The sequence below is a fragment of the Herbaspirillum hiltneri N3 genome, assembly GCF_001267925.1.
GTDB classification, from domain to species: Bacteria; Pseudomonadota; Gammaproteobacteria; order Burkholderiales; family Burkholderiaceae_D; genus Herbaspirillum; species Herbaspirillum hiltneri.
The window spans coordinates 573,971-631,641 of record NZ_CP011409.1 but is presented as its reverse complement, the minus strand read 5'-3'; the positions used below and the strand labels follow the sequence as shown (position 1 = coordinate 631,641).

Below are 57,671 nucleotides of genomic sequence, written 5' to 3'. Positions count from 1 at the left end.
ATCAGCGCCAGCCCGGAGGCGAGATAGAAGCCATTGACGAAGGCCTGGCGAAAATCCGGGTCGTCAAAGATGAAACGATACGAATCCAGCGTCAGCGTCTTGACCGGCGCGAAGAACGGCGCCGACAAGAAGCTTTGGTAAAAAATCAGCAGCAGCGGCACGAAGATGGCCAGCGACGCCAGCGCGACCACGACGCCGCGTGGCCAGTTCAGGCGGAACCGGGCGCGCCGTATCGGCAAGGCGCCGGGAGTGGAAGAAAGTGTTTGCATGGGAACCTGCCGTTTCTGGTGATGAAGCCGCCCGTGTCCCCCGGCATCTCGAAAATTCAGACAAGCCGGGGGCCTGGGAGGCGCAACAGTTGCGCCGCCCATGACGGGTATTACGTGAGAAATGTTGCTGAAAGGCCGCCCGGCTGCACGCCGGGTTGATCAGGACCTGTCGCTGCCGGCGTTTACTTCTTGCCGGCCGCGTCCTTCCATTGCTTGAGGAAGGCCAGGCGCTTGGTCTGGTCCAGGTATTCCAGCAAGTCGGTGTTGACCGGCATCGGCTTCAGGGCGGCGCCGAGTTGTTTCGTCAGTTCAGCCGAGGTGGTCGAGCCGACGACGTCGCCGCGGATCGCGAACAGTTGTGCGTCATTGGCGATGATGGTCTGGCCGCGCTTGGACAGAATGTAGTCCAGCCACAGCTTGCCGGCGTTGATGTTCTTGGCCGACTTGTTGATGAAGATCACGCGCGACAGCACCAGGTTGTAGTCCTTGGTGAAGGAGATGCCGATCGACGGGTCCTTCTTGGCCCGGGTCAATGCATAGGGACCCAGGATGTTGTAGCCGATCAGGTTTTCGCCCGACGAGATGCGTTCGAGCATGGTACCGGTGGAGGACTGCACGCGCACCGCCACGCCGCCGAGCGCTTTGGCGAAGTCCCAGAATTGCGGATTGAGCTTCAGGTCATGCGTAATCAGGCTGAAACCGACGCCGGATTTTTCGATGTCGTAGGTGGTGACCTTGTTCTTGTATTTGTCGAGTTTGGTGGTCAGCAGCCTGGTGAAGTCGGCGTGCGTGGCCGGCACTTCGGCCTCCGGCACCAGACGCTTGTTGTAGACGATGGCAGTGGGCTCGAAGGTGGTGCCGTAGGCGGTGTCCTTCCAGTTGGCCCAGGCCGGGACGGCAGCGGCTTCCGGCGACTTGTAGGCCAGGCCGTAACCTTCCGACGCCAGCTTCATCTGCAGGTCCATCGACGACGACCACATCACGTCGGCGGTCGCGCCGCCGGCGGCGGCTTCGGAGATGAAGCGGTTATAGACCTCAGTGGAATTCATGTCGTTGTACTCCACCTTCACGGCCGGATACAGCGCGCTGAAATCCCGGATCAGCGCTTCGGCCGCCTTGGAATCAGTGGTGCTGTAGACCACGACCTTGCCCTCCTTCTTCGCCGCCTCGACTACCTTGGCGTAATCAGCCGAATAGCCAGACGGACTCTGCGCCAATGCGCTTAAGGACAAACCGGCCAGCGCCAGTGCGATCGTGATGCGGCGTTTTACGAACATGCGAAATCTCCTCTTCAGTTATTCAGAAGCAAGACGGAGCGGTCATCTGACCAACCCCAGTTCCTGCGATTGCTTGCGATATTGCTCAACCACCTTGCGGACGTAGTCGGTCAGCGGCGCGCCGGTCATGGCGAATGGATAGAGTCCGGCGGTCGCGCGCTGGCGCTTGAATTCGTCGGTCGCCATGGTGCGGTCGAACACCGCCACCCAGCGCTGATAGTCGGCGTCGCTGACATGGGCGCTCATGTAGAAGCCGCGAATGATCGGCCACACCACATCGAAACCTTGCTCGCGCGCGGTCGGTACCTCTGCCAGCACACCCGGCAGGCGTTGCTCGGACAACACCGCCAGCACGCGAAATTTCCCATCCTTGGCAGACGAAGCCGCTTCCGAAGCGTCGCCTGAAATCACCTGCACGTGATTCGCCTGCAGGGCGGTGAATGAATCGCCGCCGCCTTCCAGCGCGACGAAGCGGAAGTTGCGCGGATCGACGCCGGCGCGGCGCGCGATCATCGCCACCTTGAGCCAGTCCTGGCTGCCGACCGTACCGCTGACGCCAACAGTGATCTTGCCCGGCTCGCTGCGCATGGCGTCGATCAGCTCGCGCAGGTTCTTGTATGGTGCGTCGCTGCGCACGGCGATCATGCCGTAGTCGACGCCGACGCCGGCCAGCCAGCGCACGTCGGATACGGCGGCCTTGCCATACTTTCCTTGCGCCAGGTTGAGCAGCGAACCGCCCGAAAACGTCACCAACGTGTCGGCGCCGCCGCGGCGCTGCGACACCACCGAACTCCATGCCACCGCACCGATGCCGCCGGGCAGGTAACTGATCTTGACCGGCGCGTCCTCTGTGGCCAGCGGCAAGGCTTTGCGGATCATCCTGCAAGCGCCGTCCATTCCGCCGCCGGGCTTGGCCGGCACGATGCATTCCACCGCACGCGCCGCCTGCGCCGCCGGCGCATGCAGTCCGGCAGCGCCGATGAACAAGGCGCACGCCGTCAACAGATGACGCCGGATGAACGAGTTCATGACAGCCGTCAGACGTCGTGCGAAATGGCAGCCACGCGGTGCAGCGAATACGGGAAAGTACTTTTGCCGGCAGCACGAAAACAAGTACAAAAATAAGTGCGCAAACAAGTGCGATGGCTCATGCCGTGTCTCCGATGTCTGGTTATTATTATTTTTGATTTGACTATGTGGGCGGATGCTACGCGGCCAAACTTTCATTCGGCTTTCAGTGTTGTTAAAGCTTTGCACCACCGGCTGCAAAGCCGCTATTGCAAAGGCCGCGCTTCTGTTAGCATCCGCAACTATCCGTTGCATCGCAGCGCCGGCCGGGCTGATTTTTTTCATGCGGGTCTCCTTGTTGCACTGCACTGCGATTTCATGTGTTTCCGTCATTTCGCTTCTCATTCGGTATCTGCATCATGCGCATTCTATTGGTTGAAGATCATGTCGAACTTTCCCGCTGGATTTCCAAGGCGCTGCAGGATGCGCACCTGACCGTCGAATGCGCCAACAACGGCGATGACGCCGACAGCCTGCTGCTGACGCAGGAGTACGCGCTGGTCATCCTCGACCTGACGCTGCCGAAGATGGATGGCCTCGATGTGCTGAAGCGCCTGCGCGCACGCGGCAGCCGCACGCCGGTGCTGATCCTGACCGCGCGCGGCGGGCTCAACGACCGCGTCAACGGCCTCAATCTCGGCGCCGACGACTACCTCGCCAAACCCTTCGAGCTGGTGGAACTGGAAGCGCGTGTGAAGGCGCTGCTGCGACGCGCTCAAGGAAATGAAGCGGTCACTATCCAGTGCGGCGCATTGAGCTTCGACACGGTGTCGCGCATGTTCACCTATGGCGGCGCGATGCTGGCGCTGACACCGCGTGAACACGCCGTGCTGGAGACGCTGATCACGCGCGCCGGCCGCACCGTCGCCAAGGAGAAACTGTTCCAGGAAGTGTTCTCGCTGGACGACAACGCCAACGTCGACGCCATCGAAATCTATATCCATCGCGTGCGCAAGAAACTCGACGCCGTCGATGAAGGCCGAGTATCCATCACCACCTTGCGCGGCCTCGGTTACCTGCTGCAAGCGGCCGGATGATACGCAACGCCGCCGCGGGACCGGGTAGCCTCGGCAGCCTGCGCAGCCAGCTGATGCGCTGGCTACTGGTGCCGCTGCTGATCCTGGTCGCTCTCGACGCGGTCTCGGTGTATTACAACGCACTGGAAGTGGCCGACATCGCCTACGATCGTTCGCTGCTCGCATCGACGCGCGCGCTGGCCGAGCGCGTATCCGTCGTCAACGGCCAGGTCGTGGCCGACGTGCCCTACGTGGCGCTCGACAGTTTCGAGACCGACACGCTGGGCCGCATCTATTACAAGGTGACCGGCGTCAAGGGCGAGTTCGTGTCCGGCTATGACGACTTGCCGCCGTTGCCGGCCAACGTCAAGCGTTCCGAAGCCTATCCGGCGCTGGTGCGTTTTTACCAGGCCGAATATCACGGCCAGCCGGTGCGCATCGCCGCGCTCTACCAGCCGGTCTACGACGATACGATGCGCGGCATCGCGCTGATCCAGGTCGGTGAAACCATGGACGCGCGCCGCGGCATGACGCGCAAGATCCTGTTCGACACCATGTGGCGGCAAGGCGTATTGGTGACGGTGGCCGCCTTGCTGGTATGGTTTGCGGTGCGCTTCGTGCTGCGGCCGCTGATGCAGTTGCGCAGCGAGGTCGAATCCCGCGCGCCGACCGACTTGTCTGATTTTGACCCGGCACGCGTGCACAAGGAAGTGCGCCCACTGGTGCTGGCCATGAACGGCTACATGGAACGCCTGCAGACGCTGATCACCGGACAGCGCCGTTTCATCGCCGACGCCTCGCATCAGTTGCGCACGCCGCTGACGGTGTTGAAGACGCAGGCCGAACTGGCGTTGCGCGAATTCGACCGCACGCCCGGCGATCCGCGGGCTTTGCGTGAGCTGGTCGAAAGCATTGCCGGCACCACCGACTCCACCGTGCACCTGGCCAATCGCCTGCTGACGTTGGCGCGTGCTGAACATGGCGCGGTCGAAGGCGGTATCGGTCCGGTTTCGCTCACCGACGCCGCACGCCAGGTGGCGCTCGAACTCGCACAGAACGCCGTGGCCAAGCGCATCGATCTTTCCTTCGATGCCGCCGGCGATGTCCTGATCGATGGCAGTCCGTTGCTGCTGCGTGAACTGGTGGTCAACCTGCTCGATAACGCGATCCGCTACACGCCGGCCGACGGCCGTATCGCGGTGCGTGTGGGATACCAGAAAATCGCCGCAGATTCGCACGCAGTGCTGGAAGTGGAAGACACCGGCGCGGGAATCCCGGCCTCCGATCGCGAGCGCGTGTTCGCGCCGTTCTACCGCGCACCGTCAGCACAGCTCGTCAACCCGCATGGCGCAGGCCTGGGCATGTCGATTGTGCGCGACATCGCGTCGGCGCATGGCGCCGAGATCATCCTGGCCGATGGCGCCAACGATGCCGGCTTGCTGGTGAAAGTGCGCTTTCCCGCAGCGACGCGCGCCTGAGTTTTCAGCCCGGGTGCTGCTCGTGACGCACCGCCCAGTCGCGGCAAAAATCCAGCAGCGCCGCCAGCCGCACCGACAACACGCGATACCTGTTGCGCACCATGTAGAAATGACGGCGCAAGGGCGGCAACGGCGTCGTCAATTCGATCAGCCGTCCCGACTCCAGCAAGTCCGCAACCACCGCGCGCGACAGGCAGCTGATGCCCATGCCTTCGGCGGTGGCGCGCTTGATCGCTTCCGAATTGCCGAACTCGCAGGCCGACGGCAAGTGATGCAGGTAAGGCAGCAGAGCATGTTCGACCGCTTCGCGCGTGCCGGACCCGGCTTCACGCAACAGCCAGTCTGCCTCGCTCAACATCTTCAGTGTCAGTCGCCTGCCCTGCGCCGCCAGCGCATGCCGGGGCGAAGCAACCACGATCAGTTCATCCGTCATCCACGGCTCGACGTCGACGTCGCTGGCATGGCACGGTCCCTCGATCAGCGCGGCATCGACCTCGAAATTGCTGACGGCGTCGACGATGTCGGCGGTGTTGGCCACCAGCGCGCGCACGCGCAGCTGCGGATGGTCGCGCCGGTACGCGGCCACCATTTGCGGCAGCATGTAACTGCCGATGGTGGTGCTGGCGCCGACGCGCAATTCGGCGCCAGCCTGGTCGGGCGTCAGGAATTGCTGTTCGATGGTGTTGGCGGCGTCGAGCAGATGCTGCGCCTGCGGCAATAGGAGGCGGCCGTTGTCGTTGAGCATGAGGCGCTTGCCGACGCGATCGAAGAGTTGCACGGCGAGCGTGTTCTCGAGTTCATTGAGCGCGGCGCTGGCGGCCGACTGCGACAGCGCCACGAGATCGGCGGCCGCAGTCGTGCTGCCGGCTTGCGCTGCGGCGTGATGTCCAGTGTGCGCAGCGCCGGCTTGACCGTCACGCCGGTATTGTCCAGCTTGAACACGCTCACCACCTGGGTCAGCGTGCTGGCCTGATCCTGCAGCGATTGCGCCGCTGCGGCGGCTTGCTCCACCAGCGCGGCATTCTGCTGCGTGGTCTCGTCCATCTGCGTGATGGCGCGGTTGACCTGCTCGATGCCGTCGCTCTGTTCCTGGCTGGCCGTGCTGATTTCGCCGACGATGTCCGTGACGCGTTTGACGCTCGCCACCACTTCGGTCATGGTCTTGCCGGCTTGCTCCACCAGACGCGTACCCGAGCCGACCTTGTTGACCGAATCGTCGATGAGCGACTTGATTTCCTTGGCGGCCGAAGCCGAGCGTTGCGCCAGGCTGCGTACTTCCGACGCCACCACGGCGAAGCCGCGGCCTTGTTCGCCGGCGCGCGCGGCCTCCACGGCGGCGTTCAGCGCCAGGATGTTGGTCTGGAAAGCAATCCCGTCAATCACGCTGATGATGTCGACGATCTTGCGCGATGACTCGTTGATCTCGCCCATGGTGTCGACCACCTGGCCGACCACACTGCCGCCCTGGACCGCGACTTCGGATGCCGAAACGGCGAGCTGGTTGGCCTGGCGCGCGTTTTCGGCGTTCTGCTTCACGGTCGAGGTCAGCTGCTCCATCGCGGAAGCGGTTTCTTCCAGCGCGCCGGCCTGGCTTTCGGTGCGTGCCGACAGGTCGAGGTTGCCGGTGGCGATTTCGCTGGAGGCGGTGGCGATGGTATCGGTGCCGCTGCGCACTTCGCCGACGATATTGAGCAGGTTGTCGTTCATGGTCTTAAGCGCCTGCAACAGCTTGCTGGTTTCATCCTTGCCGCTGCCGTCGATGTGCGAGGTCAGGTTGCCGGAAGCCACCGTCTCGGCGATGCTCACCGCTTCGTTGAGTGGACGCGTAATGCTCAGCGTCAGCAGCCAGCCCAGCAGGCCGCCCAGCACCAGTTCGATCAGGCCCAGGCTCAGCAGCAGCGTACGTCCGGACTGGTAGCTCTGGTAAATGTCGCCGGCGGCATCGTCGATGACCTGGGTCTGATAGTTGGCATACTTGAGCACGCTGTTCGCGTACTCGTCCATCATCTTGACCAGCGTGGTGTTGGTCAGCTGTTTGGCTTCCTCCACCTTGCCGGCCGCCTTCATCTTGAAAATATCTTCGCGCGCGGTGCGATACGCCGTACGCAGTTTGCCGACGTTGTCGAACAGCTGCTTTTCTTCGGGAGAAGTGACTGCCGCTTCGACGCGCTTTTGCACTACGCTGATGCGCTTCGATTCGTTGTCGATCTGAGCCTGGAAGAACTTCTGGAATTCCGCATCTTCGCTGCGCATCACGGCGAAGGTGCGTACGCCATTCTCTTTGATGGCGGCGTGCCATTGATTGGCCGTACGTTCTTTCTGCAGGGCATTTTTCACCATGTCGTCGGTGGCGTCGCCGATACCTTGCAGGCGCCAAACGCCGATGCCCACCATGACCGCCATCAACATCAGCATCGCCACGAAACCGATACCGAGCCGTACACCTATCCTGTAGTTCTTCATGGCCGTCTCCTTTTCCCGTACTGCTTTTCATTTCCGCGCCGGTGTGCGCGGGCGTTGAATTATTGTTATCGGTCCAGCGTATCACAGCGAAATGGCTTCAAACCGAAGGTGAGCGATGCTTTGTCAGGCCTTTTGTCAACTCTGCGTCAGGAAGGAGCACAAATTAAGACAATATGACCGAAAGGCAACCATGCAATAGTGATAACGTGCCGCTATAATCCAAGGCTTCGGAAGTGCACCACGGCAATGCGCATGGTCGCCGTGTCACTCACTTCACGATCACCCTCACGATCACATGACAACAAAACCGGACGCGGCTGCGCATGCTGCGGAATTAGAAAAGCTGACGCAGTCGCTGGTGCGTGAACCGGCCCGGCTGGCGGCCGACGAAACTGTGGCTCACTGGACCCACAGCGAACGCAGTTTTGAAGTCATCGCCGAAGCCGATGCAGTGGTGTTGCTGACCGGCACATCAGGCTCCTGTTCCGACGACTGGCACTCCTATCGGCAAGGCATGGTGGACACCGCCGAGCGCATCGCGGCGGCGGTGGGCAAGCGCGATACGCGCGTGGTGTATTTTTCGCACGTCGATGCCGACGCCGGGGCCGGCAACTGGCATCTGAAGGCCAAGGGCCTGGCCGAAAATGTGCTGGCGCGGCTGCACAACAGCGTGATCTTCCGCATCGGTCCGGTGGTGCGCGGCAGTCCGCATCCCTTGCCGTTCGAGTTGTCGTTGCAGCAACGCGTGCCGGGCGAGACGGTCTTGCTGGCCGGCGACGGCGGGCAGCGTTGCAGCCCGATCAATCTCGGCGACGTCGCCACCATCGCCGAAGCCGCCGCACTGGGCGCAGGCGATGCCGGGATCTACGAACTCGGCGGTCCGGAAGAATACAGCCTGGCCGAACTGGCGCAGCTGGTCAACGGCCGCGAGGTGCCGCTGCGGTGCGTGAGTGCGGAACAGTTTTCAGCGCTGCGCGGCGTGCCGGCCACTATGGCCGACCTGATGACGCGAGACTGTGCGCCGCAGGGAGTGGAAACCACCGCCGCGCGTTTCGGCGTGCAGTTGACGCCCTTGTCGCTGGCATGGCCGCTGGATGACCCCGACAGTTTTGATGAACATCAGGCTGACATTCCGGCAATTGCGCCGTCTCCCATTTTCAGCTTCGCTCAGAACCCGTAAAGCGTCGCCGGGTTGTCGACCAGGATGCGCGTGCGCACTTCGGCCGACGGCGCCCATGCCGGCAACAGGTCGAGCAGCGCGCGATTGGACGGTTGCGGATTGCGGCCGGGGTGCGGCCAGTTGCTGGCCCACAGGCAGCGCTCGGGAAACTCGCGCGCGAAAGTGCGCGCCAGTGCGCCGACGTCTTCGTAATCCGGCGCGCCGGTTTGCGAGGTCTCATACGGCGCCGACAGCTTGATCCAGCAACGTCCCGTATCAAGCAAGCGCAACAGGCTTTGCATGGCGGGATGATCGGGCGTTACCGGCTTGAGGAATTTTCCGTTGTGGTCGATCACGACCCGACACGGCAAGGACTTCAGCAGGTCTTCGTATTGTTCGAAATCGCGACCATCGATCTGCAGATTGATGTTCCAACCCAACGGTGCAATTTTGGCGGCGATCGGCTCCAGCATGTCCCGGCGCATCACGCCGCCGCCGTTGGCCACCATCATGAAACGCACGCCGCGCACGCCGGCCCGGTCCAGTGCCGCAAGTTCGCTTTCTGAAATTTCCGCCGGTACCGTGACGATGGCGCGCGCACTGCCCTGCGCCTGCTCCAGCGCATCGAGGGTACAGCGATTGTCGAAACCGTATCCGGTCGGTTGCACGATCACCGCGCGCCCCAAGCCGAGCGCCTGCCGTTCGCGCAGATAATCTGACCACAGCGACTGCGGCGGCCTGGAGGGCGCCGTCGGCATCAGTTCAAAGCGCGTGTAATCGTAAATGTGGATGTGGCAGTCGCAGGCGTCGGCCGGTATCGCGCTGGAAGTCATGAGCTGTCTCCGCTGATCTTATTGTGCCGGCGCGAAACGCGCCAGCCGGTGCGCCTTGCCGGCATTGACCGCGCCCTCGGGCAAGCGGCCGGCCAGAATCGCCGCCACCTGGTTGACCGTATCCATCGCCTGATGTTCGGCCGCCTGCGGCGTCAGGCCGCCGATATGCGGTGTGGCGATGACGCCCGGATGGCGCGCCAGCAGCGATGACGGCATCTGGTCGGGCGCCATGCCAACGTCAAGGGCGGCGGCGGCGATGACGCCATGGTCGAGCGCCAGCAGCAGCGCCGCTTCGTCGACCAGCTCGCCGCGCGAGGCATTGATGAAGAAGGCCGATGCCTGCATCTTGGCAAATGCGGCGGCGTTGAACAGTTGCGCCGTTTCGGGCGTGGCCGGGGCCAGGCAAACCACGTAATCGGATTGCGCCAGCATGGCGTCGAAACTGGTCGCGACATGCAACGGTTCGGTGATGTTTGCGTAGGGATCGGCGACGACGATCTGCATGCCGAGCGCCTGCGCAATCCGGCACAGGTATTGGCCGATGGTGCCGTAGCCGGCCACGCCCAGCGTGGCGCCGCGCAGTTCGCGTCCCATCCTGACGGCGGGCGCGACGCCATTGCGATAGGCCAGCGCGGCGTCGCTGATGCCGCGGCTGAGATCGAACATCGCGGCCAGCACCCACTCCGCCACCGAGGCGGCAAAACCCGGCGTCGCGCGTGTGACCAGCACGCCGTTGCGGCTGGCGGCATCGACGTCGATGTTGCGGATATCGACTGCGCCACGGCAATAGGCGGCCAGTTGCGGCAGACGATCAAAGACCTCGGCGGGCGCAGCCGGGATGCGCGGCGCGACGATGATGTCGCAACCGGCGGCGGCATGCACCAGGTCGGTTGGGGTCAGCGGCGTTTCGCTGTCATTCAGGCGTACCGTTCCCAGCGCCTGCAACAGCGCCAGCGGTTTGTCGCCATAGTAATTCGCGCGCGTCCCGGGGGAATACGCGAGGTAGATGTCGGCCATGTCTCGGAACCCATTTCATCATTGTTTTCAGTGCGACTTCTAACGCAGCTTGATCTCGACGTAGCGGTTGCGCGGCTCCGGCACGCCTTTTTTGGCAGGGAAGCGCGGTTCGCGCGAGCCCTTGCCGATCACTTCAATGCTGATGAGATTGACTTTGGCACGTACCAGTTCGCTCTCGACCAGCTTGGCGCGGCGCACCGACAGCGTGTCGTTGAAGGCGTCGTTGCCGATGTTGTCGGCATGACCGGTCAAGATGAATTCCCCGGCCGGAAATTGCTTGATTTCGTCAATCGCCTGGTCGAGGAATTTGCGCGATGCCGGCGTCAGGCGATCGCGTCCGAGTTCGAATTGCAGCACGTAGGTGCGCGGACGCAGCGGCAGGTTTTCCATCACCGGCGCGTAGCGCTTGCTGACGTCGGCTTCGCTCAGCGTGACCGTCTTGCCGGCTTTGCCGGCTTGCGTCTCAACCGAAGCGTACGGCGTCGTGAGTGCGGTCTCGCTGCCGCCGGACTTGACTACGATGCTGCTGGAGGAGCCGTCCGCCTGCGGCAACAGCACGAAACGTTCTTTCGGTCCGGCGCAGGCGGCCAGCAATAGCGCCAGCGCGACCGGCGCCAGCAGCCTGGCGGATTGCTGTATCAGCTTATTCATCGGCCACATCCACAATGAAGTCGGTGCCGCGAATGCCGATGGTGGCAGTCGGCGTCAGCACGCGCTGGCTCTCCGGCGCATGCTTGCCGATCAGGCCGGTAACGTAACGCAGCGTACCCTTGACGACGCGCACGGCGACGTTGCCTTCGCCCGAGCTGGCGTCGAAGGTGTATTGCTCAAGCAGGAAATTGCTCTTGGGGCCCAGCGACAGCAAGGTGTCGTCGCGCAGCGTGATGCCGACGGCGGCGCCCTCGGCGGTGACCACGCGGTCGCCGGAAAACACGCGGTCGCCGACATGCACGGCCGATGGCTGTTCACGGCGCAGCACCTGGACATTGCCGCTGACGACCTTGACGATGCCGGCCTGGACGTAATCCTGCACCTGCGCATGCGCGAGGTTGCCGGTGCAGCAGAAGTACATGAACAAGGCGGCCGGCACGCATGCGCGATATATGTGGTTTCCCGATCCCATGATTCCCCGTTTTTGGTGCGTTTTTGGTGTATTTCTTGTGGGCGACCTCCGCGAGCGCGGAGTAGGCGCATTATAACGCCGTTATTGCCGCATGGAAGCATTGCCGGACATCAATCGCGAGGCTGCAAAGCGCTGTGGGCGGGGGTTTCCGGTTTCCAAGGAGCTCCCTTGCGGCAAAAATTGCTGCGTCGCGCTGTCAATCTGGGCGCGAGAAGAGGATAATGGCAGGTCACGCTGTTTTTTCAAGGCCGGCCGCCCCGATCGCCGTTTTCCCGAGATCCCTCTTGCGCGCGGCCGCCATCATTACGGAAGTACATATTTTGACTACGACAAGAAGCAAACGCTGGAATGGCAACATCGACACCCTGAAAGCGCCCTACCTGACAGGCGTCCTTACCCAGATGGGCATTTACGGCGAACGCGTCCAGTTCGCGCTGGTCACGTCGGGCAACGGTCCGCATTATCAACTGACCAACACTGCCGGCAAGAAGATGGCCTTCGACGGCAATCATCACCTGCATCATCCGGAAGAAGGCGAATTCGCGCCGGGCAACGCCACCGGCGTGTTCACGCTGGATCAGGTCAGGCTGGCCAAGGCCGGCGGCAGCAAGACCACCCGCACGCTGAGCACCGGCGGCGTCAAGCGCGCCAGCACCACGCGCGCGCCGAGCGCAGCAACCCGTGCCAAGGATCAGGTCGACAGCGACAAGTACGAATACTTCAAGGCCAACCGCGCCACCTTGCCGGACACCATCGGCGAGCACTCGGAAGAAATCACCACGCTGATGCGCGGCGGCATGCCGGCAGAGCAGGCTTTCGGCGAGATCGTCAAAAAGTATTTCTGAACCGGTACTGCGTGATCGATTCGGAATTGATCGAGAACTGATTTCAGGCCGGCTAAGCAGTCGGCATCAATGAAAAACGGGAGCCCAAGAGCTCCCGTTTTTCATGCGCGACTGATTGCGCGAGTTGCTGCGGCCGTCAGTAAACTTCCGGCACCAGAATCTCGCTCGACACTTCGCGGCGGAAGTAGTCGTCGTGCCGCTCACGCTCCGGCAACGAAATCGGCGCATGTTCGACTTCTCCGTACGGCATCTGGCTCAACAGATGATGGATGCAGTTCAGGCGCGCCTTCTTCTTGTCGACCGCCTGCACCACCCACCACGGCGCTTCGGCGATGTGGGTGCGCTCCAGCATGACCTCCTTGGCGCGGGTGTAATCCTCCCAGCGGCGGCGCGACTCCAGATCCATCGGGCTCAGCTTCCACTGCTTGAGCGGATCGTGGATGCGGCTGAGGAAGCGCATGTGCTGCTCTTCATCCGTGATCGAAAACCAGTACTTGATCAGCTGAATGCCGGAACGCACCAGCATGCGTTCGAACTCCGGCGCGGAGCGGAAGAATTCTTCGTACTGGTCGTCGCTGCAGAAACCCATCACGCGCTCTACTCCCGCACGGTTATACCAGCTGCGGTCGAACAGCACGATTTCGCCCGCAGCCGGCAGATGCGAGACGTAGCGCTGAAAATACCACTGCGTGCGTTCGCGATCGTTCGGCGCCGGCAAGGCGGCGACGCGGCAGACGCGCGGATTGAGGCGCTGGGTAATGCGCTTGATGACGCCGCCCTTGCCCGCCGCATCGCGGCCTTCAAACAGGATCACCACCTTGTGGCCGGTGGCGACCACCCAGTCCTGCAACTTGACCAGCTCGGCCTGCAGGCGGAACAGTTCGCGGAAATACAGCCGGCGATCGGCCTTGTCCTGCTCGCTGATGGCGTCGACGCCGCCGGCCAGCTGCTCGATCGTACGATCTTCGATTTCCAGTTCCAGCTCTTCGTCGTAGCTGTCGGCAAGCTCGCGATGAATGCGGCGCACCAGTTCTTCGTCGTTCATTTTTTCTCCATCGGATGATGCCTGAATAGGCTGCGACCGGCTGCTGTCGGCACCGTTGGAACATACCTGAGGATTGTGACCCTCAGGTGACAACGGCAATTTATTGCCTGCGAGAATGTTTTTTAACGGGCGGTGGCGGCTGGCGCGCCTGCCATTCCTGCAAGGCCACGCGGTAGCGTTCCAGCGCGTCCTGGTAAATGTCTAAGATGCAGGGATCGCAACCGCTCTGACAACAATCCTCCAGCGCCGGTTCTATCGGCGGGGTCGGTTGCTTGTCTTCGGCGCGGGAGGTCGGCATGAGGAGTGTGACGAAATAAAAGGAACTGTCCGATTATAAAACTGCATGGCATTCTTTCCCTGCGACAATGCGAATTCACGCGATGTCGCTCGGGCCTCGGTTATTTGCCGGAGAAGAACAAACTACCGCGCATTTCTAGTAGCATTGAAGATGCAGCCGCTTAAGGCCTGTTAACAATAATCAATGTGTGAGATGCGTTCTCCACACAACATCCGTCATGAACCTCTTGCAGCAATTGAAGAAAATCGTATCCCGATATTCAGGTGAAACCGCGCCGCTGGTATTCCGGGCGAAGGTATTTTTCTTCATCGTCTGCGTCTCGCTGCTGGCCGTCAGCAGCTGGCAGGCATGGAAGGCGCGCGAAGAACATATCAACGATTCCGAAACCAACATCGTCAACATGGCGCGCGCGCTGGCGCAGCATGGCGACGATACGTTCAAGGCAGCCGACATCATCCTCTCCGGCGTGGTTGAACGGCTGGAGGCCGACGGCGTCGACGACGTCCAGAAACCGCGCCTGCACAAGCTGCTGCAAAAGCGCGTGTCGGAAGTCAGCCAGCTGGCCGGCGTGTTCATCCTCGACGCCGACGGCAATCCGGTGGTCGACTCCAGCGACACGCCGTTCAGCGGCAACATCAGCGACCGCAACTATTTCCAATATCATCGCGACCACAAGGACCGCGGCCCCTACATCGGACCGCTGATCAAGAATCCGGCCGGCGCCTGGCGCCTGACCGTATCGCGCCGCTTCGATTATCCCGACGGGAGGTTCCGCGGCGTGGTGCTGGCGGCGATCGACATCGACTACTTCCGCAACTTCTACAGCACCTTCAAGATCGGCGACAACGGTCTCATCATCCTCGGCCTCAATGACGGCACACTGCTGGTGCGCCGTCCGTTCTTCGACAAGTACGTCGGCTACAACCTGAGCAAGGTGCCGATTTTCCGCGACTACGTCACCAAGAATCATCACGGCACGCACACCGCGCCATCCACCGTCGACGGCAAGGACCGGATCAACGCCTACCGGCACTTCAATCAGTTTCCGCTGTTCGTGGCGATTGCGCTGTCCAAGGAAGAAGTGCTTGACAGCTGGGTCGAGGACACGCTGCATCACACCGCCGCCATCCTGCTGCTGATCGTGATCCTGGCGCTGCTGGGCAACTGGCTGCTGCGCCAGATCAAGCTGCGCCTGGAAACCGAAGCCGAGTTGCGCGTCGCACGCGACAACCTCGACCAGCTCAACCGGCATTTGCAGAACCTGGCGCTGGAGGACGGCCTGACCGGTCTCGCCAACCGCCGCCATTTCGACATCGCGCTCAGCCAGGAATTTGCCCGGGCGCTGCGCAACAAGGACAGCGTGGCGCTGATCATGCTCGACGTCGACTGGTTCAAGCAGTACAACGACATCTACGGCCACCGCGCCGGCGACGACTGCCTGCGCCGCATCGCCGCGCTGCTCAGGCAAGTACCGCAACGCACCGGCGACCTGGTGGCGCGCTACGGCGGCGAAGAACTGGTGGTGCTGCTGCCGCAGACCACGCTGGAGTCGGCCGCACTGATTGCCGAACGCATTCGCGCCGACATCGTCGCGCTCGACATCCTGCATGCCGCCAGCCCGCTGACCATCGTGACGGTCAGCGCCGGCGTAGCCATGATCGAGCCGTCGCAAGAATCGGGAAAATCGGGAGAACCGGAAGAGCTGGTGGAAGAAGCCGACCGCGCCTTGTATGTCGCAAAAGCCAGGGGACGCAATTGCGTCGCACGGCATGACGATGTCAAGATCGACAGCGCATTCCCGTGAAGAGGCAATAACGATGGATCAGGAATCCCTACTGAAGCTGGTCAGCATGGAAATGCCGTATGGGAAGTACCAGGGCCGGCTGCTGGCCGACCTGCCCGGCCATTACCTGGGCTGGTTCGCGCGCGAGGGATTTCCGCGCGGCGAACTGGGCAGCCTGATTGCACTCATGTACGAACTCGATCACAACGCGCTGCGCCAGCTGCTCGATCCGCTGCGCAAGGACGCCGCCCACTTGCGGCGCTGATCACTTCCTCATGGCACGATCGTCGTAAACAGATACACCGCGAAAATCACCAGGTGCACCATACCCTGCATGACCGTCGTGCGGCCCGTGCTCAGCGAGAAGCCGGCGACGATGAACGACAGCATCAGCAGCACCGTCGACTTGATATCCAGTCCCAGCGACAAGGTCCAGCCGGTCGCCAGCGACACCACCGCCACCGCAGGAATCGTCAGGCCAATGCTGGCCAGCGCCGAGCCGATCGCCAGGTTGAGGCTGGTCTGCAAACGATTGGCGCGGGCGGCGCGCACCGCCGCCAGTCCTTCCGGCAGCAAGACGATGGCGGCGATGATGATGCCCACGACTGATTTGGGTGCGCCCAGGTTGTCGAGACCGACTTCCAGCGTCGGCGCCAGCGCCTTGGCCAGCAGCACCACGGCGCCCAGGCAGGCCAGCAGCAACACGGCGGCGGCGATGGCGACCTTGTTGGAAGGAGGCTCGGCGTGCGCTTCCGCATCGCCGGCGGCGTTGGGCGGCAGGAAGTAGTCGCGGTGGCGCACGGTCTGCACCAGGACGAAGGTGCCGTACAGCACCAGGGAAATCACCGCGATGAAAGCCAGCTGGCTGCTGCTGTAGAACGGCCCTGCTGTTGTCAGCGTGTAGTTCGGCAGCACCAGCGTGAGCACGGCAATCGCCGCCAGCGTCGCCAGCGACGCGCTGACGCCGTGCTGGCCGAACGACTGCTCCCGATGCTGGCTGGCGCCCATCAGCAGGCAGATGCCGACAATGCCGTTAAGGATGATCATGATGGCCGCGAACACCGTATCGCGCGCCAGCCCGGTGGTCGCCTCCCCGCCGGCCAGCATCAGCGACACGATCAGCGCCACCTCGATCAGCGTTACCGCCAGCGCCAGCACCAGTGTGCCGAACGGCTCGCCGACCTTGTGCGCCACCACCTCGGCGTGATACACCGCAGCCAGCACGCTGGCCATCAGCCCGGCCACCAGCAAGGCGATGAACCAGCTGCCGGGTTGCAGTGCATTGACCGCATATACCAGCCAGCCAAGGATGGGCGAAGCGATGGACCACAGCGGCAGCGACGGGGAAATTTTCATGGGCGGATAAGTATCGTTGTCAGGACGGTGGATGAAAGTTGCGGGCGAGGGATGACGTGCGGCAAGAAATGATAACCGATGCGCGCGCCGGCTCTCTTCGAAGTTGCCCGGACAGCTTCGGGAAGACTGCGCAAGCGGACAGGAGATTATTTGGCGGATGGCCAGGGGGTCAGGATTTCGGCGCCGTCGGCGGTCACCGCGATCATGTGTTCCCACTGCGCCGAGAGCGAGCCGTCGCGGGTGACCACGGTCCAGCCGTCGTCGAGTTGCTGCACGGCGCGCCCACCGAGATTGATCATCGGTTCAATGGTGAAGGTCATGCCCTGGCGCAGCAGCAAGCCGGAATTGCGCGTGCCGTAATGCAGCACCTGCGGTTCTTCGTGATACACCTTGCCGATGCCGTGACCGCAGTATTCGCGCACCACCGAATAGCCGGCGCCTTCAGCCAGCGTCTGGATGGCGTGGCCGACGTCGCCCAGGCGTGCGCCCGGCCGTACCACGGCGATGCCGGCCAGCATGGCGTCGAGCGTGGTCTGCACCAGCCGCGCCGCTTCCGGCCTGGGCGTACCGACGAAATACATGCGGCTGGTGTCGCCGTGCCAGCCATCCTTGATCACGGTGACGTCGATGTTGATGATGTCGCCGTCCTTGAGCACGTCCCGGGTGCTGGGGATGCCGTGGCAGACCACGGCGTTGATCGAGGTGCACAAGGTCTTCGGAAAACCGTGATAACCGACGTTCGCCGGCGTGGCTTTCTGCACCTTGCGAATGTAGTCATGGCAGCGCCGGTCAAGCTCTTCGGTCGATACGCCGGGCACGACGTACTCGCCGATCATCTCCAGCACTTCCGCCGCCAGGCCTCCTGCCACGCGCATCATGGCGATCTGTTTTTCGGTTTTGATGGAGACTGCCACGACGGTCCTTGTTGATGGTAAAGACCTCCATTATCCCCGATCACGCCGGCAACTGCAGCGTTTCCCCTATGCAAGACATCTCTCGGCGAGGTGCGGAAACCTGCTGTCGCGTTTTTTCATCGCTCTGTTTTTTGAGAGTTTTCTCATATAAATCCGATCCTTAAATCGTCAGAATGGCTTCACTGCTTAAGCAAACACAAGGCGCTGAAGCAAAACGATTTCAACCGAATTCAACCCATTCTGACTCTTTGAGGAAACGATCATGACCAAGCAAATCACTCTCTTCTCCGCCCTGGCTGCTTCCCTGCTGGTGTCTTTCGCCGCCCAGGCTGCCGATACCGCCGAACTGAAGGTCAAAGGTGTCATTCGTCCTTCGGCCTGTACTCCGAGCTTCACCGGCACCAACGTAGTCGACTACGGCACCATCTCCGCCAAGGGCCTGAGCACCACGGCAGCGAACGTACTGGCGGAAAAGACCATCGCCTTCACCGTCACTTGCGATGCAGCAACCAAAGTCGCTGTCCGCGCCATCGACAACAAGGCCTCGACTGTGGTCACCGGCCTGATGACGGCAATCGAATCGCGTCTGACCGACAAGTATGCCTACGGCCTGGGCGCAGCAGGCGGCAAGAACATCGGTGCCTACAGCGTTCGCGTCATCCCCAATTCGTTCAGCGCGGACGGCGCCACGCCTGACGTCATCTACGACGAAGCCAACAACGGCACCTGGATCAAATCGGGGGATGGCCGCTTCCACGCCGACGGCGCCGGCCGCAAGTCCTTCGCCGCCACCGGCACGACCACACCCGGCTCCTACAAGACCATGTCCGGCAACCTTGGCGTGACCGCCGTGCTGGACAAGGGCGCCAACCTGCCGCTGACACAGAACATCGACCTCGACGGCTCGGCCACGATCGAAGTGCAGTACCTGTAATTTCCTTCCCCCACCATCCAGCCCGCTTACGCCTGTAAGCGGGCTTTTTCGTTCGTCTTCCCCACCTCGTTTTTCTCCCTCCGCCTCTGGGCTTCCATGTTGCCTCCCGGCTATCAGGAAATTACTGATACCGGAGAGTATGTGGATTGGATAGTCTGGTAACACATCGGGCATAGCGGAATTTCCACCAGCCCGGCTTCGGCAGGCATGATCGTCCGAGGCTGCGCCGGCTCCCTGCCTGATGGCCAGATTCAGTCGCATTGCCTTGGGCAATATCGACACGCACTACCTGCCCCCCAGGAGAAAAAAATGAAGTGGTTCTACGATCTGAAAATTTCCCGGAAACTGATTTCGGTCTTTTTCATTGTGATTGCCCTTGAGGCCGCTCTCGGCGCATTCGCCATTCGCGAACTGAGCCGTGTCAACCAGGCCTCGACCGATATCGCCACCAACTGGCTGCCGAGCATCCGAACGCTGTTGCAGCTGAAGCTGTCGCTGTCGCGTATCCGCAGTTTCGAGTTGCAACATATCCTGGCGTCGACACCGCAAGAATTCGACGAAGTCGAACGCAACGTCAACAAGCAGATCGCCACGCTGGCAAAGCAACAAAGCGACTACCAGAGGCAAATCAGCGAACCAGAAGAAAGAGCGCTCTATCCCGAAGTGGAGAAAGCCATCGGCGCTTTCCTGAGCGAACACAAGAAAATCCTCGATGTCTCGCGCGCCGACAAGAACGAAGAGGCCCGCGCCATGCTCAAGGGCGAGTCGACCAAGGTCTACCGCGGCCTGCTCGATCAGGTCGATAAACTGGTCGAAGTCAACGAAAAAGGTGCAGTGACGTCGAGTGCCGATGCGGACACCACTTATGCGAATGCCCGCTTCTGGATCATTTCCATGCTGCTGATCTGCATGGCTGCCGCGATGACGCTGGCGGTGTGGATTTCACGCGTGATCTCGCGTCCGCTGACCGAAGCGGTCGATGTCGCCCAGCGCGTCGCCGGCGGCGACCTGACCACCACCATCCGCGCCGAGAGCAAAGATGAAACCGGTCAGTTGCTCGAAGCGTTGCGCGGCATGAACGACAACCTGCTCAAGATCGTCGGCGAAGTGCGCACCGGTACCGACACCATCGCCACCGCGTCCAACGAAATCGCCAGCGGCAACATGGACTTGTCCTCACGCACCGAACAGCAGGCCGGATCGCTGGAAGAAACCGCCTCGGCGATGGAAGAACTGACCTCGACCGTGAAACAGAACGCCGACAACGCACGCCAGGCCAATCAACTTGCCGCGACGGCCTCCGAAGTCGCGGTCGCCGGCGGCAACGTCGTGGGCCAGGTTGTCGATACCATGGGATCGATCAACGATTCGTCGAAAAAGATCGTCGACATCATCGGCGTGATTGACGGCATCGCCTTCCAGACCAATATCCTGGCCTTGAATGCCGCGGTCGAAGCGGCGCGTGCCGGCGAACAAGGCCGAGGTTTCGCCGTGGTCGCGTCCGAAGTGCGTAGCCTGGCACAACGTTCAGCTGCTGCGGCCAAGGAAATCAAGATCCTCATCGACGACTCGGTGTCCAAGGTCGATGTCGGCAGCAAGCTGGTCGTGCAAGCCGGCAGCACCATGGAAGAAGTCGTCAACAGCGTGCGCCGGGTGACCGACATCGTCAGCGAAATTACCGCCGCCAGCCACGAACAAAGCCAGGGCATCGAGCAAATCAACCTGGCCATCACGCAGATGGACGAAGTCACGCAACAGAACGCAGCACTGGTCGAGCAAGCCGCGGCAGCCGCACAATCGATGCAGGAACAGGCGGGCCGCCTGTCGGAAGTGGTCAGCGTCTTCAAGCTCGACGAACGCGCCGCACTGAGCAGGCCTGCCGCGCCGAAGCGCACCATCGACATCACGCCGGCCCGCGCGCCAGGCCTGAAATCGGCCGGACCGGTCGCCGTGCGCAAGGAAACCCGCGCGGCGCTGAAATCGCCGGGAGCGGCCAACGACGAGACCGGCTCGTGGGAACAGTTCTGATCCGGGAAACAATTCTTATACAACCCAACCACCCTCTGAGGTCACCATGGATGCATTTCAAAAAGAAATCGATGAGCGCACGAATCTGACGGCCAGCAACAAATTCGAACTGCTGCTGTTCCGCCTCGGCAGCACCAGCGGCGACGGTCCGGGCGAGCTGTTCGGCATCAACGTCTTCAAGATCCGCGAGATCGTGCCGATGGTGCCGATCACCACAGCCGCCGGCACCAAGGCGCCGATGCTGGGCATGGTCAACATCCGCGGCCAGGTGATCTCGGTCATTGACCTGCCGGCGGTGACGGGCTGCAAACCCAAGACCGGCCTGAATATCCTGCTGATCACGGAATATGCGCGCCATACCCAGGCCTTTGCGGTGGAATCGGTGGAAGAAATCGTACGCCTTGACTGGAGCCAGGTGCTGTCGGCCGAAGCCAGCGCCGGCGGCGACCTCGTCACCAGCATCGCGCGCCTCGACTCGGATGTCGACGGTAGCCGCCTGGTGCAGGTGCTGGACGTGGAGCAGATTCTCAACATGACCTCTCCGGTCAAACAGGCGCTGGACAATGGCCATGACGGCGCCCTGAAAAGCCTGGTAAAACCTGGCGCAATCGTACTGGCGGCAGACGATTCCAAGGTGGCGCGGGCGCTGATCGAGGACGGGCTGACCACGTTGGGCGTGCCATACATCATGACCAAGAGCGGCAAGGAAGCGTGGGAGAAACTGCAGGCGCTGGGTGCGGAAGCGCAGCGCGAAGGCACGCAGATCGCCGACAAGGTGGCGCTGATGCTGACCGATCTGGAAATGCCGGAGATGGATGGTTTCACGCTGACCCGCAACATCAAGGGTGACCAGCGCTACAAGGGTATTCCGGTGGTGATCCACTCGTCGCTGTCGGGTTCTGCCAATGAGGACCACGTACGCAGTGTCGGTGCCAACGGCTACGTCGCCAAGTTCGCCATCGACGAGCTTGCCGCCACGCTCAGGAAGACGCTGGCGCACTGATCCGCAGCACCTCCTTGCCATGCGCCGGCAAGGGATAGGGAATTCCCCGATATCGCACAAAGGAGCCGTTCAATATCATTGCCGCATCGCCCAACCCCATCCTTAGAGAGCACATATAGTCATGGATTTCATCGCCAACCTGTTCCAGCAAGACATGTTCCTCGCCGTCGTCTCCTACCTGAGCGTCGGCCTGGTTTTCTTGCTCTACTTTTTTTATCGTGAAAGGAAATGGGAAAACGATCTTGCGATGTACCAGGTTCAGAATGTCGTCCCCGATGAAGCGCCGAAAATGCGCAGTGCCGAAATCTACGTGCTCAATCGCAATACCGTCAAACAACCCGTCGCCGATCCTGAATTCGACGACGAAATGCAAGTGGTCGCCGGCGAAACCATGGAGCAGGAATCGATGCAGCCGGAAAAGGCCGTGACCGTTCGCTGATCTTCCGCGGCGAATTGGCCGATTCTCCCTTTCGCCGCCGCCCTCTTCCTGCATCTCCTCACATGCCGACGCGATCCCTGCCCTCGTCCTTGGCCCGATACAGCGCTTGGTCCGCCATGCTGATCAGGTCGCGCACCGACGTTTCCCGTTTCACCTTAGTTAAACAACCGATCCCCAGACTGACCGTCACGATGCCGTCCGGATTGGCCGTGTGTTCAATCTGCTGCGCGCGTACAGCCAGCCGTATCTGCTCCGCAATTGCCAGCGCGCCCGCCGCATCGCAATCGGGCAGGATGATGGTGAATTCCTCGCCGCCATAGCGTGCGGCCAGATCGTCGGCACGCCGCTCGCCGGAGAGGATGGATTTCCCGACCTTGCGCAGGCACTCGTCACCGGCCAAGTGGCCATATAAATCGTTGTACAACTTGAAGCGGTCGACGTCGATCATGATCAGCGCCAGGCTCCTTCCGCTACGCACCGCGCGGCCCATTTCGCGCGCCAGCGCGACATCGAACTGGCGCCGGTTCGCCAGACGGGTGAGGCCGTCCTGCAGGGCCAGCCGCTCCAGGATCTGATTCAATTTTTCCACCTGCGCGCGCGCTTCGTTGGCCTCGTTCTCGGCGATCGAACGGTGGTCGATCTGCGCCACCATGCGCCGCCCCATGACCGCAAACCCGGTCACCAGAAGCAGTACGCCAACCATATGCATGTAGGCGTCGGCGCGCCATTCTGCGAACACTTCGTCATGCGACAGCGCGACCGAAACGAACAGCGGAAAAGTTTCCAGATGACGGTAGCCGTTGATGCGCACCACACCGTCCTGCGACGACTTGATGATGGCCAGACCGCTGGCGTTCTTCGAGGCGTGGTCGCGGAAGATGGCGGCGTCGGCCATGCTCTTCCCGATCGAATCTTCGCGCAGCGGACGGCGGAACACGATGGTGCCGCTGTTGAGTCCCAACAGGATGGCGCCCGACTTGCCGATGTTGAAGCTGTCGTAGAAGCGCTGGAAGTAAGCCATGTCCACCGTCGCCAGCACCACGCCGCCAAAACTGCCGTCGGCGTTGTTGACACGGCGCGTGACGGTGGCGATCCATTTTCCGGTGGAACGGCTGCGCACCGGTGGACCGATGTGGGGACCGTCGCCCGGATGGTCGCGGTGATAGATGAAATACTCGCGGTCGGCGTTGTTTTGCGTGTTGTCCAGTTTCGGCTGCGAATTGACGATCCAGCGCCCCTGGCTGTCATAGACAAAGATACCGTTGAGCTGCGGCAGCTCCTTGACCTGTACCGCCAACAGGCGATGCAGGCGCTCCAGAGCGGCCGGTCCGGTGCCGTCGATGCGCAAGCGCTCCAGTAACCCCACCAGCACGGTGTCGGCTTCCTTCAGCGTGTCGTCGGCATGCTGCGCCAGTGCGCGCGCCATGTTGGTGACCGAGATACCGGCGTCGCGTTCGTCGATCTGGTGCGCTTGCCAGGTGCGCCAGATGTCGAGACCGATGATTGCCGCGCACGCCAGCAGTACGAAGGTCGCCGCCAGGAGTGCCGTGGATGAACGTTTGTAATGAACCATGTAGCTCCGTGTCAATGGCGATCAGCCGCGCTGCGCCAGTTTGAAAGCACCGACCTGCCCAACCAGCTTTTCGGCTTCGTGGCGCAGGCTCTCGGTGGCGGTCGCGGCCTGTTCGATCAGTGCAGCGTTTTGCTGGGTCATCTGGTCGATGTCGCCCACGGCGCGCGTGACTTCGCCGATATCTTCGGTCTGGCCGGCGCCGGCCGTTGCGATATCGCGCATGATCGCCGCCACGCTGCCGATGGCCGTCTCGATGCCGGACATCGCTCCGCCGGCCTGCCCCGCAAGCCGGTCGCCGTGGTCGACATTGGTCACCGATTCGGCGATCAGGTCCTTGATCTCGCGCGCGGCGGCGGCTGAACGTTGCGCGAGCTGGCGCACTTCGGTCGCAACCACCGCGAAGCCGCGCCCCTGCTCGCCGGCGCGCGCCGCTTCCACCGCCGCGTTGAGCGCCAGGATATTGGTCTGGAACGCAATGCCGTCGATCACGCCGATGATGTCCGCGACCTTGTGCGAACTGGCGCGTATCGCGCCCATCGTCGCCACTACCGAGCCGACCACCTTGCCACCCTCTCCTGCATGTGCCGACGCATTGTCGACCAGGCTGCCGGCTTGCTGCGTGTGACCCGCGTTATTGCGGATGCCGGCGCTGAAATTGTCCATCGTGGCGCGCACCTGTTCGAGCGCACCGGCCTGTGCTTCCGCGCGCGAAGATAAGTCGCTGTTGCCGGCTGCGATCTCATGTGCGGCGACATTGATACGTTCGGCGCTCGCGCGCACCGCGCCGACGATGGTCGCCAGTCCTTGCGCAACGCCGTTGATGGCTTGCGTCAGCTGGCCAATTTCATCGCGCCGGCCGACATGGATCATGGTGGTGAGGTCGCCCTTGGCCAGTCGCTGTGCGGCGGCCGTGGCGTCGAGCAGCGGCCGCGTGACCATGCGCTGCGCCAGCAGGTACAGACCGCCCATGCCGAGCGCCAGCAAGGCCAGCGCCATCGCGCCGTAGCGCAGCAGCAGCGCTGCCACGGCCGCAGGCGCGGTGGCCGGCGGCAACGCCGAGACGGCAGCCACGCTGGCCCAGACATACGCACCCAGCGCCAGGCCTGCGATGCCGAACGCCAGCATCCCTAGGCGCGCGCCGATGCCGATCTGGAAACGCTTGCTGACGTCGATGCCGACATACAGCACCGCCACCACGCGTCCCTGGGCATCGCGCACCGGATCGTAGCGCGTCATGTACTGGCGGCCGAACAGTTGCGCAAAACCGGTGTAGCTGCGTCCGGCCAGCAAGTCGCGGTAGCCGGCATGGGCGTGGTCGAGCAAGGTGCCGATGGCGCGCTCGCCGTTTTCCTTTTTTACCGAAGTCGATACACGCACAAAGTCCTTGCCGCGCTGGACGAAAATCGTGGCGCTGCCGCCGGTTGCAGCCGAGAAGCTGTCGATCGCGCCGAAATTGAGGTTGAGCACCTCGGCGCCGTTGCGCAGAACGGGCGTGGCTTCCGTACCGACGGCCAGCAACTCGCGCTCGTCGATTGAAAACATGCCGGGAAAACTACCCGCCAGCTTGCGGGCGAGTTTGTCGATTTGATAAGCAAGCGGCAGAAAGCTGTGCATGACTGACAACCCTTCCTGAGTGCGAATTTTTGTTGTGGGCTCGCGTCGTGGCTCGTTTCGACGTTGGTTCTGACGTTTGTTCTGATTCTTTGTCGATGGCCGATTGTAGACCAGCGTCGCGCCGGAGGAAATCCCGTTCCCGGCAATGTCTTTCCGCGGATGAAAACAGCGTGCCGAAGACGGCGGCGCCATACGATAGTACGATGGCGTCTTTCGTCCAACATAATTTCCCCCTGCATGAGCGACCATATCGATTGCATCGTCATCGGCGCCGGCGTGATCGGCCTGGCGATCGCGCGCGAACTCGCGCTGGCCGGCCGCGACGTGATCATCGTCGACGCCGCCGCCAGCATCGGCAGCGGCACCAGCTCGCGGAATAGCGAAGTGATCCACGCCGGCATTTATTACCGTCCGGGTTCGCTCAAGGCAAAGCTATGCGTGGAGGGACGCGCGCTGCTCTATCGCTATTGCGAGGAACGCCAGGTCGCCCACCGGCGCTGCGGCAAACTTCTTGTGGCGACCGGTCCCGGCCAGGCCGAACGGCTGCAGGGCATCGCCGCCCATGCGGCATTGAACGGCGTGCGCGATTTGCAGCCGATTGACACCGCACAGGCCCGTGAACTCGAACCGGCCTTGCAATGCACGGCGGCGTTGCTGTCGCCCTCCACCGGCATCGTCGACAGCCATGCGCTGATGCAGCAACTGCTGGCCGACGCCGAAGCGGCCGGCGCGGTGCTGGCGCTGCAGACTGAAATCCTGGCCGCTCGCAAAACCTCCGGGGGCATCACGCTTGACGCAGTGACCGCCGATGGCGAAGAAATGCAGCTGTCCGCTTCGCTGGTCATCAATGCCGCCGGGCTGTCGGCGCCGCAGCTGGCGCGCCGATTCGAAGGATTGCCGGCGGCATGCGTGCCGACGCCTTTCTTCGCCAAGGGAAATTATTTTTCGCTGAGCGGCAAGACGCCGTTTTCGCGGCTGATCTACCCGCTTCCGGAAGAAGGCGGCCTCGGGGTGCACCTGACGCTGGACCTGGCCGGACAAGCGCGCTTCGGTCCAGACGTCGAATGGCTGGACATTGAGAATGAACGCGCCATCGATTACGCCGTCGACGCTCGGCGGGCGGACGGTTTCTACGCCGCGATACGGCGCTACTGGCCGGACTTGCCCGACGCCGCACTGCAGCCGAGCTATGCCGGTGTGCGGCCGAAGCTGGCGCGCGGCGGTCCGGAGCAGGATTTCATCGTCAGCACGCCGGCGCAGCATGGCTTCGCCGGCCTGATCAATCTGTTCGGTATCGAATCGCCCGGACTGACCTCATCGCTGGCGATTGCGCGGGAAGTCGCGACTTATTCGGCCGGATAAATTTCCAAAAGGTAATTTTTCAACACCATCCGGCGCCTTGCAAAGCGGTATGCCATGGCGTTTTCGCCACAGTCATACAACGCGCATTGACTTTTAAGACGACCGGTCATATTATTCTCACATGTCCAAGCCAAACACCCGTGACCAAATCTTCAACGCCGCGCTCAAACTCCTGTTGGAACGCGGTTTCAACGCCTCGAGCGTGCAAGACATCACGGTCGAGGCCGGCGTGCCAAAGGGTTCGTTTTACAACCATTTCGAGAGCAAGGAAGCACTGGCGGCGGAAATCGTCAGCGACTACGCATCCCGCCGCAGCACGCTGCGTGAAATTTTGGCCGATGACAGCTTGCCGGCGCTGGAGCGCCTGCGCGGTTACTTTACGGCGCTCAACCAGCGCTTGGTCGACCGTGGTTTCCAGCACGGCTGCATGATCGGCAACATGACCGCGGAATTGTCCGAACAAAGCCCGATGATCCGCGAGCAATTATTGAGAATTTACGGCAACTGGAGCACCGCGCTCGAATATGCGATTGCCGCCGGTCAGCAAGACGGCAGCATCCCGAACCAGTTGAGTGCCAAGACGCTGGCGAGCTTCGTGCTCAATGCCTGGGAAGGCGCAACCTTGCGGGTGCGCGTGGAGCGCAGTCAGGATGCCTTTCATCAGTTCATGGAAGTGGTGTTCAACAAAGTCCTGAGCTAGAACACAGAATATTTGTAGCAAGCCGCTTCATCGGAAGCGGCATTTTTTTCACCAAGTTTAAGACGACCGGTCATTTCAATCCATTTTTATAGCGAGAATTTCATGAACACATCTTCTCTTCCCGCCTCTGCTCCCGCGCCCGCGGCGAGCAATGCGCCCTTGTACTGGATGGCGCTGGGCACCTTCGCCGTCGGCGCCGAGGGTTTCATGATCGCCGGCATTTTGCCGACGGTCGCCAAGGACCTCGGCGTCAGCGTCGCGGTTGCCGGCCAGCTGGTGGTGGCATTCACCGCCGCTTACGCCATCAGCTCGCCGATCCTGACTGCACTGACCGGCGCACTGAGCCGTCGCGGTTTGCTGATCGGCGCGATGACCGCCTTCACGCTGGCCAATCTGCTGGCCTGGCAAGCAAGCGGTTACTGGTCGCTGATGACGGCGCGCATCCTGTTGGCCTTCGCCGCCGGTTTGTACGTGCCCAATGCGCTGGCCCTGGCCGGTGCGCTGGTGGCTCCGGAAAAGCGCGGCGGCGCGCTGGCGCTGGTGAGCGGCGGGATTACCGTGGCCGTGGCGCTGGCCGCACCGCTGGGAACGGTGATCGCCGACAGGCTCAGCTGGCGCATGACCTTTGCCGGGGTGGCGCTGCTGGCGGCGATTGCAACGCTGGGACTGATGCTGGGACTGCCGCGCGGCATCGGCAACAACCTGCCGGTCGCGCGCCTGCGTGAACGTGTGCTGGCCGCCCGCGACCCGGCAGTGCTGCGCGCTCTGCTGACTACGCTGCTGTGGGCCACCGGCGCGTACACCATGTACACCTATTTCGCGCTGTACCTGAACCAGGTCACCGGCATCCACGGCACCCACGTCGGCTACGTGCTGTTCGCCTGGGGCATCTCGGCTGCGATCGGCGTCATGGCCGGCGGCAAGATCGCCGACCGCGTGGGCTTTCGCCGCGTGACCGGTCCGGCGCTGATGTTCCTGATCGCCGCCTTCCTGACGCTGACCGCGATCGCGTATCTGCTGCCGGCCAATCTGGCGGTGCTGCCGGTGTTCCTGAGCGTGATCGTGTGGGGCATTTCGGGCTGGGCCTTTTATCCGGCGCAGCAGACCAACCTGATCAGCATCGCCGGCATCAAGCTGGCCCCGATCGCGATGTCGCTCAACGCCTCGTTCATGTACCTGGGCTTCTCGATCGGCGCCAGCGCCGGTGCATTGACGGTGGCTGACGGGTCGGCCCGAAACCTCGGCCTGGTGGCGGCGGCCTTCGTGTTCGCGGCATGGCTGCTCAAGCGCAGCGCGACGCGCCGGGCAGCGGCATCGGTCGCCTGAGGCGTCTCTCGAACGAAAGCCCGCGCCACTTCAATCGGCGCGGGCTTTATTTTTTCCTGCTGCGTCACTTGACGCCGATCTTCTCCGGAAAGCATTCCACCAGCCAGTCGATGAACACCCGCAAGCGGTGCGTCACGTGCCGGTTCTGCGGATACACGACGTGGAAGGGATATGCCGCCGGACGCCACTTTTTCAGTATCTCCACCAGCGCCCCCTCCCTGAGCGCCGCACCGGCGGCGTAGCTGAAGGTCTGGACTATCCCCAATCCCGCCAGTCCCGCCGCCAGATGCGCATTGCTCTCGTTGACGCCGACCCGGTGCTCGCTCTTGATCTCGGTCTTTTCGCCCTTGTACTCGAAACGAAACGGCAACGCTCGCCCGTTCTGCGACGATACGTAACTGACCAGGCGATGGCCGTTCTTCAGTTCGTCCGGATAGGCAGGCACCCCGAATAGTTTGAGATAGCCGGGCGTCGCGCAGGTGATCAGCGCGGCGCTGCCGATATGGCGCGCCACCAGCGAGGAATTGTCCAGCGGACCGCCGCGGATGACGCAATCGACGTTGTCGCTGATCAGATCCACCGAGCGGTCCGATACGCCGAGGTCGATGCGGATGTCCGGATAGCGCGCGATGAAATCGGGCAGCGCCGGAATCAGCACGTCGCTCGCCGTCGAGCTGCCGATGTCGATGCGCAAATGGCCGCGCGGCTTGCTGCGGGCGGCGCTGAAGGAAGTATCGATGTCTTCCAGGTCGCGCAGGATGCGGATGCTCTTTTCATAGTAATCGCGTCCCTCCGGCGTCACCGTCACCCGCCGCGTAGTCCGCTGCAGCAGGCGCACGCCAAGATGCGCCTCCAGTTCCTGCACCTGCTTGCTGAGTGTGGCGTTGGGCATCTCCAGGGAATCCGCCGCGCGCGTGAAATTGCCCGCCTCCACCACCCGGGCGAAACACCGCATCGCCGACAACTGATCCATACGCCCTCTCCATCGATTCTTTATTATCCACAACCATGGACAGTCATTTCGATTTTACCTACTTTTTCGCATAAACACTTGTGATTAAAGTACACCATGCCTTCCGCAACACAGCAAACGGAAGCGCACCAGGAACATATTTCAATCACATTTAAAGGAAACAATCATGGACAAGCAACTCAACGGAAAAATCGCTCTGGTTACCGGCGGCACCACCGGCATCGGTCTGGCGACCGCACAGGAACTGGCCGCCCAGGGCGCCCGCGTCTTCATCACCGGTCGCCGCCAGGCCGAGCTCGACGCCGCCGTGGCGACCATCGGCACAGTTGCCACTGGTATTCGTGCCGATGCATCGGTACTGGCTGACCTGGATGCGGTCTACGCTCAGATCGCCAAAAGCGCCGGCAAGCTGGATATCCTGTTCGCCAATGCAGGCGGCGGTGACATGATGCCGCTGGGCGCGATCACCGAAGAACATTTCGACCGCATCTTCGGCACCAATGTGCGCGGGGTGCTGTTCACCGTGCAGAAGGCGCTGCCTTTACTGAGCAACGGCGCATCGGTGATCCTGACTGCATCGACAGTGTCGATCCAGGGTACCGCCAACTTCAGCGTGTACAGCGCCAGCAAGGCGGCGGTGCGCAACTTCGCCCGCTCATGGGCTCTGGATCTGAAGGACCGCGCCATCCGCGTCAACGTGGTCAGCCCCGGCCCGATCCGCACCCCCGGCCTGGGCGGCCTGGTTCCTGATGAAGCGCGTCAGGGTCTGTTCGATTACCTGTCGTCGCAAATCCCGCTGGGACGTTTGGGCGAACCGCAGGAAGTCGGCAAGGCCGTGGCCTTCCTGGCGTCGGATGCGGCCAGCTTCGTCAACGGCATCGAACTGTTCGTCGATGGCGGCATGGCGCAGGTGTGATGTGAAAGAGGAAGCAGGAATGTAGAACTGTGGATGCCTGCAAGGCATCCAGCGGACTACAGATACTCCAGATTGCCGTCGACGCTGATGGCCTGGCCCGAGATGTTGCGCGCGGCTGGCGACGCCAGGAACAAGGCCATCGCGGCCACATCTTGGGTGGTGACCAGGCGCCGCAGCGAAATCTTCTTGACGTAGTCTTCGCGCATTTCATCGAAGCTCAGACCGAGCGTCTTTGCGCGGGCGGCGATCACGCCGTCCATGCGCTCGCCTTCCACCACGCCGGGCAAAATCGCATTGACCCGGATGTTGCTGGGTCCAAGCTCGACCGCCAGCGATTTCATCAGACCGACGATGGCCCATTTGGTCGAGGCATACGGCGTGCGGAACTGATAACCCAGGCGTCCGGCCACCGAGGACAAGGTGATGATGCTGGGATTGTCCGAGGTATTCTTCAGCAGCGGAACGGCGCGCTTGAGGAAATAGAACTGGCTGTTCAGATTGGTATTGATGGTCTGGTCCCAGGCGTCCGCATCGAGATCTTCCACCGCGCCGGTGGGCCCGGCGATGCCGGCGTTGTTGATCAGGAGATCGAGGCCGCCGAGCTTTTCCGCGGCGTCGGCCATGACCGCATCGACGTCTTCCCGCTTGCCGACATCGGCGACACCGGCATGGATGCGGGGATGCGTCTTCTTAATTGCGTCGACGGCAGCCGGATTGATGTCGCAGACGTAGACCGCCGCGCCGGTGTCCAGGAAGGCTTCCGCGATGGCGGCGCCGATGCCGGTGGCGGCGCCGGAGATGAATACGCGCAGGCCTGCGTCAGGCTTCAATAGATCAACTGTTTTCATATGGATTCCGACATGATATCCACGCCATCCGAGGCGGGACGTGGGGGGATAAAAGTATCCGGTGAAGAGCGGGGTTGCAAGCCTGCAGCCTTATAGCGTCAGACCGCCCGACACCTCGATCACCGCACCGTTAATATAGCTTGCTTCGTTGCTGGCCAGGAAGGCATAGATGTCGGCGATTTCCTCCGGCTTGCCCAGACGCCGCAACGGCACCTGGTCGCGCATCTTCTGCAAGACCTCGTCGGGCACCGTGGAAAGGATCGCGGTCTCGACAAATCCCGGCGCCACGGCGTTAACGCGAATGCCCTTTGGCCCCAGTTCGCGGCTCCAGGTTTTTGTGAAGCCGATCACGCCGAACTTGGTGGCCGCATAGTTGGTCTGGCCATAATTGCCGTAGATGCCAACCACCGAACTGGCGTTCAGGATGGCGCCGCCGCCACCTTCGATCATGGTGTCGACCACCGCCTGCGAGGCGTTGAACACGGCGCGCAGATTGACGTCGATGACTTCTTCGAACTGGCGCGCGGTCATCTTCTGCAGGCGCGCATCGCGGGTGATGCCGGCGTTGTTGACCAGGGTGTCGATGCGGCCGTATTTCTGCTTCACGGCTTCCACCATCTCGTCGAGGCTGTCGCGCGAGGTCACGTCCAGTTGAAAGCCTTCGGCCTCGCCGCCCGCCGCACGGCATGCCTGCACCGCTGCGGCGACCGCCTCCGCATCGAGGTCGCACACGATGACCGTGGCGCCTTCGCGCGCAAACTTCAATGCCGTCGCCTTGCCGATGCCTTGCGCGGCGCCGGTCACGATCGCCACATTTCCACGTAATCTCATTGCTCTTCTTTCCTGATTTGAATTCAAATTAGCGCACCGATTCATTCCTGATGGATCGCGCCAGCAGCGGCACCAGCAAGAGACCGAGAATCGCCGCCCCGAGGATGACGTTGAAGCCGGCGTTGCTGCGCCCGGTGGCCGTCTCCGCCATGCCGAACAGGTAAGGACCGACGAAGCCGCCCAGCAAACCGATGGTGTTGATGAAGGCCAGTCCGGCTGCGGCCTGCACGCCTTGCATGCGTTTCATGGCAATCGACCAGTAGGACGGCAGCACGCCGCCGGCGAAGAACGCCGTCACGACGAACAGCGCGATCTTGCCGCCGAAGCTGGCAGTGGCGATGAAGGCAATCGCGCACAGCACCAGCCCCATGGTCAGCACACCCAGATAGACGGCGTCGCTGCTGACGCGGCGATGAATGCGCGGCAACACCAGCACCCCGATCAGGAAGCCCATGCCGACGCTGGCCGAGAGCAGGCCCACGATCAGCGGCGAGCTGATGTGCATCTGGCTGACCATGGCCGGGGTGAAGAAGTACAGTCCGACAAAGGCAACCTGGTTGAGGAAATAGATCAGGCCGATCAGAATCGTGGTGGGACGTTTCAAGGCCGCCATCCAGTCGCCGGAAGATGTGTTCGCGTGCTGCGGCGCATCGATGACGGCGTGCTGCTCCAGCGATTTCGCTTCGGCCGGCGTCAGCCACCTGGCGTCGCCGGGCCGGTCGGGAAGCTTGAAGTACAGCAGGATCCCGAGCAAAACGCTGGGCAGTCCTTCAATCATGAACATCCATTGCCAACCGTGCAGTCCGCCCATGCCGTCGAGCTGCATGAGCGCGCCGCCGATGGGATTGCCCAGCATCAGCGCCAGCGCCGGTGCGGTGTAAATCCAGCCGATGGCGACGGCCCTGTCCTTGCCGGCGAACCACAGCGTCACCATGTACATCAGCGCCGGGAACAGGCCTGCTTCGGCGATGCCCAGCAGGACGCGCAGGATATAAAACGACCACTCGCCCGAGACGAACATCATTGCGGTGGACAGGATGCCCCACGTCACCGCGATGCGGGAAATCCATCGGCGCGGGCCGAAGCGATGCGCGGCCAGGTTGCTGGGTACTTCCAGCAGCGCGTAGCCGATGAAGAAGATGCCCGAACCGAGTCCATACGCCGCAGCGCTGATGCCGACGTCGGCGGCGAGATGGATCTTCGCCAGCGCGACGTTGGTGCGGTCGAGAAAGGACATGAAGTAGATCGCGCACATCAAGGGAATCAGCTTCAGAAAAGCCTTGTGCGTGGCAAGCCGGTGCAAACCGGCGTCGCCTGGTACGGTGTTGTTGGTCATGATGTCTCCTGAAAATATTCAGTATTTGTTTTGGATGAAGCAAACTCAGGGGGAAATCTTGTCGCCGCCCTTGAGGCCCAGCATTTCGCGCGCTTCCGCCGGCGTCGCAATGTCGAACGAGAGTTCTTCGAGGATGTGGCGAATCTTGCGCACCTGCTGCGCGTTGCTCTCCGCCTTCACGCCCTTGGCGATGTAGACGCTGTCTTCCAGGCCGACGCGCACATTGCCGCCCAGGATCGCTGCCATGGTCACCAGAGACAGCTGATGCCGTCCTGCCCCGAGTACCGAGAAGTGATAGTTCTCGCGTCCGAACAGCCGGTCTGCGGTGGCGCGCATGACGCTCATGTTTTCCGGATCGGCACCGATGCCGCCGAGGATGCCGAACGCCGCCTGGATGAAGAACGGCGCCTTCACCAGTCCCTGCTCGACAAAGTGCGCCAGGTTGTACAAGTGGCTGACGTCGTAGCACTCGAACTCGAAGCGCGTGCCCTGCGCACCCAGCTCGAGCATGATCTGCTTGATGTCGCTGAAGGTGTTCTTGAAGATCGTGTCTTCCATGCCTTCGACGTAATCCTTCTCCCAGCCATACCGCCAGTCCGTGATCTTCGCCGCGACCGGGTGGATGGAAAAATTCATCGATCCCATGTTGAGCGAGCACATCTCCGGCTGCAGCAGGCGCGGATAGGCGAGGCGTTCGGCCAGCGTCATGCGGGTGCTGCCGCCGGTGGTGATGTTGATGACCGCGTCGGTGGCCTTGGCGATATCGGGAACGAACTGGCGAAACACGGCCGGGTCCGGCGTCGGACGGCCGTCCACGGGATCGCGCGCATGCAAATGGATGATCGCTGCGCCGGCCTCGGCCGCCTCGATCGCCTGGTCGCGGATCTGCGCCGGCGTGATCGGCAGGTATGCCGACATGGAGGGAACATGGGTAGCGCCGGTGACGGCGCACGAGATGATGACCTTCTTGCTGGTTTTACTCATTTGGCATTCTTTGACGAAATTGAAAACGACAGCAAGCCGCGGTTGAGCAGATGAAAACGCACCCCATCCCCATCAACCAGTCTCCTTGCTTGTATTTTTAAGAAGATGCCGCGCACGGATCAGCTTCATTGTGGGACCGATCATAATCAGTTAAAGTCACCGAAGTAAGGTCTTTAACGGACACTGAGAAGTCATATTCGGACAATCTTCAAGGAGTTAATTTGTCGCCGATCACCATGCTCAATGAGCCTCTTTATGCGCCTTACAAGATCGCGGCGCTGGTCGAAGTGCTGGCGGAACAGGGCATCTCTGCGGAGGACTGCCTGGAGGGAAGCGGCGTCAGGCCGGACCAGATTTACGATGCGTCGATACTGACCTCGGTGCGCCAGTACGCCACGGTCTGCAAGAACGCCATCGCGCTGTCGACCGATCCTGCCACGCCGTTCAAGGTCGGCGGGCGCCTGCATCTGTCGGCTTACGGCATGTACGGTTACGCGCTGATGTCCTGCCTGTCGCTACGCGACTATTTCAAGCTGGGCGTGAAATACCATAGCCTCGCGACACCGACGCTGAAAATCGACTGGACCGAGTATCCCGATCGCGCGGTCTGGTCATTTCCGGACGCGTTCATTTCCAGCCCGTCGCGCGAGTTGCGCGAATTCATCGTCGAGCAGCAGTTCACCCAGCACGTGACGCACCTGCAAGACGTCGCCGGTCACAGCTGCCCGCCGCTCAAGGCCTGCTTCTCCTATCCGGCGCCGGCGCATGCGGCGATCTACAGCGACTACATCGGCTGCCCCTGCTATTTCGACCAGGAAGCGTGCGAGCTGGTCTACGACAGCGCCATCCTGGGACAGCAGCCGCAACTGGCGCACAAGCTGACGGCGAAGCTGCTGCAGAACATGTGCGACCGCCTGATCGGACAATCCAAAGTGTCGGTCGGCGTAGCCGGCGAGGTGTATCAGGTGCTGATGAGCAAGCCCGGCGTGTTCCCCGACATGGAAGGCGTGGCTGACGCGCTGAAGATGACCAGCCGCACACTGCGCCGGCGCCTGGAGGCGGAAGGAACCTCATTCGTCGCCATCACCGACGACGTGCGCTGCTCACTGGCGCTGGAATACCTGCGCACCACGCAGATGAGCACGGACGACATTGCGATGCTGTTGGGATTCAGCGATGGTGCCAATTTCAGGAGGGCGTTGAAGCGATGGACTGGGAAGGCGCCGAGCGAGTTGCGGAAGTAGTGAAACGGATGCTGAGAAATGACGTATCGGACCGGTTGCTGCGCGCATGTTGACGGCAGCCGGGTCCAGACGTGAATGCCCTCAATCGGCGATCAATTCGAATACCGGAGTCGCAAAGACATCGCCGACCGGACCGCGCTCCGATCTGTCATAGGCCTTTTCGGGAACAAAGAATACGTCGTCTCGGAAATGCTGTTTGAAGGCCGTCCGGAAAGACTGAATCGCATTGCCGTCTTCCACCACGTCCGTGAGATTTTCGGTCAGTTGCACATAAATAGTTTCAGCCCCCAACTCTTCCACAAGGTATGCCGGTGCGCTCAGAAGACGATCTTTTCCCAAAAGACGCACATAAGGCGGGCCGAAGACTGTTCCCCAGAACACATCGGGGAGCCAGTGCCGCAGAAGATGGGTAAAAAACATGAAGCGCTCTCCGTACGGCGCAGAACCGCTTGCGATCGCGAAATCCCTGTACTGCTCTGCAAGCACGTCAACGAATGCAAAATCCGCTTTTGAATACTCGCTGGCAGTTTTCAGATAGCCGAGGAGAGTCGTTTGATCTATCTTCCCCAACTCCGAAGTAAAACCGATCTTCGCATGTGTGCTGGAAACCTGAGTTGATTTGCTTTGCCAGCGGACATCGAAAGTCCCCTCCATTTTCGGTGATCTTTTACGTTGCCAGTAGACCGTTTCGCACGCTCCCTTCTCAGGGATCAGATCGGTCAGATTTCCTGCATCGAAGCTCCGGTCAAGCGGTTCCCACCAGCCCCATTGTTCCGGCAACATCAGAGGGAAATGAGTGCAGTAAGTCTGCACAGCGTCAAGAAAGTCCTCCGCCTTCATCAAACTTTGCGGGCTGTATACCCCGGCAGTTACCGGAAATTTAAACTTCACTCAATATCTCCCGTGTGGCTTCTAACTCAATTGCAATACGCACGTATTGCTGACGCTGCGCCAAGATTTATCGCGCGAAATGCCTTGCTACCCACTGCTCACACGCCGTCCACAGTTGCGGCGCGCCTTTCTGAATCACCGGACCGTAGCGCGACAGCACCTGCTCCAGCGAAACCCCGTTCTCCGTCCAGGTTCCGCCGCCGGTAAATATGTTGATCAGCAGCGGCTGGAAGCGGTCCAGCGCCTTGGCGAATTTTGCGTCCTCGGTTTCCGCCCGTTCGAATTCCTGCCACAGTGCCAGAAACTGATCGCCCTGGTTTTCGGGCAACATGCCAAACAAGCGCTCCGCCGCCTTGACCTCCTGCTCCGCCTGCACCGCCGCTGAAGACCCGCCGTGAATAGGGAAATCGCCGACGTCGATCTCGACGATATCGTGCAGCAAAAGCATGCGGATGACGCGATTTGAGTCCACGGTGCCGTTGGCGTACTCGCTCAGCAGCAAGGCGTACATGGCCAGATGCCAGGAATGCTCGGCGGAATTTTCCCTGCGGCTTCGGTCGAGCAATGGCGATTGCCGCACCACCGTTTTCAGCCGGTCGATTTCTCTCAGAAAGCCCAGCTGCTTTTCCAGTCTTGCCAATTCCATGGTCTTCCTGCATCGAAATACAATTTCAAGATTATACAAAGCGATAAAAAAGCCCGGATACCCGGGCTTTTTTTGCATCAGGACGCAAGCGCCGAATACTCCCCCACCCCGTCAGGCCACGGCGTCAGCACCTCAAACCCGGTGTCCGTCACCGCGACCATGTGCTCCCATTGCGCGGACAGCGAGTGGTCCTTGGTGACGACGGTCCAGCCGTCGGGCATTTCCTTCGAATGCCGCTTGCCGGCGTTGATCATCGGCTCGATGGTGAACACCATTCCGGTTTGCAGCGGCAGGCCGGCGCCCGGTTGGCCGTAGTGCAGAATCTGCAGATCTTCGTGATAAATCCGGCCGATGCCGTGACCGCAGTATTCGCGCACCACGCTGAAACCCTCCTTGTGCGCGACCGATTGAATGGCATGGCCGATATCGCCCAAGGTCGCTCCCGGCCTCACCGCGAGAATGCCGGCGCGCATTGCTTCATAGGTCGCGGTCACCAGCCGCTTCGCCAGAATGCCCGGCTCGCCGACAAAATACATGCGACTGGTGTCGCCATGCCAGCCGTCCTTGGTCAGGGCGACGTCGATATTGACGATGTCGCCGTCCTTCAGGGCCCGGTCGGAAGGAATGCCGTGGCAGATGACGTGATTGACCGAAGTGCAGATCGTCTTCGGATAGCCGTTGTAGCCGATGTTGACCGGCACCGCGTCCAGCACGTCCACGATGTAGTCGTGGCAGATCCGGTCCAACTGGTTGGTGGTGACACCGGGACGGACATGCTCCGCAATCATCTCCAGAACCTTTGCCGCCAGCGCTCCGGATGTGCGCAGCATGGCGATGTCGGCGGGCGTCTTGATCTCGACTTCGGTGAACATCATGGTTTTGCAAGCGCGAGGGTGATTTCCTGACGCTCGTCTTCGGCGCGCGCCTGCTGCTCCGCCTCGCGCAGTTTCTGGCAGATCTCGTTGTAGCAAAGGCCGGGGTTCAACTCGGCCATCATGCCCACGCGCAGCCAATGCTCCGCTTGCGAGTTGATCGAACGGCTCATTGCGCCGCTGCTGAGGCGCAGGTTGGTGTGCATCTGCTCGGTGATTTTGACGATTCCCATGAAGAGCCTTATATAAATCGCGTATTAATCATATATAAAACGTATATTAACATGATGCCTCGGGAAGTGTTCAGCGGGGCAGGGCTTCGTTTACTTCACACGACTTAAATCATCTGTCCGCGATCATAAATCTTGGCAAACTCAAAAAACATAAGCAATTGATTTCATTGAAAATATTACTTTTCGCGATCAAAAATAATGTCATCGGGCGCGCATAAATAATGTCACTGGTTTAGCGAACGATCAAAAATAATGACACTGGTATGGAGTGCACCCTCGGGCTAAACAAAGACTGATCAAGAAACTAAGCCCCTTGCCGAACGCGTTGTGCTTCGACATGGTTACCATCCTCCTGCCGCATAAATGCACCAGCTCTCATCTCACGCCGCAAACTTTGGCAGACCGATGACGAATGACACGCCATTTTCCTGGTTTTCAGCAAAGATGCTTCCCTTCATACCGAAGACGATATACATCTGAGCAACGAACAGGCCTTGGCCGAAATTGCCCTCTCCACCTGTTGATTCACCAAGTTCGAATATCGCATCAAGGCGATTGTCCTCGATATGCGGCCCCTGATTGAAGATTTCTAAGGTAACGGCGTCTTCATTCTCAGATAACCTAATCTCGATAAGCGTACCAACCTGGCGATATGTTTTTGCGTTTTCGAGGATGTGACAGATTACCTGCTCCAAGTTAATCTCATCGTATCGCGCAAAAACATTAGAAGTCTTTCCATGATATGAAAGACCATAGGTTGACGCCATATTTATACAGAATTTCTGCAAATACTCAGCTAAGTCACCTCGCGCCACCACCACACGGTTATTCCTCAGGCCTTGCTCAATAGACGTCGCTTCGGCCAGCGCTTCGACAGCGCGGTTCATCCTCTCCAAGACACGAAGATCATCACCCTTGGTGGTGTTCATCAGTGTCTGCAGCGGGGAGCGGAGTTCATGCCCCATTGCATCCAAAATGCGCTGCCGGGACTTCATATGCTGCTCACGTGAATGCGCCTTATCCCGCTCTCGCTTCTGACTCCTGCGCAAACCGTCACCTCTCGATCGCAGCTTGCGAATGAGAAGGTTCATGATACGCCCGAGAAGCGTAATTTCATTCTTCCCTCTATAGGTAGGGAGATTCTCGCGCGATAGAGGAGAAAGCGTAAAACGGAACGCTACCTTGATGACTCGGCGTACATAAAACATCACGTACAACCAAAGCATTTCAAGGCAGACGATGATGAACAACGCCGCAGTCAGGAACAACAGCGACCTAGTAGCGATGTCAGGCAAAGATGCCTTCTCTTCTTTCAGTGTGATAAATAGTCCTGGCCCAAGAACTTCTTGCTTAGCTTCTTCTGCCTCTCTCTTGAAATTGAAGGTCTTTACCAAGAATCCTGCTAACCAATCCGATGCCTGTTGAAACCAGGAGGGCGGTGGCCCAATTGCAGGAGTGAGCGACTTGGATTGCCAGATTGGCCTAATTTTTGATGACGAGTAGTAGGAAGACCCCTTCTAAGAATTGGAGAGAATCTGTTTCAATCCGACGTACTGATATGCAATTTGGAAATCGTGTAATCCCCCGGGCTAACCTACGCACTTTATCGGCCAACAATCGGATGGTATTTGTTCCTCATTGCTGTTTCCAGCTTGGGTGCAATCACGTCGTAATTCACAATACCGCTCAAATCTATGGTACTAACGCGCCATGCTCTTGTCATCATTGTTGGGCGACATCCCAGTTTCATGGAAAAAGTACGTTGCTTAAGCGGAAAATGCACATGTTGGTGCAAACGTTGGCCGACGTTCTTCGATTTGCCAATATAGACGGGCATCCAAGGAAGAAGCACGCCAGACTCTTTATGTATTTTTACGCGCTTTTTTTGTGGATTTGCCACAAATTGATTTCGGTATTGTTCGTCCATCCATTCCTGCTGGAAAGCATCTAGCCAGTCCTCCAAGGTAGTGGCAGTCTTGCCCGCGGTATTGAGCTCAATGTAATAGATTCCAGGATACGTCTGTTTTTCGATGAGTCCGTCGTCGAACAAATCGCCGACAATGTCAAAGGCGACAGATGACGCTATAAGCGTAAACTCTTTGAACAAAACATCGAGACCATTATCGATTGTTTGAATTTTCTGCAGGCCCATGTTTTTTCAGGAAAGGATTCAGGAATCAAGCTGTTTTACGACCCGATTCGCCTGCCTGGTTCCGCTAGCGAATCGAGCCGTAGATTTTGAGAAGCGCTACGAGCCAAATGACTCGTGCGTGTCTGACCTGCGTCGGTAATTTGTAGCCAGTCAGGCAGTGAGTCGGTTGTCGATCATATTCGATTCCAGCCAAGCTCGACGGACCGCTGCTGGAGGTTGGTACTGATGTGCGCTATGCGGCCTGCGCTCGTTGTAGAACTGACGTCATCTTTCGATCAGCACTTTCGCCTCTACCCGGCTGCGGAACCACTCCCGGTTAAGCAATCCGTCACGCGGCTTGCCATTGAAGCTTTCCACGAATCCGTTCTGCCATGGACTGCCTAGCGCAATGAAGGCCGGACCGGATATAGCGACGAACTGTGTTTCGAGAGATGTCCAGCCGGCGCGCAATCTCTCTGATCGAAATGCGATCCCGGATGTACCAGCGCCGAATAGCTCCAAGTAGGGCCACGTCTATCACTTCGTTCTCCCGCTCGCTGACATGAGCAGGATTGTGGTCTAAACATGGGTCAGCTTAGGATGCAAATTTCCGGGAAAAGTGGCAATGCTTTCATTCAAGCCTACGGCGCTGTACTCGGCACTTCTGCGATAGAGCATAAGAACCGTATTTACTATCGATAGTTGCGATCCCGAGGAGATCTTCTTGTTTTGATACTTTTATCAATTTCATCCATGTGATCGCCGTTTGCGTCCACATCTGCAATAAGGGCTGCGCTGACGAACCCCGACCCCGGTTCATCCGAAACAGCAGGAAGTCGCCAAACTTCATATCGTGTGACGCCAGACTTTGTTCCTGACGGTGGTGTGGGATTAGCCCCCCAATATTTTGCGACCTCCGGATTGGTCCGCTGCAACTCATCGAAGTCAATTGTCCAACGATGATCAGATACTGTGCCGAATTTAGGAACAATACTTGGGAGAAGGTAGCCCCGGACAATATTGTCCAAATCATGAAGTATCGCCGGCGGTGTCTCCGGGCTTGGTCGAATAATGACTTCAAGAGCTACTGGAACGACAAGGGGATTAATGAGCCAATCCCAGCGATTCTTGAAAGCAGTAATTTCTTTCGAGATGTTCTGCTTGAATATATCCGAACTGCCTTTAATAATTGGTAGCTCACCAACTTGGAGTCGGAGCTTGGATGCGCTTACGTGACTCCCCCACATTGCCTTCTCAAAGCTCATTGTGATGCCTTTTGGGCGGCCGTACATCCAGCTCAGAACGGGGATAGTCACGCCACTTCACTTGAGCAAGGCTCGTTGCGCGTACCATCGCACCATATTCCGGTAAGCCTCATATTGCTTGTCATCAAGATACCGATTGTTATTTTCATCGCTGTCTATGAGATCACGGAATCTCTCGACCCAGTCTGCCTCACGGTCTTGCTCATAGAGGTAATCACTGCTCATCTCGATGGAGCGCCTTGCCTCAGCCGCGAACTCAAGATCATCGAGTGCTGCTGCGAATGGTCGCGCTTCAATGCTGATAGTAGGAGAACTTTCTCCATGGCGACAAGAAACGGAGAGCGCTTGAATTTGCCGATCATCCCTATACAAGAGATGTCGGCGTGGCCATTTCACAAGCGGGCGCCGCACACCGAGAAGATCTAACAGATTTTTGGCGATTGTATGTGCTTGCGGCGCATCCTTGCTTGTCGTCGCAAGATTAATTTTCAGAGCAACGTCGCCCGAGAAGGTTGATCGTTTCATCGAAGTTAATTGTTCAGCGACTGCGTTCTGGAATTTATCCCGATCATCTCCGGGCATATTCTTCGACTGCGGCTCAATATCGTCAATGTAGATATGAACGCGCCGCTGCTGGCGCTTCTGATAGCGAGCGTAAGCACCAGCATCGCTATTCATGAAATCCTTGAATCTGCTCATACCTCCCGAATCACCTTTCTCACTATTGATACGTTCTATGGTAGAAAACGGTCAAGTTATCAGAATAGAATGGAAGTGAGTTGGCACCTCCTCTTTGTGAATCGGAAACTCGCATTCGGTTTATACCCACTGATCAGCACTCATCGTAGCGCGTATGACCCAGCCGACGATCTGACGCGAATAGAGATCCATTACCGCCCCAGATACAACCATCCTTCGCAGGTTCGGATGTAGGTGATATTGGTTACGCCGCTGCGCCAGATCGAGCAGTTTTCATTGCGCAAGAGCAGAGGACCGCAGATCGACAAAGCCAGGTCGTCTTCTGGGCAAGCCTGCTGGCGCTGGGAGACCCAAAGAGCAATAAATTTTATTGTGGAAAACTGGCGTGAGTATGTTTTTTGGTTGGCAGCGGCCACATAATTTATATGAAAAAAATGGAGCTGTCTTGCTAACCCAAGGCGGGCGGTGAGGTGATCTTCTTGTCGAGCCGACTCCAAAGATGAATGGACGACGGCCCACCCCAGGGTTCACCACGCCAATCATCGCTTGATTGCAAAGTCCGGTAATATGGCTCTATTTCGCCGCCCGGGAGCGAACGCAGTAAAGACGAGGCTTGAGTTTGACAATCGGGAAACAGAAGAAGAATCCGTCGAGCGCTGTAAACTAAATGCTCTCAAGCACTGTGCCAAAGTAAGACGGATAGTCTTCCAGCACAGCTGCGACTAAATCACGGTACTCGGGCAACGCAGCGCGGAAACTAAATCCGTCATATCCATCCAAAAAAAGCTCTAGTGCAATATTCTGCGCAATACATCTGTCGGCCATACCGGCCTCATAAGCTGACACGGCAAGTTTGTTCGGTAAGCCGTAGGCCAGAGACTTCTGAAACTCATTCAAGGGGCCAGCCTCTTGGCTATCGAGTCCTGCAATTCCAAAAAGAAACTGACCAATAGCGGCGGCAACCAGCGGACAGTCAAAACCAAGACAGCCCTCCAAGTACTGGAGCACGTCAGCTTCGTTGAGTTTTCGCCGCTTAGATTCTCCCCACGGTTTGGAGGCTTTGACATCTTGCGCCAAGGTGATTAGCTCGCGATAGGAGGCTCCCCGCATCCATTCCCGAGCAAGCTGTATTGATATGCCGGCTGGCTCCATTCCGGTCAATAGCGTATCGTCGACCAACGAGTTTAAAAGCGGCCATACTGCTTCCAGCCAGGCGTCAGATGTCTGAAGGGCTCTCAGCGTGGCCTCATGCTCCTGAACCCATGCCTCTACCTTTCTCCCATCAAAGGCGCTTAACAGAGTCTTTGCGTAGGTCGCCTGTTCAGCTGTATCAGGAACTAACTCTTCTATATATGTAGCAGACAGCTCAAAAAGTCGCATAAGAGACTCTCGCGCAGCCGCATCCGCTAGAGAGTAGGCAAGCGTCGAGGCCGCTAGGTCGCGTACTTTGGACAACATGATTTCGAAGCTATCGACACCACGATTAGCCATCAAGTAGCTTTCTAGAGCAGATAGCTGCCGCTGCCTACTCGAAATCTCCTTTATCAACGAACGGTAGTTAAATCCAAGTTGCTTATTTGCTTCAGCAATCTCAGCGGCCCAGGCCTGCAATTCGTTGCCTCGTTTAAAATAGGCCTGCAGCATATTTTCTGTGGAGATTGGTAGGACGTTATTGCCATCGGGGGCCTCGATGGGTGCCAGCAAGTTGAGGAGCGAGCTAGACGTCTCTTCGGAATTCTCTGCCTTCAATAATCCGACAGCCGCCTCCAGACGCCACCGCTCCCCTTTATTGTCGATGACCTTTGGGTCAGCAAAAAGGACAAGTCCTTCTGTATGCATGCCTGCTCGACCGGCACGACCAATCAGGTTCTGGAAGTCCCGTGTCTTGATTCGTTCAGCACCTTGATTTACGCCTGATACGATGAGATACCGAATCGGCAAATTGACACCTTGCGCCAGGGTCGAAGTACAAATCACGAGCTTGATTAGCTCGCTCTGCATCGCGTGCTCAATCGACAACCGCAATCCTTGTGGCGTAGTTCCATGGTGGACAAAAACGCCAAGCGCTGCAGCCTTAGCTACCATAGAGTCCGGGCCAAAGTTTTGCGTTGCTAAATGAGTTAAACGTTGAGTTTCACTAGCATCTGACGCCAAAGCAGGCGCTGGGAGCTTGAAACCTCGTTCGTAAATTTCAACCGCACGTTCGGCCAAGCCACTCGCAGTATCCTTTCTACCGCAGAACACGGCTACGGCACCACTAGGTGCCAAGCGAATACCCAGGTAAAGCGAAACGTCTTTCCACGCATCAGTTCCCTTTTGTGGAAATACTCGTTTCGTACGTTCTCTCGGACGCGATTCCAGCTCTTCGGCCTCAATACTCCTGGGAACGAAATAGTCCGGATGCATATAGTTATCTGATTCAAAGAACAATAATTGACCGAGGCGCTCGCTCCAAGTCGCAAATGCGACTGAGCGAGCAGTAGATAGCAGCCCGCTTCCGTCCACCACATTTGGTTCATTACCAATTAACCAAGTCCCGACTGCCTGCGCGTTCCTGATGACAGCGGATATAAGAACGGTCTGTGCCGATTCTTGAAGCAACCCCTTAATTTCGGTCAATAGAAGCTCATAGGTAATGCCACGTGGACCAGTATCGAACTGGTGGCCCTCGTCATAAACTACCAATCCAATATGAGCAACCAAAGACGGCTCTTGCCTGAGCACATACAAAAACTTCTCCGGTGTCAATACCATTAGGTGTCGGGTTGTTGGGGCTGCCTGGCCAAACAATTCGGCCAACTGCTCGGAAAAATCTAGTTGTAGGGCGTCAGAAAGCTCATTCACCTTGACGTCCTCACCCTTGAACGCATGACGAAGCGAAGTAGCAATCTCGTGGCACAACGCACGAAACGGTGCTACGAGTACGGCAACTCGCGTCCGGTCGCTCAAGAAAGCACTTCGAAGTATGATTTCGACGGAGCGTGTTTTGCCTGCGCTAGTAGGCATTTGGACTAACCCTGACTTACCAGCGAACAGCTCAGCTCTTCCGAGCAGCTTCTGGGAAGGCCACAGTTCCTTTGGGAAGCCAGGGCGACGGATTGCCTCCGCCCAAGCAGAACTGTCCAAGCCACTGAAGTCCGGCAACAACGTCCAAGCAGAACCAGCCATGCGCAGCTTAATCACCGCAGCAGTAACTTCGGCTAAAAGAACTTCCCGGGAAGTGCCGCTGGCATAGGTCAATCGACGAATTTTATTCAATAATTCAAGTACAAGCTCGGGCGAAGCGCCGTCGTTGAAGTGACCCATTAGCCGAAAGGATAACTCGTACAGAAGCTCCGTGAGCCAATGCTCAGCCAAATTAGGAGGACGACGCCAGTCAGCTTGCAATACCCACATCGTCAGGTGCTCAACTGCATTGACACCTTCGGCCAAAAGCCGCCGGGAAAGCACCAGGCTGCTTCCCGGACGCTGACCCAAAAAATAGCTAGCAGATGCGAGCAGCGTGACTTCTCGAGATACGTTAGTATCAAATCGAGAATCTAGGTAGGCGTCGAAGAAGCTGGCTGCAAAGCCAATTTCGTCCCGTAGGTCCTGCCCTAGGCCGCTCTCGACGTCTACAGCATCATTCAGCGCTGCAGCAGCGTCCATCAGCGTCCCTATGGCCAAAGGAAATAAGGCAGCAGGTTCAACCCCATCTGGCACAGCAATATGGGACTCTTCCGGCAATCCCAACTCATACATCTTTCCTTTCGACCGCGTAATGCCAAAGTACCGACGGCTATTAATTTCAGGCTTCATCGGCGGCTCGCTGGTACAAGGTGTGAGCAAGGGTCATTAGGGCGTTCCCCTTAATGGAAATTAGCTTTAAGTTGGCAGCGTTGTTGTGTTTGGCGACATTAGTTCCGCTGATAGCCCCTGGGTCGAACGCCTCGTCGGAAAGAATGGCGGCAGCGCCTGACAGCAGTCGGTAGGGACGGTCAACAGCGTTTTGAAATCGCTGAACCACCCGCATGGAAATATTTTCGCCAGCCATATGCATACGCCGTTTCATCGCAGCCAACGTCTCGCCAGCTCGGAGATAGTCTTTGCCTGAGTCATCGACAGCAACTTGCAGACGGTCCTTATACTTGCCACCGCCAAGTTGAGCTTTCGCCTCGAAGGTCAACATCTCGTCGGTCGGCTTCGGTTGCTCTGGGTCATCGCACTGAAAACCGATAATATCTACACCTTTGACGGACTCGTCTCGACTCCCCTTCTCCGCATATTTGCCACGTGGAACCCAGTAGCCAAGGACAAACTCGACGTAGTCCGCTACAAGTAATTCCGCAAAATCTCCAGAGCGGACGGCGGGGCCAGGTTTCTCGCTCTTGTCGGGGAAGACCAATTCCAATAGATACTCAGCTCGCGACTTTCCTGTCCCCTCTCGCAGGATGTCAAGGTCCTCATCGGAGCAGTACGTCTGACGAAATCTTTTAGCCCATTCACTTAGACAAGCCGCATCAGCAGCGATAGCGAGCTCCCAAACGTCGCATTTTTCACCACTACCTAAACTCAAAGTACCTATTTGCTTGAAGTTTTGGAGGTATTCGGGCTTAGGAGACAAAGAACGCACCATGTATGCTTCGCTATTCAAAACTAGTTGATAGGATATGTTTATCTCTAACGAACAGCACGAATCAAGTCACCGCCGCTATCTTTCTTGAGAAGGTCATAGACCACATCCAGGAACAGTCCACGAGTTGCCTCATCGCTCAACAGCTTGGTCGCCATTGCCTGGTGACTCTGCATGGCTTGCACGATGATTTGAACAGCCGCCTGCGGAAGATTGGCCTTCATTGCCTCCTCCTTGGTGTTGTTCTCAACCTGCGCCATCACCTGCTTATCGTCCCTGAGGCATTCGGAAACGTGGACTGCCAGCGCGACTTTGTCTTTCTCACTCACGTCCTTACCGAAGGCGTTGTTAAGCTTCTCGACCAAGTCTTCAAGGTAGGCCTTCTGCGTGTCACGCCCCTCTCGCATCCCGTTATCGGTAATCGGGTCCAGCGTAGGCGTTTCGCCCTCAGGCCCAACGCCTTCCAGGTCCCCACCCTTCCTGATACGGAAATGCGTCAGTTTCAACCCTTCGAGGTCAATCTGGTCCGCGCCAACTCCGCGCAATCGCTTACGCAGCAAACGGGCAAATCCAGCAAATGCCTCCAACTCAGGGTCACCAAAATCAATGAGCTGCGCGATGTACTCGTAGTTGCGGACGAACTTAGCCAGGCTCGAGCTGAATACGATGAGCTCATCTCGCTCCGTCGAAGCCTCCGCCCGGTAGGCGTCAGCTTCTTTTTTCCCAACCTCGTTGCCGTCCTTATCGGCTTTCTCCCAAACCTTTTCCCAATGGTCAATCGCCTTCGTCAACTCATCGAGCTTCTTGTTGAAGCGGTCAGTAGCAGGCTGGGTTAGGGTGAATAGCTTCTCGTGGGTGACATTTTTATCCACGATAGCTTCGGCGAAGCGCGCAACCTCGTTGGGCTCATAGATGTGTGCAGAGTCCAGCTTTTGCTTCAAGTCATAAACAACGTTGAAGTCTTGGACGTCAGAAACCTGGGCGTCACGGTAGTACTTCTTAAATGCCGCCAGTATTTCATCCGGCTCATTCACAAAATCGATGACGTATGTTTTGTCTTTGCCCGGATAGGTCCGATTCAAACGCGATAAAGTTTGGACAGCCTCAACACCCGAGATTTTCTTGTCCACGTACATCGCTACCAGCTTGGGCTGGTCGAAGCCCGTCTGGAACTTGTTCGCGACAATCATCACTTGGAATTCTGAGGTATCGAAAGCCTTACGCATATCCCGACCACGAAGGTCAGGATTCATATTCACTTCGTTGAACTGGTAGCCTGCATCCAACTGGTCGTCAATCAATACATCGGTCTGTTTGTCTTTGTTAGCGACGTCGCCGCTGAAAGCAACCATTGCGTGTAAGTTCGCATAACCCTGGGTCTCACAAAAAGACTTGAACGCACGGGCATAAGCCACTGCGGAGGCGCGGGAACCGGTTACCACCATGGCTTTGGCCTGCCCATTCAGTAGACGGGCCACGTTGGCACGGAAGTGTTCAACAATAAGCTGAACCTTCTGCCCCACATTAGTTGGGTGCAGAGACATCCACTTCGCCAAAGAACGCCTTCCGGATTTTTCATCCACACGCTCGTGAGCGGCCTTTGCCATCTCCGAACCCAAGCGATACGCAACCTTGTAGGAGGTGTAATTCTTGAGAACATCAAGAATGAACCCCTCGTCGATGGCCTGTTGCATCGTGTACAGATGGAACGGCACCGGCGGATTCTCTTTGGATACTGGCTGACCTTGGACCTTGGGTCGACCAAAAAGCATCAAGGTCGAGTGTTTCGGCGTCGCCGTGAAGGCGAAGTAACTGGCGTTACTGGGACGCTGACGAGATGACTGCCAGAAAGCAAGCTTCTCTTCTTTACTGAGCTTGTCCCATTCCTCCTCACTTTGGCCAGTCAACACGAAGCGCAAGTCATCGGCTGTGCTACCGCCGGTGCTGCTGTGTGCCTCGTCGATAACCACGGCGAAACGGCGGTTACGCAAGCTTTGTTCCTTGAGGATGGCCTCTTGCGCATAGGGGAAAGTCTGCACCGTGCATACGATGATAGGTACGCCATCCAGCATGGCCTTGGCCAACTGCTGACTCTTGGATAAGCTGGAGGTCTCACGGTCGACTGCTTTGACTACACCCGATTGGTGCTCAATCTGGGTAATGGCATCCTGTAGCTGCTTGTCCAGCACTGTACGGTCGGTGACCACAATCACGCTGTGGAAGTACGGCTCACCGTCTGGATGACGCAGGCGAATGAGGGCGTGCGATGTCCACGCGATGGTGTTGGTCTTGCCAGAGCCAGCACTATGCTGAATGCAGTATGGCTGACCAACGCCCTCAGCGCGCACAGCAGACATCATCTTCGTCACAGCTTCCCACTGGTGGAAACGCGGGAAGATGATGTTTTCCTTGATAGACGTGTTACCCTTCGCGTCCTTGCCCTCCTTCTTCTCAAGGAGAACAAAGCGGTGGAAGATGCGCAGCCAGTTATCTTTCTGGAGTACATGCGTCCAGAAATAGCTGACCGGATAAGTAGGCTGACCGTCTGGCCCAGTCTCACCAGGAGGATTGCCCGCACGGCCGTCGTCGCCACGGTTGAAGGGCAGGAAGAAAGTGGAGTCGCCAGCCAGTTTGGTAGTCATGTAGATGAGGCTGTCGCTCATCGCGAAATGCACTACCGCACCACGCTTGAACGTCAACAAGGGCTCTGCGCGGCCCGTGGATTTGCTCTTGGGCTCGCGGTCTTCCTTGTATTGCTTGATGGCAGCAAAAACGGACTGCGTGAAGTCGGTCTTGAGCTCCACAGTGGCCACAGGAAGCCCATTGATGAAGAACACCAAGTCAATGGCGTTTTCGTTGTCGAGCGAATAGTGCACCTGGGGAACCACTCGCAGAATGTTGCAGGCATAGCGCTGGGCAACGGTTTCATTGCGATCGTCTTCAGGTAGGCTCTCGCTCATCTTGAGCGTGCCTGCACCGGCCAGCTGGAAACCATCGCGCAACACCACCACGGTGCCACCGTCCTTAGCCTCCAGCACCTTCACTAGGCGGTCGAGAACAGTTCTCTCAGTGTTAGCACCATTCAGGCTTTCAAGCTTTTTCCAGGCGGTTTCCTGGCTCGACTTTAGCCAGGTGACGACATCCTCTGGATAGAGCGCCCGCGCCTTATCATAGGCAGCCGGCTCCCCGATTTTCCAACCACTGGCTTCCAGTTGTTCAACGATATGTCGCTCAAGTTCGCATTCGTGGTGAATCAGGCTCACGCGGGCCTCCCTGTTTTTCGTTTGTTTTTTGGTTAGTTGTTTGGCCCGGCCTGGAAAGAGAACCCAGTGCGCTGGGTCTCTAGTTGCTTGAGCAGGTACGGAAGCCACGCCCGATGCGCGGGGATGACATGACCAGGGCAGGTCATGATGTCAGCGAAAATCAGCCCAGAGAGGGAGCGGTCTACTTGATACAGCTTCAGTGTACGGCCCTTGCTCATACAGCCTCTCGCAAGTCAATCTGCCCCGTTACCGCAGCAGTGATGAGTGCAGAACGGCGTTCTTTGAGAAGTTCGACGCTACGCTCTGTCCTACCAATTAACTTATCAAGCTTCTCCACACCCAATTTCATCTGAGCGAGTACCCGCCGTTGCTCCTCGTCAGGAGGCACGGTAACAGATAACTCCATCAGGTTAGAAGATGAAATGGATGCGAGGTTGGTACTTTGCTTTGATTTCCCCATGAAATAAAACTGTGCTGCGGTGGAACTGGTGAATGCATTTAACCAAGCCGAGCTAACACCGTGCGGTCTTACGGCGAATACATGGTTCTGATGAATGCATGGTGATAATTCACCACTCCAAATGTGGCCACGTCCCAGCTTATCGAAGTCTCCGCCCTCGTTCATCAATACATCCCCAGGCTGCAGAAGGTATCGCTCAAGGTCTTCTTTATCGATTTGAATTGTTGCGATCTCATCCAAGTCAAGATACCCGTCCTGAACATTCGCAACTCGAAGATACTGAACTTCGACTGTTTCCTTGCCACTTACATCTTTGCCTTTAGCCACCCCAGTTTGAACTCGCGCAATAAACTTCAGTCGCCGAACAGTCCAATGCTCCGGCACCTCCCCCAGCCACTCCACGCCTGAGTCCTTCATCTTGACATTGGGGTCAAGACCTTTGGTCACAGCATGGGTGATGAGAGCTTGGCGCTTCTCGCACAGGAGCTCGATGAAGCGAGTCTTCTTCTCGACGAGGGCGTCGATGCGGGCGGTTTCGCGGTCCAACGCCGCTAGGATAGCTTTTTGTTCCTCGTCAGGGGGAATAGCAATATGAACAGAACCAATCATTGTTCCGTTTAGGTTAGCCAACCCAGTTGTGGTATTCGAGAGATAATCAAATTGCTCACGAACCAAACCATTATTCATGAGGTACCAAGCAAGTTTCGGTCGAATGTCGTCCGTGGTACGAATGCGTTGCATGAAATTTGAGTAGCAGCATTGCATTTCCTCAATTTCAGGCGTAACCAGCGTTGTCTTTCCTATATGCAGCGCACTCCCGCTTGATTTAGTAACAAGCAGGTCGCCCGCCTTTAAAAGGGCAAACTCCTTATCTGCCGCCGACAGGGCTCTGTACGCCGGCTCCTCAATCCGCCAATTACCATCAACAGTTTGCTCAGTAGAACGCAAGACAAGGGTGTCGGACTCTCCACTTGGGTCATCACCCCAGACTCCACCATCGTTGCGTGCAATCGCCCACTTCATGGGACTAACTTCCCAATGCTCAGGCACCTGTCCCAGCCATTCAACACCTGAATATTTGTATTCCGGGTACGATTTGTAGTGGCTCATTCAGTCACCTCACCCAGCAAGTCGGCAATCTCTGCCTCGATAGCCTTCAAGTCCGCGTCGATAGCACTCAGAGCACGCGGCGGCTGGTACTGATAGAAGTACCGGTTGAAGTTGATTTCATAGCCGACGATGCCGATTTTTCCGTCCTTCTCGTCTTTCTTTGATTCATCAATCCAGGCATCAGGTACGTGCGGGAGCACTTCCTTGGCGAAGTACTCGTGGATATCCTGACCTAGAGGAACGTTCTCGTTCTCGCGAAGGTCCGGGTCCGCCATCAGGTTGCCCTTCTCATCCTTCATGGGCTGAGCGTCCGGGTCCTTGATTCCGACGTTCGACATCAGCTCCTTGAGGTGGGCCTTGGTCATCTTTTTGATACCCGCAGCCTTGAGCAAGGCATCGACGCTATCGAAGTCTCCACTCACCTTCGTTAGAGCCTCGGCGTAAGTGTCGCTTGTGGCTTCATTGAAGGCGGCGATACGGGCATCGGTCGCCTCAAAACGAATGCGCAGAGGACGCTCTACCGTGATACGGCGATAGCCAAAGTCGGTAGTCTTAAACAGCTTGCTCACGCCGTCATCTGTCACTGCAGCCTGGATACGTGCAATGTCGTCAATCTGGTCATCGGACAAGCGCTTACGCTTGCTGCCCAGCGACTTCTGCATCGGGGAGTGCATGCCAGTGGCGTCAATCAGTTGAACCAGATTCTTACGGTCAGCAGCCTTGTTGTTGCTTAGGACCCAGATGTATGTACCGATGCCCGTGTTGTAGAACAGGTCGTTCGGCAGAGCCACGATGGCCTCGAGCCAATCGTTCTCCAGAATCCAGCGACGGATTTCGCTCTCACCAGAACCTGCGCCACCGTTGAATAGAGGACTACCGGACAGCACAATACCTATACGGGTGCCGTTACTATTGGCATCGACGGGCTTGCGCTTAGACAGCAAATGCATCAGGAACAGCAACGAACCATCACCAACACGCGGCAGTCCTGGGCCAAAGCGCCCACCATAGCCATCGTTGACGTGCTCCGCTTGGACGTCCTTCTGAACCTTCTCCCACTTCACGCCGAAGGGTGGGTTGGCCAGGCAATAGTCAAACCTTTCATTACGCAGCTGGTCGTTACTGAGGGTGTTGCCCAGCTTGATATTCTTCGTGTCGTAGCCTTGAATCAGCTTGTCGGCCACGCAGATGGCGTATGTCTCGGGATTCAGCTCCTGGGCGTAGGGAATGATTTTGGCGTTCGGATTCCACTCCTTTACCTGCTCCATTGCAGTCGACAAGAAGCCGCCGGTGCCCGCCGCACAGTCATAGGCGGTACGGATAACGCCTTCGCCAGTAAGCGCATCGTGGTCTGTGGAGAAGACAAGCGTAGTGGCCAGGCGCACCACATCACGCGGCGTGAAGAACTCACCCGCCGTATCATTGGCCGACTCGGCAAACTTGCGAATCAAGTGCTCGAATACCAGACCCATCTCGTGGTTGGAGATAGCGGAGGGATGCAGGTTGATAGTCGAAAATTTCTGGGCGACCAGGAACAGCAAGTTGGCCTTCTCGAGCTTCTCCAACCATTTGGCAAATTCGAAGTGCTCGAAAACCTGACGAGCATTCGCAGAGAACTTCGACACATAGTCTTCAAGGTTGGCGCGGGTACTGGTTGAGCCCAGCGTGGCCAGTGTGAATTGAGAGACGTTATAGAAGGTTGCTCCTGCCTCCGCTGGCAGCAACAAGTCGAGGTCGATACTTGAGCCCTTGACTGACTCGTACTGGGCCAGAACATCCTTCTTGGTAGGTTCCAGCACACATTCAAGGCGACGCAATACAGCAAACGGCAAGATGACACGGCCAAACTCGGACTGCTTAAAATCCCCCCGCAGGGTGTCTGCTACATTCCAGATTTCTGCTGCTAGGTTCTGCTGATTCATGAATCTACTTCCCACCTGATAGTTGTTTTAATCACAGGTAGTGTCGGGCACTACCTGAAATTCGTTTAGCGATGCGGCTTTTATCCCAATCTAAGCTCAAAGGAGAAGCCCCAACCTCTCCTTTACCCGACTGGATAGCCCTGGTTGCAATATTCTTGTGTCAAGAATCAGAGCACGCCGGCAAGCCTCCGCTTCTAGGCTCCTATAGATGCGCAAAAAATCTTCCTTGACTACTGTTCTGGGAGGATTAGCCTGTGCGGCTTTAGGATCGGCAAAGGGCTGCGCGCTCACATTACGTTGCAAAGAAAATAACGCACGGCGGCTGAGGTGTAAATGCCAGAATGCAACTTTACGCGAACTTTTTTTAACTTCACTGGTGTACGGTGAACGATAAAAATGACCAAGTCGGTAATTGCTTGTCAAATAGCAATTTGATAACCACTAACACTAGCGCGGTCGCGGAAAAACCTCCTGAAGATGCGATTCTCTCAACATTTTGTACCATATAGTGTTGAGCTGCATCGAGATGCTCTACAACCCGAAACGTCGCCATTCCTATCGCGTCAACGTTTCTCCGGTACAGTTCGAACAGCAGTATTTAACCGGCTGGAAAGTGCTAGTGCCGGGGCGATTCAAACTATGCATTTCATTGGCACTCATAAAACGAGCAAAGTATGTCAAAGGTCGATAGTGAACTCTTTCGATTGCGCGCTGAAAACGAGATGCTCCGAGCACTCATAGTCAAGCACGGAATTTCAATTCCGCAGCTAAATACACTTCACCCAACTAACAACACCCAGTCAACCGTCCCGAGCCTGTTATCTCCTGAAGCGAAGATCAAGCTTTTCCGACGTCTTTTTCAGGGCAGAGACGATGTCTACCCTATCCGCTGGGAAAGCAAAAAGACAGGTAAGCCTGGATATTCTCCGGTCTGTGCCAACGAATGGCGTCATGGCGTCTGCCAAAAACCGGTCATCAAATGCAGCGAATGCACGAAAAGCCTATTCGCACCGGTAACCAACGAGGTCATTTCCAGCCACCTCAAAGGGAAAATTACTGCCGGCGTTTACCCTCTACTTGCTGATGATCGCTGTCATTTTCTGGCTATCGATTTCGATGACGCAGATTGGCGCGAAGACGCCAAGGCCGTATTGCAAACCTGCATAGAAAACAACTTGCCGGCAGCGCTCGAAATTTCGCGATCTGGCGAAGGGGCTCATTTGTGGCTATTTTTTGCGAATCCGACTCCAGCGCGAGATGCTAGGCGACTCGGCACCGCATTGATCAGTGCAACCTGTGCTCGTACTCGACAACTGAAGTTGGAGTCGTATGACCGACTATTTCCCAATCAGGACACCATGCCAAAGGGCGGCTTCGGCAATCTGATCGCGCTACCATTGCAAAAGCATCCTCGCGACCTTGGCCGTAGTGTTTTTGTTGATGGAAACTTACAGCCATTGCCCGATCAATGGGGATTCTTAGAAAGTATCAAGCCGCTGCCGCAAGCTTATATTGATGCGGTACTTCACAAATTGGTCGGAGACCGACATCCGTTGGATATCGCCTATGCCGAAGTGGAAGACGAAAACGCGGACACCCCATGGATAGCACCTGCCAAGCCGAATATCAAGCTTACGGGCACTATGCCAAAAGCCGTAATAGCCACGATTGCTGGCCAGATATTCATCGAAAAAGCGGGGCTACCGCAATCACTGATGAATCGCTTAGTCCGCTTAGCCGCCTTCCCGAATCCAGATTTTTACAAAGCACAGGCCATGCGTATGTCCACTTGGGATAAACCGCGTGTCATCGGTCGTGCCGAAAATCATCCAAAGCACATGGCGTTACCACGCGGCTGCCTGGGCGATGTCAGAGCACTACTTACTGCTAACAAAATCGACTTGCGGCTGGAAGATGTGCGCTCTAAGGGCTCCGTCTTGAAGGCTTCATTTCAAGGTGTGCTACGGCCAGATCAGCAGGAAGCATTGGAGGCTATTCTGCCCCATGATTTTGGAATGTTGATAGCGCCGACTGCATTCGGAAAAACAGTAACTGCAGCTGCGATCATCGCACGCAGGCAGGTCAGCACACTGGTGATCGTTCATCGTGCGGATCTCATGCGGCAATGGCAAGAGCGCCTTGGAACTTTTGTCCTACTCGATGAACAAAAAATCGGTTTGATCGGTGCGGGTAAGAAGAAAGCAACCGGATTGCTAGACATTGCGGTTATCCAAAGCTTGGCACGTCGCGAAGATCTGCAAGAATTACTCGGTCAATATGGGCAGATCATCATCGATGAAGCTCACCATTTATCAGCTCAAACTTTCGAAGGTGTTTTGAAACAAGCCAACTCGCATTATGTGCTTGGCCTCAGCGCAACACCAATTCGAAGTAACGGCCATCACCCTATCATATTCATGCAGTGCGGCCCCGTAAGACATGTCGCGCAGCGACCGGCGCATGTCCCAGAACAGTTGACGGTTCGAGTTCATCATCTATCATCGTCGACGATTCCGCCACATGCCAGCATCCAAGAAGTCATCAGGCTCCTGGCAGAGGATAGGGACCGAAATACACGGATTGCGGCCGATGCAATTAGCGCCCTCAGTGAGGGGAGAAAAGTATTGCTCTTGACCAAACGAACCGAACATCTCGATTTGTTAAACACCTATTTCACAAATATCGCCCACCCCTGCTTTATGCTCCATGGTCGCATGAAAGCAAAGGAGCGAAAAAGTGTCATCAATGCGTTGGCCGAACTCCCTGCGGATACACCCCACCTATTGTTGGCCAGCGCCCAGTTGGTCGGCGAAGGATTTGACCACGCTCCGCTTGATACCTTGATATTGACGCTTCCCATCTCCTGGGCGGGAACCCTACAACAGTATGCGGGCCGCTTACATCGTGATCATGCAGACAAGACTGATATCTTGATTCACGATTATGCTGAACTAGACCATCCACAACTCTATCGAATGTGGGAGAAACGGCAGCGTGGATATAAGGCTATGGGATATAAGATAGAAGTTGATTGAATATTTGCACCCACTTGCCCCACCTAATTGCGTCTAAATGCACCAGGTAATTGCAATTCAAACGCCCCACCTAGTTGCAAACAGACGCCCCACCCAATTGAATTTGACTGCACCACTCAATTGCATTTCAAACGTCCCACCATTTGCACGGCTGCGCCACTATCGAATTGACCGGAAACGGCAGAAATCGGCGCCAAAAGCGGACCTCCAAAAAACACCATACTCGCTATTTATCGTCAAACTGCTATTCTCTGATATACATAAAAATGCATACGAAGTTATCCGACACATAAGATTGGTTCTCGTTAAGCGTATAGGGCAGAGTCGCTCAATTCAATGATGGCTGGGTACAGACTGTTCGTTGCCGGTAGCGCTGATGGAACCCCTTGGGAGGGGTGAAATGAAGTCCATATTGACTGCGTTGGAGAAGCTCAGCCTAAGCTATAAACTCGCGCTGGGTTTTGGCGGGATATTGCT

General features: G+C 58.3%; 49 protein-coding genes and 5 pseudogenes (2 of these 54 running past the window's edge). 18 read left to right on the top strand and 36 right to left on the bottom strand.

Annotated features, from left to right (window positions below):
• The 3 genes from F506_RS02805 to F506_RS02795 all read right to left on the bottom strand — a co-directional run.
• Nucleotides 1–269, bottom strand: the start of a protein-coding gene (locus tag F506_RS02805; RefSeq protein ID WP_053195238.1) for an ABC transporter permease. The gene continues 1,540 nt to the left of window position 1, outside the view; 269 of the gene's 1,809 nt are visible here — the first part of the coding sequence; it begins with the start codon at nucleotides 267–269; its stop codon lies off the left edge, out of view.
• A gap of 182 nt (nucleotides 270–451) precedes the next feature.
• A complete protein-coding gene (locus tag F506_RS02800) occupies nucleotides 452–1,546 on the bottom strand; it encodes an ABC transporter substrate-binding protein (RefSeq protein WP_053195237.1) in 1,095 nt (364 codons plus the stop codon).
• A gap of 42 nt (nucleotides 1,547–1,588) precedes the next feature.
• The gene (locus F506_RS02795; protein WP_144423978.1) at nucleotides 1,589–2,575 is read right to left on the bottom strand and encodes a Bug family tripartite tricarboxylate transporter substrate binding protein; all 987 of its coding nucleotides are present in this window, start codon (nucleotides 2,573–2,575) and stop codon (nucleotides 1,589–1,591) included.
• Between the two features lie 398 nt (nucleotides 2,576–2,973).
• Here F506_RS02795 and F506_RS02790 point away from each other — a divergent pair, with 398 nt between their 5' ends.
• Nucleotides 2,974–3,651, top strand: a complete 678-nt coding sequence (locus F506_RS02790) for a response regulator (RefSeq protein ID WP_053201188.1) — start codon at nucleotides 2,974–2,976, stop codon at nucleotides 3,649–3,651.
• Nucleotides 3,648–5,108: a sensor histidine kinase gene (locus tag F506_RS02785; RefSeq protein ID WP_053195236.1), complete on the top strand. Its 1,461-nt coding sequence runs from the start codon at nucleotides 3,648–3,650 to the stop codon at nucleotides 5,106–5,108. Before F506_RS02790 ends, F506_RS02785 begins: the two co-directional genes overlap by 4 nt.
• 4 nt (nucleotides 5,109–5,112) lie before the next feature.
• Here F506_RS02785 and F506_RS02780 read toward each other — a convergent pair whose 3' ends face one another.
• Both F506_RS02780 and F506_RS02775 read right to left on the bottom strand, forming a co-directional pair.
• On the bottom strand, nucleotides 5,113–5,946 hold the full coding sequence (locus tag F506_RS02780) for a LysR family transcriptional regulator (RefSeq protein WP_144423977.1): 834 nt from the start codon (nucleotides 5,944–5,946) through the stop codon (nucleotides 5,113–5,115).
• A gap of 85 nt (nucleotides 5,947–6,031) precedes the next feature.
• Nucleotides 6,032–7,571, bottom strand: a pseudogene (locus F506_RS02775) (methyl-accepting chemotaxis protein); the annotation flags it as partial.
• A 295-nt stretch (nucleotides 7,572–7,866) separates the two neighbouring features.
• Between F506_RS02775 and F506_RS02770 the strand changes: the two are divergent.
• Nucleotides 7,867–8,751, top strand: coding sequence for a Rossmann-fold NAD(P)-binding domain-containing protein (locus F506_RS02770; protein WP_053195235.1), 885 nt, complete (start codon nucleotides 7,867–7,869; stop codon nucleotides 8,749–8,751).
• Here the strand turns inward: F506_RS02770 and F506_RS02765 are convergent.
• The 4 genes from F506_RS02765 to F506_RS02750 are packed head-to-tail and all read right to left on the bottom strand — an operon-like array spanning nucleotide 8,739 to nucleotide 11,703.
• Entirely contained in the window at nucleotides 8,739–9,563 is an 825-nt protein-coding gene (locus F506_RS02765) for an amidohydrolase family protein (protein WP_053195234.1), read from the bottom strand. The genes F506_RS02770 and F506_RS02765 overlap by 13 nt on opposite strands.
• Nucleotides 9,564–9,581: 18 nt before the next feature.
• A complete protein-coding gene (locus F506_RS02760; RefSeq protein WP_053195233.1) occupies nucleotides 9,582–10,580 on the bottom strand; it encodes an NAD(P)-dependent oxidoreductase in 999 nt (332 codons plus the stop codon).
• A gap of 39 nt (nucleotides 10,581–10,619) precedes the next feature.
• Nucleotides 10,620–11,231 carry an OmpA family protein gene (locus F506_RS02755; RefSeq protein WP_053195232.1) on the bottom strand — a complete coding sequence of 204 codons (612 nt, stop codon included), beginning with the start codon at nucleotides 11,229–11,231 and terminating at the stop codon, nucleotides 10,620–10,622.
• Nucleotides 11,224–11,703 carry a FecR family protein gene (locus F506_RS02750; protein ID WP_235471353.1) on the bottom strand — a complete coding sequence of 160 codons (480 nt, stop codon included), beginning with the start codon at nucleotides 11,701–11,703 and terminating at the stop codon, nucleotides 11,224–11,226. The genes F506_RS02755 and F506_RS02750 overlap by 8 nt, the downstream gene beginning before the upstream one ends.
• Before the next feature lie 320 nt (nucleotides 11,704–12,023).
• Between F506_RS02750 and F506_RS02745 the strand changes: the two genes are divergently transcribed.
• Entirely contained in the window at nucleotides 12,024–12,548 is a 525-nt protein-coding gene (locus tag F506_RS02745) for a hypothetical protein (RefSeq protein WP_053201184.1), read from the top strand.
• A gap of 136 nt (nucleotides 12,549–12,684) precedes the next feature.
• Here F506_RS02745 and ppk2 read toward each other — a convergent pair whose 3' ends face one another.
• Together ppk2 and F506_RS22505 are read right to left on the bottom strand one after the other, a co-directional pair.
• Nucleotides 12,685–13,593 (bottom strand): polyphosphate kinase 2, encoded by a 909-nt coding sequence (gene ppk2, locus F506_RS02740; protein ID WP_053195231.1) that lies wholly within the window; start codon nucleotides 13,591–13,593, stop codon nucleotides 12,685–12,687.
• Between the two features lie 100 nt (nucleotides 13,594–13,693).
• Nucleotides 13,694–13,891, bottom strand: a complete 198-nt coding sequence (locus F506_RS22505; RefSeq protein WP_083457546.1) for an oxidoreductase-like domain-containing protein — start codon at nucleotides 13,889–13,891, stop codon at nucleotides 13,694–13,696.
• A gap of 217 nt (nucleotides 13,892–14,108) precedes the next feature.
• On the opposite strand from F506_RS22505, the gene F506_RS02735 reads away from it, so the two are divergent.
• Complete coding sequence (locus tag F506_RS02735; RefSeq protein ID WP_053195230.1) at nucleotides 14,109–15,695, top strand: sensor domain-containing diguanylate cyclase; 1,587 nt, start codon at nucleotides 14,109–14,111, stop codon at nucleotides 15,693–15,695.
• Nucleotides 15,696–15,708: 13 nt separating this feature from the next.
• The gene (locus F506_RS02730; RefSeq protein WP_053195229.1) at nucleotides 15,709–15,939 is read left to right on the top strand and encodes a DUF3820 family protein; all 231 of its coding nucleotides are present in this window, start codon (nucleotides 15,709–15,711) and stop codon (nucleotides 15,937–15,939) included.
• An 8-nt stretch (nucleotides 15,940–15,947) separates the two neighbouring features.
• Here the strand turns inward: F506_RS02730 and F506_RS02725 are convergent, their stop codons facing one another.
• Nucleotides 15,948–17,030, bottom strand: coding sequence for a calcium:proton antiporter (locus tag F506_RS02725; protein ID WP_053195228.1), 1,083 nt, complete (start codon nucleotides 17,028–17,030; stop codon nucleotides 15,948–15,950).
• A gap of 146 nt (nucleotides 17,031–17,176) precedes the next feature.
• A complete protein-coding gene (gene map, locus F506_RS02720; protein WP_053195227.1) occupies nucleotides 17,177–17,944 on the bottom strand; it encodes a type I methionyl aminopeptidase in 768 nt (255 codons plus the stop codon).
• A gap of 262 nt (nucleotides 17,945–18,206) precedes the next feature.
• Between map (F506_RS02720) and F506_RS02715 the strand changes: the two genes are divergently transcribed.
• From F506_RS02715 to F506_RS02700, 4 genes are all read left to right on the top strand, one after another.
• Nucleotides 18,207–18,878 (top strand): DUF1120 domain-containing protein, encoded by a 672-nt coding sequence (locus tag F506_RS02715; protein ID WP_053195226.1) that lies wholly within the window; start codon nucleotides 18,207–18,209, stop codon nucleotides 18,876–18,878.
• Between the two features lie 309 nt (nucleotides 18,879–19,187).
• Entirely contained in the window at nucleotides 19,188–20,906 is a 1,719-nt protein-coding gene (locus tag F506_RS02710; RefSeq protein ID WP_053195225.1) for a methyl-accepting chemotaxis protein, read from the top strand.
• Nucleotides 20,907–20,952: 46 nt separating this feature from the next.
• Entirely contained in the window at nucleotides 20,953–21,909 is a 957-nt protein-coding gene (locus tag F506_RS02705) for a chemotaxis protein (RefSeq protein WP_053195224.1), read from the top strand.
• 121 nt (nucleotides 21,910–22,030) lie between these two features.
• Complete coding sequence (locus F506_RS02700; protein WP_053195223.1) at nucleotides 22,031–22,348, top strand: hypothetical protein; 318 nt, start codon at nucleotides 22,031–22,033, stop codon at nucleotides 22,346–22,348.
• 58 nt (nucleotides 22,349–22,406) lie between these two features.
• Here F506_RS02700 and F506_RS02695 read toward each other — a convergent pair whose 3' ends face one another.
• Together F506_RS02695 and F506_RS02690 are read right to left on the bottom strand one after the other, a co-directional pair.
• Entirely contained in the window at nucleotides 22,407–23,921 is a 1,515-nt protein-coding gene (locus F506_RS02695) for a sensor domain-containing diguanylate cyclase (protein ID WP_053195222.1), read from the bottom strand.
• A 21-nt stretch (nucleotides 23,922–23,942) separates the two neighbouring features.
• A complete protein-coding gene (locus F506_RS02690; protein ID WP_053195221.1) occupies nucleotides 23,943–25,535 on the bottom strand; it encodes a methyl-accepting chemotaxis protein in 1,593 nt (530 codons plus the stop codon).
• Between the two features lie 237 nt (nucleotides 25,536–25,772).
• Here F506_RS02690 and F506_RS02685 point away from each other — a divergent pair, with 237 nt between their 5' ends.
• From F506_RS02685 to F506_RS02675, 3 genes are all read left to right on the top strand, one after another.
• Complete coding sequence (locus F506_RS02685) at nucleotides 25,773–26,897, top strand: NAD(P)/FAD-dependent oxidoreductase (protein ID WP_053195220.1); 1,125 nt, start codon at nucleotides 25,773–25,775, stop codon at nucleotides 26,895–26,897.
• A 121-nt stretch (nucleotides 26,898–27,018) separates the two neighbouring features.
• Entirely contained in the window at nucleotides 27,019–27,597 is a 579-nt protein-coding gene (locus tag F506_RS02680; protein ID WP_053195219.1) for a TetR/AcrR family transcriptional regulator, read from the top strand.
• A 102-nt stretch (nucleotides 27,598–27,699) separates the two neighbouring features.
• Nucleotides 27,700–28,923: an MFS transporter gene (locus tag F506_RS02675; RefSeq protein WP_053195218.1), complete on the top strand. Its 1,224-nt coding sequence runs from the start codon at nucleotides 27,700–27,702 to the stop codon at nucleotides 28,921–28,923.
• 64 nt (nucleotides 28,924–28,987) lie between these two features.
• On the opposite strand, the gene F506_RS02670 is transcribed toward F506_RS02675, so the two are convergent.
• A complete protein-coding gene (locus tag F506_RS02670; protein WP_053195217.1) occupies nucleotides 28,988–29,896 on the bottom strand; it encodes a LysR family transcriptional regulator in 909 nt (302 codons plus the stop codon).
• Nucleotides 29,897–30,062: 166 nt separating this feature from the next.
• On the opposite strand from F506_RS02670, the gene F506_RS02665 reads away from it, so the two are divergent.
• Complete coding sequence (locus F506_RS02665) at nucleotides 30,063–30,812, top strand: glucose 1-dehydrogenase (protein WP_053195216.1); 750 nt, start codon at nucleotides 30,063–30,065, stop codon at nucleotides 30,810–30,812.
• 56 nt (nucleotides 30,813–30,868) lie between these two features.
• On the opposite strand, the gene F506_RS02660 is transcribed toward F506_RS02665, so the two are convergent.
• From F506_RS02660 to F506_RS02645, 4 genes are all read right to left on the bottom strand, one after another.
• Nucleotides 30,869–31,660, bottom strand: coding sequence for an SDR family oxidoreductase (locus F506_RS02660; protein ID WP_053195215.1), 792 nt, complete (start codon nucleotides 31,658–31,660; stop codon nucleotides 30,869–30,871).
• Between the two features lie 90 nt (nucleotides 31,661–31,750).
• Complete coding sequence (fabG, locus tag F506_RS02655; RefSeq protein ID WP_053195214.1) at nucleotides 31,751–32,491, bottom strand: 3-oxoacyl-ACP reductase FabG; 741 nt, start codon at nucleotides 32,489–32,491, stop codon at nucleotides 31,751–31,753.
• A gap of 28 nt (nucleotides 32,492–32,519) precedes the next feature.
• Entirely contained in the window at nucleotides 32,520–33,827 is a 1,308-nt protein-coding gene (locus tag F506_RS02650) for an MFS transporter (RefSeq protein WP_053195213.1), read from the bottom strand.
• 45 nt (nucleotides 33,828–33,872) lie between these two features.
• Entirely contained in the window at nucleotides 33,873–34,811 is a 939-nt protein-coding gene (locus F506_RS02645) for a BKACE family enzyme (protein WP_053195212.1), read from the bottom strand.
• Nucleotides 34,812–35,047: 236 nt separating this feature from the next.
• Between F506_RS02645 and F506_RS02640 the strand changes: the two genes are divergently transcribed.
• A complete protein-coding gene (locus F506_RS02640) occupies nucleotides 35,048–36,055 on the top strand; it encodes an AraC family transcriptional regulator (RefSeq protein ID WP_053201182.1) in 1,008 nt (335 codons plus the stop codon).
• An 81-nt stretch (nucleotides 36,056–36,136) separates the two neighbouring features.
• Here the strand turns inward: F506_RS02640 and F506_RS02635 are convergent, their stop codons facing one another.
• The 16 genes and pseudogenes from F506_RS02635 to F506_RS02575 all read right to left on the bottom strand — a co-directional run bounded on the left by F506_RS02635 (nucleotide 36,137) and on the right by F506_RS02575 (nucleotide 54,159).
• On the bottom strand, nucleotides 36,137–36,946 hold the full coding sequence (locus F506_RS02635) for a hypothetical protein (protein ID WP_144423976.1): 810 nt from the start codon (nucleotides 36,944–36,946) through the stop codon (nucleotides 36,137–36,139).
• Nucleotides 36,947–37,013: 67 nt separating this feature from the next.
• Nucleotides 37,014–37,592, bottom strand: a complete 579-nt coding sequence (locus F506_RS02630) for an HD domain-containing protein (RefSeq protein ID WP_053195210.1) — start codon at nucleotides 37,590–37,592, stop codon at nucleotides 37,014–37,016.
• Between the two features lie 77 nt (nucleotides 37,593–37,669).
• The gene (gene map / locus F506_RS02625) at nucleotides 37,670–38,464 is read right to left on the bottom strand and encodes a type I methionyl aminopeptidase (RefSeq protein WP_053201180.1); all 795 of its coding nucleotides are present in this window, start codon (nucleotides 38,462–38,464) and stop codon (nucleotides 37,670–37,672) included.
• A complete protein-coding gene (locus tag F506_RS02620; RefSeq protein WP_053195209.1) occupies nucleotides 38,464–38,697 on the bottom strand; it encodes a ParD-like family protein in 234 nt (77 codons plus the stop codon). The genes map (F506_RS02625) and F506_RS02620 overlap by 1 nt, the downstream gene beginning before the upstream one ends.
• A gap of 380 nt (nucleotides 38,698–39,077) precedes the next feature.
• Entirely contained in the window at nucleotides 39,078–40,091 is a 1,014-nt protein-coding gene (locus tag F506_RS02615) for a sensor histidine kinase (protein WP_053195208.1), read from the bottom strand.
• Between the two features lie 209 nt (nucleotides 40,092–40,300).
• On the bottom strand, nucleotides 40,301–40,849 hold the full coding sequence (locus F506_RS02610; protein ID WP_053195207.1) for a GIY-YIG nuclease family protein: 549 nt from the start codon (nucleotides 40,847–40,849) through the stop codon (nucleotides 40,301–40,303).
• A gap of 150 nt (nucleotides 40,850–40,999) precedes the next feature.
• Nucleotides 41,000–41,242: pseudogene (locus F506_RS22500) on the bottom strand (integrase core domain-containing protein); the annotation flags it as partial.
• Between the two features lies 1 nt (nucleotide 41,243).
• Nucleotides 41,244–41,369: pseudogene (locus F506_RS22975) on the bottom strand (winged helix-turn-helix transcriptional regulator); the annotation flags it as partial.
• 151 nt (nucleotides 41,370–41,520) lie between these two features.
• The gene (locus F506_RS23530; protein WP_200907706.1) at nucleotides 41,521–42,093 is read right to left on the bottom strand and encodes a hypothetical protein; all 573 of its coding nucleotides are present in this window, start codon (nucleotides 42,091–42,093) and stop codon (nucleotides 41,521–41,523) included.
• Between the two features lie 57 nt (nucleotides 42,094–42,150).
• Nucleotides 42,151–42,792, bottom strand: coding sequence for a hypothetical protein (locus F506_RS23525; protein ID WP_200907705.1), 642 nt, complete (start codon nucleotides 42,790–42,792; stop codon nucleotides 42,151–42,153).
• A 132-nt stretch (nucleotides 42,793–42,924) separates the two neighbouring features.
• Nucleotides 42,925–43,049, bottom strand: a pseudogene (locus F506_RS22970) (IS3 family transposase); the annotation flags it as partial.
• Between the two features lie 406 nt (nucleotides 43,050–43,455).
• Nucleotides 43,456–46,590, bottom strand: coding sequence for a DEAD/DEAH box helicase (locus F506_RS02600; protein ID WP_083457540.1), 3,135 nt, complete (start codon nucleotides 46,588–46,590; stop codon nucleotides 43,456–43,458).
• A complete protein-coding gene (locus F506_RS02595; protein WP_053195205.1) occupies nucleotides 46,580–47,407 on the bottom strand; it encodes a hypothetical protein in 828 nt (275 codons plus the stop codon). The genes F506_RS02600 and F506_RS02595 overlap by 11 nt, the downstream gene beginning before the upstream one ends.
• Before the next feature lie 44 nt (nucleotides 47,408–47,451).
• On the bottom strand, nucleotides 47,452–50,667 hold the full coding sequence (locus F506_RS02590) for a type I restriction endonuclease subunit R (protein ID WP_053195204.1): 3,216 nt from the start codon (nucleotides 50,665–50,667) through the stop codon (nucleotides 47,452–47,454).
• A gap of 214 nt (nucleotides 50,668–50,881) precedes the next feature.
• Complete coding sequence (locus F506_RS02580; RefSeq protein WP_053195202.1) at nucleotides 50,882–52,237, bottom strand: restriction endonuclease subunit S; 1,356 nt, start codon at nucleotides 52,235–52,237, stop codon at nucleotides 50,882–50,884.
• On the bottom strand, nucleotides 52,234–54,159 hold the full coding sequence (locus F506_RS02575; RefSeq protein WP_053195201.1) for a type I restriction-modification system subunit M: 1,926 nt from the start codon (nucleotides 54,157–54,159) through the stop codon (nucleotides 52,234–52,236). Before F506_RS02575 ends, F506_RS02580 begins: the two co-directional genes overlap by 4 nt.
• 490 nt (nucleotides 54,160–54,649) lie before the next feature.
• Here F506_RS02575 and F506_RS23830 point away from each other — a divergent pair.
• From F506_RS23830 to F506_RS02565, 3 genes and pseudogenes are all read left to right on the top strand, one after another.
• Nucleotides 54,650–54,850: pseudogene (locus F506_RS23830) on the top strand (hypothetical protein); the annotation flags it as partial.
• Nucleotides 54,834–57,194, top strand: coding sequence for a TOTE conflict system archaeo-eukaryotic primase domain-containing protein (locus tag F506_RS02570; protein ID WP_053195200.1), 2,361 nt, complete (start codon nucleotides 54,834–54,836; stop codon nucleotides 57,192–57,194). The pseudogene F506_RS23830 and the gene F506_RS02570, both read left to right, overlap by 17 nt.
• Nucleotides 57,195–57,594: 400 nt before the next feature.
• A protein-coding gene (locus tag F506_RS02565; RefSeq protein ID WP_158443111.1) for a response regulator crosses the window boundary here: on the top strand, nucleotides 57,595–57,671 show its 5' portion. The gene runs 3,433 nt beyond the window's last position; 77 of the gene's 3,510 nt are visible here — the first part of the coding sequence; its start codon is at nucleotides 57,595–57,597; the stop codon falls past the right edge of the window.

Bases quoted from the DNA above. Each gene is read 5' to 3' on its own strand.
- F506_RS02800 (WP_053195237.1), bottom strand. From the start codon at position 1,546: ATGTTCGTAAAACGCCGCATCACGATCGCACTGGCGCTGGCCGGTTTG.
- F506_RS02795 (WP_144423978.1), bottom strand. From the start codon at position 2,575: ATGAACTCGTTCATCCGGCGTCATCTGTTGACGGCGTGCGCCTTGTTC.
- F506_RS02790 (WP_053201188.1), top strand. From the start codon at position 2,974: ATGCGCATTCTATTGGTTGAAGATCATGTCGAACTTTCCCGCTGGATT.
- F506_RS02785 (WP_053195236.1), top strand. From the start codon at position 3,648: ATGATACGCAACGCCGCCGCGGGACCGGGTAGCCTCGGCAGCCTGCGC.
- F506_RS02770 (WP_053195235.1), top strand. From the start codon at position 7,867: ATGACAACAAAACCGGACGCGGCTGCGCATGCTGCGGAATTAGAAAAG.
- F506_RS02765 (WP_053195234.1), bottom strand. From the start codon at position 9,563: ATGACTTCCAGCGCGATACCGGCCGACGCCTGCGACTGCCACATCCAC.
- F506_RS02760 (WP_053195233.1), bottom strand. From the start codon at position 10,580: ATGGCCGACATCTACCTCGCGTATTCCCCCGGGACGCGCGCGAATTAC.
- F506_RS02755 (WP_053195232.1), bottom strand. From the start codon at position 11,231: ATGAATAAGCTGATACAGCAATCCGCCAGGCTGCTGGCGCCGGTCGCG.
- F506_RS02750 (WP_235471353.1), bottom strand. From the start codon at position 11,703: ATGGGATCGGGAAACCACATATATCGCGCATGCGTGCCGGCCGCCTTG.
- ppk2 (WP_053195231.1), bottom strand. From the start codon at position 13,593: ATGAACGACGAAGAACTGGTGCGCCGCATTCATCGCGAGCTTGCCGAC.
- F506_RS22505 (WP_083457546.1), bottom strand. From the start codon at position 13,891: ATGCCGACCTCCCGCGCCGAAGACAAGCAACCGACCCCGCCGATAGAA.
- F506_RS02735 (WP_053195230.1), top strand. From the start codon at position 14,109: ATGAACCTCTTGCAGCAATTGAAGAAAATCGTATCCCGATATTCAGGT.
- F506_RS02730 (WP_053195229.1), top strand. From the start codon at position 15,709: ATGGATCAGGAATCCCTACTGAAGCTGGTCAGCATGGAAATGCCGTAT.
- F506_RS02725 (WP_053195228.1), bottom strand. From the start codon at position 17,030: ATGAAAATTTCCCCGTCGCTGCCGCTGTGGTCCATCGCTTCGCCCATC.
- F506_RS02715 (WP_053195226.1), top strand. From the start codon at position 18,207: ATGACCAAGCAAATCACTCTCTTCTCCGCCCTGGCTGCTTCCCTGCTG.
- F506_RS02710 (WP_053195225.1), top strand. From the start codon at position 19,188: ATGAAGTGGTTCTACGATCTGAAAATTTCCCGGAAACTGATTTCGGTC.
- F506_RS02705 (WP_053195224.1), top strand. From the start codon at position 20,953: ATGGATGCATTTCAAAAAGAAATCGATGAGCGCACGAATCTGACGGCC.
- F506_RS02700 (WP_053195223.1), top strand. From the start codon at position 22,031: ATGGATTTCATCGCCAACCTGTTCCAGCAAGACATGTTCCTCGCCGTC.
- F506_RS02695 (WP_053195222.1), bottom strand. From the start codon at position 23,921: ATGGTTCATTACAAACGTTCATCCACGGCACTCCTGGCGGCGACCTTC.
- F506_RS02690 (WP_053195221.1), bottom strand. From the start codon at position 25,535: ATGCACAGCTTTCTGCCGCTTGCTTATCAAATCGACAAACTCGCCCGC.
- F506_RS02685 (WP_053195220.1), top strand. From the start codon at position 25,773: ATGAGCGACCATATCGATTGCATCGTCATCGGCGCCGGCGTGATCGGC.
- F506_RS02680 (WP_053195219.1), top strand. From the start codon at position 27,019: ATGTCCAAGCCAAACACCCGTGACCAAATCTTCAACGCCGCGCTCAAA.
- F506_RS02675 (WP_053195218.1), top strand. From the start codon at position 27,700: ATGAACACATCTTCTCTTCCCGCCTCTGCTCCCGCGCCCGCGGCGAGC.
- F506_RS02670 (WP_053195217.1), bottom strand. From the start codon at position 29,896: ATGGATCAGTTGTCGGCGATGCGGTGTTTCGCCCGGGTGGTGGAGGCG.
- F506_RS02665 (WP_053195216.1), top strand. From the start codon at position 30,063: ATGGACAAGCAACTCAACGGAAAAATCGCTCTGGTTACCGGCGGCACC.
- F506_RS02660 (WP_053195215.1), bottom strand. From the start codon at position 31,660: ATGAAAACAGTTGATCTATTGAAGCCTGACGCAGGCCTGCGCGTATTC.
- fabG (WP_053195214.1), bottom strand. From the start codon at position 32,491: ATGAGATTACGTGGAAATGTGGCGATCGTGACCGGCGCCGCGCAAGGC.
- F506_RS02650 (WP_053195213.1), bottom strand. From the start codon at position 33,827: ATGACCAACAACACCGTACCAGGCGACGCCGGTTTGCACCGGCTTGCC.
- F506_RS02645 (WP_053195212.1), bottom strand. From the start codon at position 34,811: ATGAGTAAAACCAGCAAGAAGGTCATCATCTCGTGCGCCGTCACCGGC.
- F506_RS02640 (WP_053201182.1), top strand. From the start codon at position 35,048: ATGCTCAATGAGCCTCTTTATGCGCCTTACAAGATCGCGGCGCTGGTC.
- F506_RS02630 (WP_053195210.1), bottom strand. From the start codon at position 37,592: ATGGAATTGGCAAGACTGGAAAAGCAGCTGGGCTTTCTGAGAGAAATC.
- map (WP_053201180.1), bottom strand. From the start codon at position 38,464: ATGTTCACCGAAGTCGAGATCAAGACGCCCGCCGACATCGCCATGCTG.
- F506_RS02620 (WP_053195209.1), bottom strand. From the start codon at position 38,697: ATGGGAATCGTCAAAATCACCGAGCAGATGCACACCAACCTGCGCCTC.
- F506_RS02610 (WP_053195207.1), bottom strand. From the start codon at position 40,849: ATGGGCCTGCAGAAAATTCAAACAATCGATAATGGTCTCGATGTTTTG.
- F506_RS23530 (WP_200907706.1), bottom strand. From the start codon at position 42,093: ATGAGCTTTGAGAAGGCAATGTGGGGGAGTCACGTAAGCGCATCCAAG.
- F506_RS23525 (WP_200907705.1), bottom strand. From the start codon at position 42,792: ATGAGCAGATTCAAGGATTTCATGAATAGCGATGCTGGTGCTTACGCT.
- F506_RS02600 (WP_083457540.1), bottom strand. From the start codon at position 46,590: ATGAAGCCTGAAATTAATAGCCGTCGGTACTTTGGCATTACGCGGTCG.
- F506_RS02595 (WP_053195205.1), bottom strand. From the start codon at position 47,407: ATGGTGCGTTCTTTGTCTCCTAAGCCCGAATACCTCCAAAACTTCAAG.
- F506_RS02580 (WP_053195202.1), bottom strand. From the start codon at position 52,237: ATGAGCCACTACAAATCGTACCCGGAATACAAATATTCAGGTGTTGAA.
- F506_RS02575 (WP_053195201.1), bottom strand. From the start codon at position 54,159: ATGAATCAGCAGAACCTAGCAGCAGAAATCTGGAATGTAGCAGACACC.
- F506_RS02570 (WP_053195200.1), top strand. From the start codon at position 54,834: ATGTCAAAGGTCGATAGTGAACTCTTTCGATTGCGCGCTGAAAACGAG.